Source organism: Myxococcus sp. AS-1-15, from assembly GCF_020037055.1.
In the GTDB taxonomy this organism is placed as follows: Bacteria; Myxococcota; Myxococcia; order Myxococcales; family Myxococcaceae; genus Myxococcus; species Myxococcus fulvus.
The window spans coordinates 171,591-229,261 of sequence record NZ_JAIQDF010000010.1; the positions used below are offsets into that span (position 1 = coordinate 171,591).

The 57,671-nt window shown below is 70.5% G+C and carries 47 protein-coding genes (1 of these 47 only partly in view); 13 read left to right on the forward strand and 34 right to left on the reverse strand.

Going from position 1 to position 57,671, the window contains the following annotated elements; all coding sequences use genetic code 11:
* Both K8625_RS25930 and K8625_RS44550 read left to right on the forward strand, forming a co-directional pair.
* Positions 1–808: the 3' portion of a multidrug effflux MFS transporter gene (locus K8625_RS25930; protein ID WP_223784197.1), read on the forward strand. Its footprint begins 413 nt before the window's first position; the window shows 808 of its 1,221 coding nt (coding positions 414–1,221); the start codon falls outside the window, past its left edge; it ends in the stop codon at positions 806–808.
* Positions 809–946: 138 nt separating this feature from the next.
* Positions 947–1,411: a ClpX C4-type zinc finger protein gene (locus K8625_RS44550; protein ID WP_370640391.1), complete on the forward strand. Its 465-nt coding sequence runs from the start codon at positions 947–949 to the stop codon at positions 1,409–1,411.
* A 120-nt stretch (positions 1,412–1,531) separates the two neighbouring features.
* On the opposite strand, the gene K8625_RS25940 is transcribed toward K8625_RS44550, so the two are convergent.
* Complete coding sequence (locus K8625_RS25940; RefSeq protein WP_223784198.1) at positions 1,532–4,360, reverse strand: pitrilysin family protein; 2,829 nt, start codon at positions 4,358–4,360, stop codon at positions 1,532–1,534.
* A 265-nt stretch (positions 4,361–4,625) separates the two neighbouring features.
* On the opposite strand from K8625_RS25940, the gene K8625_RS25945 reads away from it, so the two are divergent.
* The gene (locus K8625_RS25945; RefSeq protein WP_223784199.1) at positions 4,626–5,414 is read left to right on the forward strand and encodes a hypothetical protein; all 789 of its coding nucleotides are present in this window, start codon (positions 4,626–4,628) and stop codon (positions 5,412–5,414) included.
* An 86-nt stretch (positions 5,415–5,500) separates the two neighbouring features.
* Positions 5,501–6,145: a metallophosphoesterase gene (locus tag K8625_RS25950; RefSeq protein ID WP_223784200.1), complete on the forward strand. Its 645-nt coding sequence runs from the start codon at positions 5,501–5,503 to the stop codon at positions 6,143–6,145.
* Here the strand turns inward: K8625_RS25950 and K8625_RS25955 are convergent.
* Entirely contained in the window at positions 6,142–7,107 is a 966-nt protein-coding gene (locus K8625_RS25955) for an aldo/keto reductase (protein WP_223749512.1), read from the reverse strand. The genes K8625_RS25950 and K8625_RS25955 overlap by 4 nt on opposite strands.
* Before the next feature lie 255 nt (positions 7,108–7,362).
* Here K8625_RS25955 and sppA point away from each other — a divergent pair, with 255 nt between their 5' ends.
* Together sppA and K8625_RS25965 are read left to right on the forward strand one after the other, a co-directional pair.
* The gene (gene sppA / locus K8625_RS25960) at positions 7,363–9,156 is read left to right on the forward strand and encodes a signal peptide peptidase SppA (RefSeq protein ID WP_223784201.1); all 1,794 of its coding nucleotides are present in this window, start codon (positions 7,363–7,365) and stop codon (positions 9,154–9,156) included.
* A gap of 347 nt (positions 9,157–9,503) precedes the next feature.
* Positions 9,504–10,559, forward strand: coding sequence for a general secretion pathway protein GspE (locus K8625_RS25965; RefSeq protein WP_223784202.1), 1,056 nt, complete (start codon positions 9,504–9,506; stop codon positions 10,557–10,559).
* A gap of 12 nt (positions 10,560–10,571) precedes the next feature.
* On the opposite strand, the gene K8625_RS25970 is transcribed toward K8625_RS25965, so the two are convergent.
* The 8 genes from K8625_RS25970 to rpmH form a co-directional block, all read right to left on the reverse strand.
* The gene (locus K8625_RS25970; RefSeq protein ID WP_223749509.1) at positions 10,572–11,183 is read right to left on the reverse strand and encodes a Uma2 family endonuclease; all 612 of its coding nucleotides are present in this window, start codon (positions 11,181–11,183) and stop codon (positions 10,572–10,574) included.
* Positions 11,184–11,261: 78 nt separating this feature from the next.
* Positions 11,262–12,656 (reverse strand): tRNA uridine-5-carboxymethylaminomethyl(34) synthesis GTPase MnmE, encoded by a 1,395-nt coding sequence (gene mnmE, locus K8625_RS25975; protein ID WP_223784203.1) that lies wholly within the window; start codon positions 12,654–12,656, stop codon positions 11,262–11,264.
* A 71-nt stretch (positions 12,657–12,727) separates the two neighbouring features.
* The gene (locus tag K8625_RS25980; protein WP_015353650.1) at positions 12,728–12,955 is read right to left on the reverse strand and encodes a hypothetical protein; all 228 of its coding nucleotides are present in this window, start codon (positions 12,953–12,955) and stop codon (positions 12,728–12,730) included.
* A gap of 8 nt (positions 12,956–12,963) precedes the next feature.
* Positions 12,964–13,743, reverse strand: a complete 780-nt coding sequence (locus tag K8625_RS25985; protein WP_223784204.1) for a hypothetical protein — start codon at positions 13,741–13,743, stop codon at positions 12,964–12,966.
* Positions 13,740–15,560, reverse strand: a complete 1,821-nt coding sequence (gene yidC, locus K8625_RS25990) for a membrane protein insertase YidC (protein ID WP_223784205.1) — start codon at positions 15,558–15,560, stop codon at positions 13,740–13,742. The genes K8625_RS25985 and yidC overlap by 4 nt, the downstream gene beginning before the upstream one ends.
* A 48-nt stretch (positions 15,561–15,608) precedes the next feature.
* The gene (gene yidD / locus K8625_RS25995; RefSeq protein WP_046717246.1) at positions 15,609–15,827 is read right to left on the reverse strand and encodes a membrane protein insertion efficiency factor YidD; all 219 of its coding nucleotides are present in this window, start codon (positions 15,825–15,827) and stop codon (positions 15,609–15,611) included.
* On the reverse strand, positions 15,824–16,246 hold the full coding sequence (gene rnpA, locus K8625_RS26000) for a ribonuclease P protein component (protein WP_046717247.1): 423 nt from the start codon (positions 16,244–16,246) through the stop codon (positions 15,824–15,826). The genes yidD and rnpA overlap by 4 nt, the downstream gene beginning before the upstream one ends.
* Positions 16,247–16,258: 12 nt before the next feature.
* A complete protein-coding gene (rpmH, locus tag K8625_RS26005) occupies positions 16,259–16,411 on the reverse strand; it encodes a 50S ribosomal protein L34 (RefSeq protein ID WP_015353655.1) in 153 nt (50 codons plus the stop codon).
* A 521-nt stretch (positions 16,412–16,932) separates the two neighbouring features.
* On the opposite strand from rpmH, the gene dnaA reads away from it, so the two are divergent.
* Together dnaA and K8625_RS44555 are read left to right on the forward strand one after the other, a co-directional pair.
* The gene (gene dnaA, locus K8625_RS26010) at positions 16,933–18,285 is read left to right on the forward strand and encodes a chromosomal replication initiator protein DnaA (RefSeq protein ID WP_141325253.1); all 1,353 of its coding nucleotides are present in this window, start codon (positions 16,933–16,935) and stop codon (positions 18,283–18,285) included.
* Between the two features lie 78 nt (positions 18,286–18,363).
* Positions 18,364–20,094 (forward strand): HEAT repeat domain-containing protein, encoded by a 1,731-nt coding sequence (locus K8625_RS44555; RefSeq protein WP_223749504.1) that lies wholly within the window; start codon positions 18,364–18,366, stop codon positions 20,092–20,094.
* A gap of 11 nt (positions 20,095–20,105) precedes the next feature.
* Here the strand turns inward: K8625_RS44555 and K8625_RS26020 are convergent, their stop codons facing one another.
* Positions 20,106–20,585, reverse strand: a complete 480-nt coding sequence (locus K8625_RS26020; RefSeq protein WP_223784206.1) for a DUF2267 domain-containing protein — start codon at positions 20,583–20,585, stop codon at positions 20,106–20,108.
* A 114-nt stretch (positions 20,586–20,699) separates the two neighbouring features.
* Entirely contained in the window at positions 20,700–21,500 is an 801-nt protein-coding gene (locus tag K8625_RS26025) for a B-box zinc finger protein (RefSeq protein ID WP_223784207.1), read from the reverse strand.
* Positions 21,501–21,698: 198 nt separating this feature from the next.
* On the opposite strand from K8625_RS26025, the gene K8625_RS26030 reads away from it, so the two are divergent.
* Positions 21,699–23,105: a pitrilysin family protein gene (locus tag K8625_RS26030; RefSeq protein ID WP_223784208.1), complete on the forward strand. Its 1,407-nt coding sequence runs from the start codon at positions 21,699–21,701 to the stop codon at positions 23,103–23,105.
* Positions 23,105–24,619 carry an insulinase family protein gene (locus tag K8625_RS26035; protein WP_223784209.1) on the forward strand — a complete coding sequence of 505 codons (1,515 nt, stop codon included), beginning with the start codon at positions 23,105–23,107 and terminating at the stop codon, positions 24,617–24,619. The genes K8625_RS26030 and K8625_RS26035 overlap by 1 nt, the downstream gene beginning before the upstream one ends.
* Positions 24,620–24,913: 294 nt before the next feature.
* Here K8625_RS26035 and K8625_RS26040 read toward each other — a convergent pair whose 3' ends face one another.
* The 14 genes from K8625_RS26040 to K8625_RS26105 all read right to left on the reverse strand — a co-directional run bounded on the left by K8625_RS26040 (position 24,914) and on the right by K8625_RS26105 (position 41,892).
* Positions 24,914–25,210, reverse strand: coding sequence for a hypothetical protein (locus tag K8625_RS26040; RefSeq protein ID WP_046710224.1), 297 nt, complete (start codon positions 25,208–25,210; stop codon positions 24,914–24,916).
* A gap of 140 nt (positions 25,211–25,350) precedes the next feature.
* Positions 25,351–27,069 carry an alkaline phosphatase D family protein gene (locus K8625_RS26045; protein WP_223784210.1) on the reverse strand — a complete coding sequence of 573 codons (1,719 nt, stop codon included), beginning with the start codon at positions 27,067–27,069 and terminating at the stop codon, positions 25,351–25,353.
* Positions 27,070–27,191: 122 nt separating this feature from the next.
* Complete coding sequence (locus K8625_RS26050) at positions 27,192–28,196, reverse strand: alpha/beta fold hydrolase (RefSeq protein WP_223784211.1); 1,005 nt, start codon at positions 28,194–28,196, stop codon at positions 27,192–27,194.
* A 153-nt stretch (positions 28,197–28,349) separates the two neighbouring features.
* Positions 28,350–29,585, reverse strand: coding sequence for an MFS transporter (locus K8625_RS26055; protein ID WP_141325262.1), 1,236 nt, complete (start codon positions 29,583–29,585; stop codon positions 28,350–28,352).
* A 538-nt stretch (positions 29,586–30,123) separates the two neighbouring features.
* On the reverse strand, positions 30,124–32,001 hold the full coding sequence (locus tag K8625_RS26060) for a CapA family protein (protein ID WP_223784212.1): 1,878 nt from the start codon (positions 31,999–32,001) through the stop codon (positions 30,124–30,126).
* 103 nt (positions 32,002–32,104) lie between these two features.
* Positions 32,105–32,611, reverse strand: a complete 507-nt coding sequence (locus K8625_RS26065; RefSeq protein ID WP_223749496.1) for a DoxX family protein — start codon at positions 32,609–32,611, stop codon at positions 32,105–32,107.
* A 131-nt stretch (positions 32,612–32,742) separates the two neighbouring features.
* Positions 32,743–33,315 (reverse strand): imm11 family protein, encoded by a 573-nt coding sequence (locus tag K8625_RS26070; RefSeq protein WP_223784213.1) that lies wholly within the window; start codon positions 33,313–33,315, stop codon positions 32,743–32,745.
* Positions 33,316–33,332: 17 nt separating this feature from the next.
* Positions 33,333–34,658 (reverse strand): AHH domain-containing protein, encoded by a 1,326-nt coding sequence (locus K8625_RS26075; protein ID WP_223784214.1) that lies wholly within the window; start codon positions 34,656–34,658, stop codon positions 33,333–33,335.
* A gap of 109 nt (positions 34,659–34,767) precedes the next feature.
* Positions 34,768–35,544 (reverse strand): tRNA1(Val) (adenine(37)-N6)-methyltransferase, encoded by a 777-nt coding sequence (locus K8625_RS26080; protein ID WP_223749493.1) that lies wholly within the window; start codon positions 35,542–35,544, stop codon positions 34,768–34,770.
* A gap of 61 nt (positions 35,545–35,605) precedes the next feature.
* On the reverse strand, positions 35,606–37,474 hold the full coding sequence (locus K8625_RS26085) for a PHB depolymerase family esterase (protein ID WP_223784215.1): 1,869 nt from the start codon (positions 37,472–37,474) through the stop codon (positions 35,606–35,608).
* A 482-nt stretch (positions 37,475–37,956) separates the two neighbouring features.
* Entirely contained in the window at positions 37,957–38,922 is a 966-nt protein-coding gene (gshB, locus tag K8625_RS26090) for a glutathione synthase (RefSeq protein ID WP_223749491.1), read from the reverse strand.
* Positions 38,923–38,994: 72 nt separating this feature from the next.
* Positions 38,995–40,620, reverse strand: a complete 1,626-nt coding sequence (locus tag K8625_RS26095) for a serine/threonine-protein kinase (protein ID WP_255665979.1) — start codon at positions 40,618–40,620, stop codon at positions 38,995–38,997.
* A 663-nt stretch (positions 40,621–41,283) separates the two neighbouring features.
* Positions 41,284–41,580 carry a hypothetical protein gene (locus K8625_RS26100; RefSeq protein WP_141325271.1) on the reverse strand — a complete coding sequence of 99 codons (297 nt, stop codon included), beginning with the start codon at positions 41,578–41,580 and terminating at the stop codon, positions 41,284–41,286.
* A gap of 21 nt (positions 41,581–41,601) precedes the next feature.
* Positions 41,602–41,892: a hypothetical protein gene (locus K8625_RS26105; RefSeq protein WP_141325272.1), complete on the reverse strand. Its 291-nt coding sequence runs from the start codon at positions 41,890–41,892 to the stop codon at positions 41,602–41,604.
* A 462-nt stretch (positions 41,893–42,354) separates the two neighbouring features.
* Between K8625_RS26105 and K8625_RS26110 the strand changes: the two genes are divergently transcribed.
* The gene (locus K8625_RS26110) at positions 42,355–44,544 is read left to right on the forward strand and encodes a tenascin-X (protein WP_223749489.1); all 2,190 of its coding nucleotides are present in this window, start codon (positions 42,355–42,357) and stop codon (positions 44,542–44,544) included.
* On the opposite strand, the gene K8625_RS26115 is transcribed toward K8625_RS26110, so the two are convergent.
* The 6 genes from K8625_RS26115 to K8625_RS26150 all read right to left on the reverse strand — a co-directional run bounded on the left by K8625_RS26115 (position 44,523) and on the right by K8625_RS26150 (position 53,348).
* Positions 44,523–45,995 (reverse strand): DUF4166 domain-containing protein, encoded by a 1,473-nt coding sequence (locus K8625_RS26115; protein ID WP_223784216.1) that lies wholly within the window; start codon positions 45,993–45,995, stop codon positions 44,523–44,525. The genes K8625_RS26110 and K8625_RS26115 overlap by 22 nt on opposite strands.
* A 122-nt stretch (positions 45,996–46,117) precedes the next feature.
* The gene (locus K8625_RS44250; protein WP_305070917.1) at positions 46,118–47,323 is read right to left on the reverse strand and encodes an SRPBCC family protein; all 1,206 of its coding nucleotides are present in this window, start codon (positions 47,321–47,323) and stop codon (positions 46,118–46,120) included.
* A gap of 583 nt (positions 47,324–47,906) precedes the next feature.
* Positions 47,907–49,370 carry a lipopolysaccharide assembly protein LapB gene (locus K8625_RS26125; protein ID WP_223749487.1) on the reverse strand — a complete coding sequence of 488 codons (1,464 nt, stop codon included), beginning with the start codon at positions 49,368–49,370 and terminating at the stop codon, positions 47,907–47,909.
* 147 nt (positions 49,371–49,517) lie between these two features.
* The gene (locus K8625_RS26130; RefSeq protein WP_223749486.1) at positions 49,518–50,219 is read right to left on the reverse strand and encodes a head GIN domain-containing protein; all 702 of its coding nucleotides are present in this window, start codon (positions 50,217–50,219) and stop codon (positions 49,518–49,520) included.
* 76 nt (positions 50,220–50,295) lie between these two features.
* Complete coding sequence (locus K8625_RS43855; RefSeq protein WP_255665980.1) at positions 50,296–52,845, reverse strand: serine/threonine-protein kinase; 2,550 nt, start codon at positions 52,843–52,845, stop codon at positions 50,296–50,298.
* A gap of 77 nt (positions 52,846–52,922) precedes the next feature.
* Positions 52,923–53,348 (reverse strand): helix-turn-helix domain-containing protein, encoded by a 426-nt coding sequence (locus tag K8625_RS26150; RefSeq protein ID WP_223749485.1) that lies wholly within the window; start codon positions 53,346–53,348, stop codon positions 52,923–52,925.
* Between the two features lie 199 nt (positions 53,349–53,547).
* On the opposite strand from K8625_RS26150, the gene K8625_RS26155 reads away from it, so the two are divergent.
* Both K8625_RS26155 and K8625_RS26160 read left to right on the forward strand, forming a co-directional pair.
* Entirely contained in the window at positions 53,548–53,901 is a 354-nt protein-coding gene (locus tag K8625_RS26155) for a hypothetical protein (RefSeq protein ID WP_223784217.1), read from the forward strand.
* Between the two features lie 189 nt (positions 53,902–54,090).
* A complete protein-coding gene (locus tag K8625_RS26160) occupies positions 54,091–55,986 on the forward strand; it encodes a ribonuclease R family protein (protein WP_223784218.1) in 1,896 nt (631 codons plus the stop codon).
* A gap of 14 nt (positions 55,987–56,000) precedes the next feature.
* On the opposite strand, the gene K8625_RS26165 is transcribed toward K8625_RS26160, so the two are convergent.
* Positions 56,001–56,759: a hypothetical protein gene (locus K8625_RS26165; RefSeq protein WP_223784219.1), complete on the reverse strand. Its 759-nt coding sequence runs from the start codon at positions 56,757–56,759 to the stop codon at positions 56,001–56,003.
* Positions 56,760–56,956: 197 nt separating this feature from the next.
* Entirely contained in the window at positions 56,957–57,454 is a 498-nt protein-coding gene (locus K8625_RS26170) for a YkgJ family cysteine cluster protein (RefSeq protein WP_223784220.1), read from the reverse strand.
* Positions 57,455–57,671: the final 217 nt, after the last annotated feature.

Here is a 57,671-nt window from a genome sequence, read left to right on the forward strand (position 1 = left end):
GCGGACGATGTCTCGGTTGATGTTGGTGGTGGGCGTGGCGCCGGTGCTCGCGCCGCTGTTGGGAGGGCTGGTGCTCCAGTACACGAGCTGGCGCGCCATCTTCGTTTTGCTGGCGGGCATCGGCGTGGTGGCGCTGGTGGCCACGGTACGCGTGTTGCCTGAGACGGCGCCCGCGCACTCGGGGCCGCGCAGCGTGCGCTCGCAGTTGGGGGCGCTCTTGAAGGACGCGGACTTCGTCGGCCCGGCGCTCGCGGGCGGCTTCGCGTACGCGGGGATGTTCGCGTACATCGCCGGGTCGCCCTTCGTGTTCATCACGCTGCATGGTGTTCCTGAGCAGGACTTTGGTTGGTTCTTCGGCGCCAACGCGGTGGGGCTGGTGGCCATGGCGCAGCTCAATCGCAAGCTGCTCGGCGTCATCCCGTTGCACCGGATGCTGCGTCTGGCATTGACGTGGTGCTGGCTCACGGCGCTGGTCGTCCTCGCCGTGACGTGGAGCGGGGCAGGAGGCCTGTGGGGACTGGCGGCCGCGCTGTTCCTGTTCGTCCCGACGATTGGCCTGGTGGGACCCAACTCGGTGGCCATCGCGCTGGAGCGGCATGCCGCGCACGCGGGGCTCGCGTCCGCGCTCCTGGGCGCGCTCCAGTTCGCCGCGGCGGCCACGGCGTCGTGGGCGGTGAGCGCGCTCGATGACGGCACCGCGCGTCCCATGGGCGGGGTGCTGGCGGCGGCGGCGACGCTCGCGTGGCTGTGCGCGTTCCTGCGGCACCGCTCGGGCGCGGCGAAGCCCGAGCCCACCGTGGCGGCGTGAGCCCGTAGCCCGCACGGGACACGGGCCGCCCGAGAGAAAGCCTCACCTGAAAAGGCTAACGTCGCGTGTGGACCGCCGGGTTCCCGCACCGACGTGGGTCCGCTCCTCCATCCGCCTCGCGGGAAGAGGTGCCAGTTCATGGACAAGAAGGACAGGCTCGACCGCTCGTGTCTGCCGGAGGGCGTCTCATTCGACCGCAAGGAGGGGCTCTATGCGGTGCTCGGTCCGGAGGACCGGGTGGTGCATCTGGGAATCTACGAGGACGGGCAACGCAAGCCCGGGACCTGGGCCCTGGATGTGGCACCGGATGGGAGTTGGGCCCGCGTGGAGAGGAACACGGTCCACGAATGGGACCGCTCCGCTCCGGGCCTTCCCTATGACGAGGAGAAGTCACTGGCGGCCTGGGGTGTTCCGTGGCTCCGCACCATCGCCAGCGAAATGCAGGGACCGCGTCCCGGCATCAACCTCCAATGCTCGTTCTGCGAGAAGTACTTCCGCGAGGTGAGGCATCTCATCGCGGGCATCAACGTGAAGATCTGCGACGAGTGCGTGGGCCTGTGCAACGACATCATCCAGAAGGAGAAGCAAGACGCCTCGAAATAGGACGGTGTCGAGGTCCGCCTCCACGCCGCTCCTGATTCACGCCACGCGGACATGAAAAACCCCGAGGCGCCGTGCTGGCACCTCGGGGCGGGTGACGCGAGAGAGCGAGTCGTCAGGTCATCACTGCGCGACCGGGACCTTGGCCTTCTTCTCCGCGCCGACGAAGTCACCGGACTTCACCTGGGTGACCTTGGTCCAGTCCACGTGGCGCGCCATGGCCTGGCGCACGTCCTCCGGCTTGAGCTTCGCGAGCTTCTGCTCCAGCTCCGCGTCGAACGCGAGCGTGCGGCCCAGGTACAGGTAGCTGGCGAGCCTGCGTGCCAGGCCCCCGTCCTGCGCGCGTCCCGCCTGACGGTACTCGAGCAGACCCGCGCGGGCCTTCTCGAGCTCCTCGGCGGAGTAGCCCTTCTGCAGCGCGCTGGTCACCTCTTCACGCATGGCCAGCTCCAGCCGCGACGCGTTCTCCGGCGCGTAGATGGCGTACGTGATGAACGTGCCCACCGCGTCGATGTCACCGGGGTTCAGGCTGCTGGCGACGCCGTAGGACAGGCCATCCTTCTGACGGATGCGCGTGGCCAGCCGCGAGTTGAGGAAGCCGCCGCCCAGCACGAAGTTGCCGAGCATGAGCGCGGGCCAGTCCTCGTCCTGGTCACGCAGTTGGAGCGTCTGTCCCGCGTAGTAGTACGCGTTCGCCTTGTCCGGCGTCTCCAGGACCAGGGCCTTGGCGCCCACGTCGTTGAACACCTCCGGCACGCGCTGGTACTGCGTGGGGCTCTTCCAGCCGCCGAAGAGCTTGCTCGCGACGCCGGTCAGCTCCTTCGGCTCGAAGTCACCCACCACGGCCAGCTCCGCGTTGGAGCCGCCATAGAACTGCTTGTGGAAGGCGCGCGCCTGCTCGAGCGTGGTGTTCTTCGCGCCCGCGATGCGCTCGTCGAGCGTGGGCACGTAGTACGGGTGGCCCTTCGGGTAGTGGCCCGACAGCGTGCGCCAGAAGGCGATGCTGCCCTGGGTCTCCGGCTCGCTGCGCTGGGCCTCCAGGTCCGCCAGGCGCTCCTGCTTGAGCAGCGCGAACTCCTTCGCGTCGAACGCGGGCTGGCGCAGCACCTCCGCCACCAGCTCCAGCACCTTGGGGAGGCTGGCGCGCGGGCACTCGATGTTGGCCGAGGCTCCGGACAGCCCACCGTCCACGCTCACGCGGGCCTTGAGCTTGTCGAGCTCGTCCTGCAGCTGCGAGCGCGTGCGCTTCTGGGTGCCGCGCATCAGCATGCGGCCCGTGTACGCCGCCGCGTCCGCCTTGCCGCGCAAGCTGGCCTCGGTGCCCCAGTGGAAGGACAGCGACGCGTTCACCATCTCGCCGCGCGTCTTCTTGGAGAGCAGCGCGTACTTCATGCCGCCGGGCAATTCCCCGCGCTGCACGCGCGCCTCCACGTTGGAGGGGGAGGGGTCGAACGCCTCGCCCTGCGTCACGGCGGCGCGGCCCTTGTAGCCCTCCAGCACCTTCGCCAGGTCCACCGGCGCCGGCATCTCCGAGCGGTCCGGCTTCGCCGTCGGCACGAACGAGCCCATCGTCCGGTTGGAGGACTTGAGGTACGTGGTGGCGACGCGGGTGACGTCCTCGGGCTTCACCGCCTCGATGCGGTCGCGGTGCAGGAACATCAGGCGCCAGTCGCCGGTGGCGGCCCACTCGGACAGGCCGATGGCGGCGCGCTCGGAGTTGTTGAGCGTCAGCTCCATGATTTTGAGGAGCGTCGTCTTGGCGCGGGTGACCTCCTCCTCGGTGAAGGGCTTGCGAGCGGCCTCCTCCACGTTCTTGATGAGCGCCTCGCGCGCGGGGCCCAGCGGCTGGCCTTCGCGCAGCTCCGCGCTGAAGCCGATGACGCCCGGGTCGCGGAACTGGAGGTTGTACGCGGACACCTTCGCGACCTTCTTGCCCTCCACCAGCGACTTGTAGAGCCGGCCCGAGGGGTTGTGCCCCATGGCGAGCGTCAGCACGTCGATGGCCGCGAAGTCCGGGTGGGCGCCCTCGGGTACGTGGTACACGCTGGCGAGCATGGGGTTGTCGCCCACGCGGCGCAGCGTCACCTCGCGCTCGCCGTCCTGGGTGGGCTCGGCGGTGTACGTGGCGGGCACGGGCTCGGCGGGCTTCTTCAGCTTGCCGAAGGTGTCCTGGATGTAGCCCAGCGCCTTGGCCTCGTCGAAGCGGCCGGCGACGACGAGCAGCGCGTTATCCGGGCGGTAGTACTTCCGGTAGAAGGCCTGGAGCCGGTCGATGGGGACGTTCTCCAAATCCGAGCGCGCGCCGATGGTCGACTTGCCGTAGCTGTGCCAGATGTACGCGGCGCTGAGCACGCGCTCCTGGAGGATGCTGCCCGGGTCGTTCTCACCGGACTCGAACTCGTTGCGGACGACCGTCATCTCGCTGTCGAGGTCCTTCTTCGCGATGAAGCTGTTGACCATGCGGTCGGCTTCGAACGAGAGCGCCCACTGGAGGTTCTCGTCGGTGGCGGGCAGGGTCTCGAAGTAGTTGGTGCGGTCCAGCCACGTGGTGCCGTTGGGACGGGCGCCGCGCTCGGTGAGCGCCTGGGGCACGTTCTTCGTGGTGGGCGTGCCCTTGAACAGCAGGTGCTCGAGCAGGTGCGCCATGCCCGTCTCGCCGTAGCCCTCGTGCTTGCTGCCCACGAAGTACGTCACGTTCACGGTGACGTTGGGCTTGGTCGGGTCGGGGAAGAGCAGCACGCGCAGGCCGTTGGGCAGGCGGTACTCGGTGATGCCCTCCACGCTCGTCACGGGAGAGAGCGAGCCGGCCTTGGGGGCGGGGGCAGCGGCCTTCGCGGCGGGGGCGGGGGCCTTGGCGGCGGAAGGGGAGGGGGCAGGGGCTTGGGCCCAGACGGGCTGGCTGGCCAGCAGCATCAGGGGCGCCAGCAGGGAAAGCGGGGTACGACGCTTCATGCGGTCCTCGCGGGTCTTCAGGAAGTGCACGGCGCTTCTAACCCGGCACACCCCCTCCGCCATCCCGGAAGCCAGCACTTCCTCCAGGAAGGCGTCCTCGGTGTGACAGGCGAGGGGCGCGCTCCGGGGGTTCGCGGCGGGTTCGTCGCGATTTCCGGTGACTACCCTTGAGGTTGTCTACCGCCTTTCCTCCATTTCAGGTTGGCTTGGTAGGGTGCCTTCCACCTGGAAAGCGACATGGGGTCGCTCGAAGGAGGACGTCGAGATGGCGCGCAATGACGGTGGGGGACTGGGGCCGATGTACCAACGGGAGATGGAGGAGTTGAGGGAGCGCCTGCGCAAGGCGCATGAGGAGTCGCTCGCGGCCATCGCGAAGCTGTCTCAGCACATGGACAGGACGCGGGTGAACCTGGACGCGCTGGACCGGAGCCACGCGGACTTCAGGCAGTCATTCCAGGCGGTGCAACGGGAGTACGGCGAGCTGAGGGAGATGGTCCACGAGCATCACGTGGTCATCGGGGAGACGCGACAGGAAGTCAGCGGACTGAAGGGCGACGTCGGCGGGCTGCAGCAGGACGTCAAGGAGATCCGGGTCGACGTCCATGAACTGAAACAAGACGTGGCTCTGCTCAAGCAGAGGGTGGAGGCCTTGGAGGTGAAGGTCCACGCCCTCGAGCGGAAGATGGAGGTCGTGCATGCACGACTGGAGGGCATCGACAGAAGGCTCGATGCCATCGACTCCCGACTCAGCATCCTGGAGACCGGGTGTCAGGCCATGGAGGTCAAGCTCCAGCGCTCGGACCGCCTCTTCGAGGAGATGAACGAGCGCATGGACCTCTTCTCCCGGGACCTCCGCGTCGTGCGCGCGGGCTTCGAGGAGTCCGTGGAGACGCTCGCGAAGCTCGCCGCGACCATGGGCATCAACGCCTCGGAGATGCGCCGGGGGTTGTTCCACGTCAACGAGAAGGTGTCCCGGCTCTCGGTGGAGCAGGACACCACCAACAAGCGCCTCCAGGCGCACGAGAGCATCCTGACGAAGCTGCTCAAGAACTGACCCCGCGATGACACCGTGAGGGGAACTCCACGCGGTTCCCCTCACGTCGGTGTAGCGTCGCCCCTCAGGTCCGCAAGGGGCGACGCATGAAGCTGGTGCTCATCTCCGATACGCATCGACGACACGAGGAGCTCGAGGTCCCCGTGTGCGACGTGCTCATCCACGCGGGTGACTTCTCCCGCCGAGGCAAGCAGGAGGAGCTGGAGTCCTTCCTCGGCTGGTTCTCCCGCTGTCCGGCACGAGAGAAGGTGTTCGTCGCCGGCAACCATGACTTCATCTGCGAGCGCGACCCGCAGCTGACGCGGAGGCTCGCGCACGAGGCGGGAGTGCACTACCTCGACGACGAGGAGGTGCTCGTCCGAGGCCTGCGCGTCTGGGGCTCACCGGTGACGCCCCGCTTCGGCGGCATGGCCTTCAACCGCGAGCGCGGCGCCGACATCCGCACGCACTGGGACCTCATCCCCGAGGGGCTCGACGTGCTCGTCACGCACGGTCCTCCCAAGTGCCTGGGGGACCGCACGTTCCTCGGCGCGCACGTGGGCTGCGAGGACCTGCTCGCCCGCGTGAAGCAGGTCCGTCCGCGCCTCCACGTCTACGGCCACATCCACGAGTCCCCGGGCGAGCAGTCCCTGCCCGACGTGCCGACTCGCTTCCTCAACGTGTCCAACTGCCACCTGCACCCCTTCGGCATCCGTCCACCCGTCGAGGTGGAACTCGACGCGCTGTCCTAGGACGCGCGCTGTCCTCGGAAGAAGTCCTCGATTTCGCGCACCTCGTCCGTGGTGAGGCGGAAGTCCCCGGCCTGGATGAAGCCATCCACCTGCTCGGCGCTGCGCGCGCCGACGATGGCGCCCGTGACGACGGGGTTTCGCAGCGTCCACGCGATGGCCACCTCCGCGGGCGAGCGTTCATGTCGCGCTCCCACCTTCCGGAGCAGCTCCACCAGCTCCAGGTTGCGCGTCAGCTTCGGCTCCTGGAAGTCGGAGCTCTTGCGGCGCCAGTCGTCCTGGGGGAAGGCCGCCACGCGCTCGCGGGTCATCGCGCCCGTCAGCAGGCCGGAGGCCATGGGCGAATAGGCGATGACGCCGATGCCGTGCTGCTCACAGAAGGGCAGGGTGTCCTTCTCGATGTCGCGGTGGATGAGGGAGTAGGGCGGCTGGAGCGACGTCGGCGGCGCGATGCCCCGGATGCGCTCGAGCTGCTTCGCATCGAAGTTGCTCACGCCCGCCCAGCGAATCTTCCCCTCGCGCTTCAGGGCCTCCATCGCCTTCCAGCCCTCTTCAATCTCCTCCAGCGACTCCACCGGCCAGTGGAACTGGTACAGGTCGATGGCGTCCACCTTCAGCCGGCGCAGCGAGGCCTCACACTCGCGGCGCACCGAGTCCGCCTTGAGCACCTTGGAGATGCGCCCCTGCGCGTCCCAGACCATGCCGCACTTGGTGAAGACATACGGCCGCTGACCCCGGCCCTCGAGGGCGCGCGCGACCACCTCTTCCGAGTGCCCCAGTCCATACACCGCGGCGGTGTCTATCCAGTTGATGCCCGAGTCCAGCGCGCGCCGGATGGCCTCGATGGACTTCGCGTCGTCCTGCGAGCCCCAGCCGAACTGCCAACCGCCCCCTCCAATGGCCCAGGCCCCGAAGCCCAGGGGGGTGATGTCCAGGTCGGATGACCCCAGCTTCCGCGTCCGCATGCGCTCCTCCAAGTCTCGTACGGGCCCGCACCCGAGGCTCGGGCAGCCTGTCACCTCGGGGCCCCTGGAAGAATGGGGATGCGCGGCCCGGGACGCGCGGGCCCGGGACGAGCGCCCCGTCGCCCGGCCCCTGGAATGTCGCTCGGACGGCGGGGTGACACGAAGCGGCGTGCAAGCATCGGCGCGCTGGCCCGTTAAGTAGTAAGGACCGCTGCAGGATTCGAGTCCCTTGCGCGGACCAGGAGCTTCCCTCGGATGAAACGCTTTCTCATCGGCGCGCTGGCCTTCATCGGCGCGATGTCCGTCCTCTTCGTGGTGGGCCTGGTGGCCCTGGTGGTGCTCGCGTCCTCGAGCCGCCCCAGCGTGCCGTCCAACCTCGTGTTGGAGTTGGACCTGTCGCAGCCGCTCGCGGAGAACGTCTCCGCCGACTCGCTGGCCGGGGCCTTCGGCGAGGACCCGCTCACCGTGCGCGACGTGGTGGACGCGCTGGAGAAGGCGGGCGAGGACTCACGGGTGAAGTCGCTGGTGGTGCGCGTGGGCACCAGCCCCGGCAGCCCCGCGACGACGCAGGAGGTGCGCGACGCGGTGAAGGCGTTCCGCGCCAAGGGCAAGAAGGCCATCGCCTACACGGACTCGTTCGGCGAGGAGGGCAACGCGACGGGCGCGTACTACTTCGCGTCGGCCTTCGATGAAATCTACATGCAGCCGTCCGGCAGCGTGAATGTCATCGGCCTCGCGTTCGAGACGCCCTTCGCGCGCGACGCGCTGGCGAAGCTGGGCGTCAAGCCGCGCTTCGACAAGCGCTACGAGTTCAAGAACGCGGTCAACAGCTACACGGAGCAGGGCTACACGCCCGAGCACCTGCTGGCCACGGAGCGCTTCGCGGGCAGCCTCTACGGGCAGATGGTGCGCGGCATCGCCGAGGGGCGCGGGCTGAAGGAGGAGGAGGTGCGCGCGCTCATCGACCGGGCGCCGCTGCTCGCGCCGGAGGCGGTGGACGGCAAGCTGCTCAACGGGCTGCTCTACCGCGACGAGGTCTACGCCGCGCAGAAGGCCGCCGCGGGCGAGGGCGCGGAGCTGTTGTACGTGAAGAAGTACCTGGAGCGCGCGGGCCGGCCGAACACCACGGGCGACACCATCGCGCTCGTCTACGGCGTGGGCACCATCTCGCGCGGCCGGAGCGACTCCAGCCCGTTCGGGGAGCAGGCGCTCGGCGGCGACAGCGTGGCGGCGGCGCTGCGCAAGGCGGCGCAGGACTCGCAGGTGAAGGCCATCATCTTCCGCGTGGACAGCCCGGGCGGCAGCTACGTGGCCAGCGACACGGTGCGCCGCGAGGTGCAGCGCGCTCGCGAGGCGGGCAAGCCCGTCATCGCCACCATGGGCACGTACGCGGCCAGCGGCGGCTACTACTTCGCCATGGACGCGGACAAGATTGTCGCCCAGCCCGGCACGCTCACGGGCAGCATTGGCGTGTACACGGGCAAGTTCGTCACCGACGGCTTCTGGGAGAAGCTGGGCGTCAACTTCGACACGGTGGCCTTCGGGAAGAACGCCACGCTGGCCAGCTCGGACGCCGACTACACGCCGGAGCAGCAGGCGCGCGTGGACGCGGAGCTGGACCGCATCTACACGGACTTCACCACGCGCGCGGCGAGCGCCCGGAAGATGCCGGTGGAGAAGCTGCAGGGCCTGGCCAAGGGCCGCGTGTGGACGGGCGAGGACGCGCTGGAGAACGGCCTGGTGGACGCGCTCGGCGGCTACCCCAAGGCGCTGGAGCTGGCGCGCGAGGCCGCGAAGCTCCCCGCGGACGCCAAGGTCCGGGTCGAGGAGTACCCGCGCAAGAAGAGCCCCGCGGAGGTGCTGTCCTCCATGCTGGGGGAGACGGGCGACAACAGCGACGACGAGGCCTCCGCCACCACGTCGGTCGCCACGCCGTGGGCGCCGCTGGTGGAGGCCACGCGCGTGGTGCACGAGGTGGGCGTGCGCATGGGTGTCTTCGCACCCGAGCGTGGCTCGCTCCACGCGCCGATGCCCCAGACGCGCTGGTAGTCGTCCGCGACACGTCAGGACATGTCCGCGCGTGCCTCATGGACGCGCGGGCGTGATGCCTGGACGCCTGGCCCCGAGGTGCGTGAGTCCTTCCCGCCTCGGCGCCTTCGCCTCTCACCGCGACAGACCTTTCGTGGACGTGCTCCGTTTCAATTCGAGACGTGACGGCGCGTCATGACGGGTGGGGCATCGGGCCCCTTCCTTGCAGATGTCGCGGACGTGGAACCATCTGTCGCGGCGGAGCAAGCCGCGCGGGTGGTGCGGGCGTAGAGAACACTCAAGTTTCCGGGACGCATGCGTTCCCAGGGGCAGGGGGCCGCCGTGGGGGGCCTGAGGAGCAAGGCATCATGAAGAAGCGACTGGGGGACATCCTGCTCGAGCGCGGGATGATGGATGCGCTGCAGCTCCACTCCGCGTTGGCGTACCAGCGCAAGTGGGGAGTTCCGCTCGGGCAGGTGGTGGTGGACCAGCGCTTCTGCACGGCGCGGCAGGTGTTGGAGGCGCTGGCGGAGCAGGTGGGGATGCAGACGGTGGACCTGGACGCGCAGCCTCCCGAGGCGGCCCTGGCGCGCCTGATTCCGGAGCGCGTGGCGGAGACACACCGCGTGGTGCCGCTGCGGCTGGAGGGACACGCTCCCCGGGACACGCTGGTGGTGGCCATCGCCGCGCCGGCGAGCCTGGCGTCGGTGGACGCGGTGAAGAGCGTGACGGGGCGGACGCGGGTGGTGGCGAGGCTGGCCACGGACGCATCCATCCGCCGCGCCATCGGCCGGATGTACCGGGGTGAGACGGAGAACGCGCCCCGTCGTCCTGGCATGGAGGGCTTCTCCCTGCCGGAGGCGGACGAGCAGATGCCCATGGTGCTCAGCGGCAGCATGGCGGAGCTGACGAACATGGCGCCGCCGGTGGTGCCCTCCGAGGGTGAGCTGCCCTTGTTGTCCTCGCTGGAGGAGGAGACGGCGCGGCCCCGGCCCGTGGTGGCGGCGGTGCCCCGGCCTCGCACGCCGTCCCAGACGAAGCTGCCCACGGTGACGGCGGCGCCCGCGGAGGCGCTGGCGCAGGTGCTGGTGTACGGCTGGGGCGCTCAGGCGGCGTCGGGGCTGGTGCGGGTGCTGACGGGGGCGGGCTTCACCGCGCGGGTGGCGAGCACCGAGGAGCTCCTGGCGTCGAGCGAGGCGCAGGTGGTGGTGGCGCCGCTGCCGTCGCTGGAGGCGCTGGGCCGGAGGGTGGGCGCCCAGGTGGTGGCCGCGGGCAAGACGCCCGAGGTGGACCTGCCCCGGGCGCAGGCGGTGGGAGCGCGGGGCTTCGTGGCCGCGCCCGTGGACGCGGAGCTGCTGCTCAGGACGGTGCGTCGACTGGCCAGTGCGCCCGTCGACGCCACGTTTCTCAGGCGCGCCAGCTGAGGCGCGCGGACCTCACGGCACCGCGGAGAGCATCGCGGAGACGTTGCCCAGGGAGGACTCGGGGAGCCACAGCGACTCGAGCTCCACGGGGGCGGAGGTGAAGGGCTCGGCGCGCACGAGCGCGTCCGAGTCGTAGCAGCCGGTGAGGAGCCAGCCTCGCTTGACGCGCTGGTAGGTCTCCAGCGTGCGCGCGGCCGGGTCCACCAGCCAGACGTGGGAGACGCCCTGGCGCGCGTAGAGGGGCAGCTTGCGCGTGCGGTCCAGGGCGACGGTGGACGGGGCGAGCACCTCGCAGACCCAGTCCGGCGCCAGGGTGAGGAAGGGCACGTCCGGGTCGAGGGGGGACGACACCCGGTCGCGACGCCAACCCGCCACATCGGGCACGAGCACGTCGGGCCCCAGGCGCAGCTCGGGGGCGCGCAGGAAGCACCAGCGTCCGCTGCCACCCCGGCGCCGGTCGAGTTGCTCACCCAGCTCCACGCCCAGCATGAAGGCAGCGCGGGTTTGAGCGGGCGTCAGCCTGGGAGAAGCCACGAGCTCCTCGTCCAGTATCTCTCCGACCCAGCCCGCGGGCAGGGCCTGGAGCATGGAGTGGTTCGCCAGGTGGATGATGCCTTCCGTCACAGCGCCTCCGAAAGTGCGGCGGTTGAGGGCGGCATTCTAGGGAGGGGTCTGACACGGCCTGGGCCGTGCGGCGGCGCGTCACTTTCCGATGCAGAACCGCTGGAAGATTGCGTCGATGAGCGCCTCGGACGCGGAGGTTCCGGACACCTCGCCGAGGGCTTCCAGGGACAGGGCCACCTCGCCGGAGACGACCTCCAGGGTGGACAGGCGCGACGCTGCTTCCGCGCGGGACAGCGCCTCGGAGGCGCGACGCAGGGCATCGGCGTGACGCTCGGACACGAGGGCGACCGCCGAGGGCGTGCCGCCGCCCCACAGTCGTGAGAGGAGCGCTTCACGCAGGGTGTCCACGCCCTCGCCCGTGAGTCCGCTGACGCGGAGGCGGGGTGGGGTGCCCTGCGACGTGGACCTCGAATCGTCCGAGCGCGCATCCACGACGCGCATCTCGGGCATCACCGAGGACCGCGCCTCGACATCGCACTTGCCGTCGACGCGCAGCACGGGCGTGGCACCGGCCTCCGCGAGCCAGCGCTCCGCGTCCACCTCAGCCGTCCCCGGCGGCAGCACGAGCACCGCCAGGTCCACGCCCGAGAGCAGCTCCCGCGTGCGCGCGATGCCGAGCGCTTCCACGCGCCCCGGCGTCTCGCGCAGGCCCGCGGTGTCGAACAACGTCACGCCCAGGCCGCTCCACTCGACACGGGCCTCCAGCGCATCGCGCGTCGTCCCGGGCTCGTCGTCCACGAGCGCACGCGCCTCGCCCACCAGCCGGTTGAACAGCGTGGACTTGCCCGCGTTCACCGGCCCGAACAGCGCCACGCGCGCGCCACGTCGCACCAGTCGGCCATGGCCCGCCTCGGCCATCAGCGCGTCCGCCTGCGCACGCAGTGCCTGGACGCGCGAACCCGCGTCCTCGTCCGCGCCCTCGGCCTCGTCCGGGAAGTTGAGCACGCCCTCCAGGTCCGCGTGCAGCGCGCGCAGCGGCTCCTCCAACGCACGAACCCGCTCACTCAGCGCCCCGGACAACCCAGCCGCGGCCGCGCGCACGGCGGACTCCGAGTCCGCGGCCACCAGGTCCGCCACCGCCTCCGCGCGCGTCAGGTCGATGCGCCCGTTGAGGAACGCCCGCCGGGTGAACTCCCCCGGCGTCGCCAGCCGCGCGAGCCCATCCTCCAGCGCGCGCGCCAGCAGGAGCTGCAACAGACGCGGACTCCCATGCGCCTGCAGCTCCACCACGTCCTCGCCCGTGAACGACGCCGGCCCGCGGAAGTACAGGAAGAGCCCCTCGTCCAGCGCCCGCCCTGCCGCGTCCACGAAGGCCGCGAGGTACGCGTGGCGCGGCGTCAGCTCCGCGGGGATGCCCGGCGCCAGCCGACGGCCCACTTCCAGCGCGGCGGGACCCGACAACCGGAGGATGCCCACGGCCCCCGCGGTGGGCGCGGTGGCCAGGGCGACGATGGTGGGGGAGACGGACGTCATGTCAGCGGAAAACCGGCGGCCGTTCGGCACGCTGACGGGGACTCGCATCCCCGGCAGCGCTCGAGCCAGACCTACCGAGGCCCCATCGGGGGCGTGGAGCCACGGGCGGCCTTCTCGACGGCCTCGCGGTTCTCCTCGATGTACTTCTCCACGGCCGCGTCCTCGATGTCCAGGTCCCGGAGCACGCCCGGGTAGACGAAGCGGAAGGCGGGGGACTCCTCATCGCCGCGCAGGCGGAAGCTCATCTTCAGCACCGCCGCGCCGTACAGCTTGTCCTTGAGACCCTTCGCCTTGCCCATGCACGCCCTCACTCGTCGAAGTCGTCCTCGTCATCGTCCGGCAGCAGGCTCCGCTTGGGCAGCGGCGCGGGCTTCTCCGGCGTGAACACCACTCGGCGGTTGCGGCCCTCACCCTCGGCCGCGACCTTCAACCCCACCACTCCTTCTACCGCCTTCAGCACCCGCGCGCGGTCGTCCTGCTTCATCGCGGCGAGCGCGTAGAAGCGCCCCAGGCTGGCGGACTTCTCCGCGAGCTTGCGGACCGCCTCTCGCAGCGCGGCATCCTCTTCGACCGCCAGCGTCCGCTCGTCCCCGTCCGCCTGCGCCTTGGGCGCCGCCCCACGCTGCGCCGGAGCCTGCTTGTCCGCCCCACGCTGCGCCTGCTGCTTGGCGGGAGGGGGAGGCTGCGCCGCCTGCGCCTTGGGTGCCGAAGCCGCCGCCTGCTGCGCGGGGGCCTTCTCCGCGGCGGCCTGCGGCTGCTGCGGCTCGCGACGCTGCCGGGGCTCCGGGTGCGCGCCACAGCCCAGCACCACCCAGCGCCGGTCGACGCCCGGGCGGTGCAGCATCTTGTTGAGCAGGAACTGGAGCGAATCCAGCACCTGGCTGCGGCGGCCCTGCTCGACGCCGGGCGGAGGCCCCGCTTCGAAGTGCAGCGCGACGGACAGGCTGCCGTCCGCCGCGTCCTGCATGTCCAGGCGGGCCGGGAAGCCCATCAGGCCCAGGATGTCACCGAGGAGCTTCTCCACGCGGGGGCGCAAATCCGCGCCCCCGGCGACGGGAGCCTGCTGGGAAACCGGCTGCTCGCTCACTTGCGCTTTCCTCCCGCTGTCGCCACCGCCGGCGTACCCCCACCGGCCTGCGGCTTGTTGCGGTCCAACCACTTCCTCAACCCGTACTGCTGCGCGATGGAGAAGATGTTGTTGGTGAAGATGTAGAGCGACAGACCCGCCGGGTACTGCAGCAGCGTCAGCGTGAAGATGCCGGGCACGAACCAGGTCATGATCTTCGCCTGGGTCGCATCCATCATCTGCGGCTGCATCTTCTGGGTGATGATCATCGACACGCCCAGCGCCAGCGGCAGCAGGTACGTGGGGTCCTTGTAGGTCAGGTCCCGCCAGATGGGCCCGAAGAAGGGCTCGCCGTACAGGTCGAAGCTGTTGCGCAGCGCCGTGAAGAGGGCGATCCAGACCGGCATCTGGATGAGCAGCGGGAGGCAGCCGCCGAGCGGGTTCACCTTCGCCTCCTGGTACAGCTTCATGATTTCGAGGTTCTGCTGCTCGCGGTTGTCCGCGAACTTCTTGCGAATCTCGTCCATGCGCGGCTGGAGCTTCTTCACCTCTTCCATGCTGACCATGGAGCGGTAGGTGAGCGGCAGCAGCACCAGCTTCACCACCACGGTCAGCAGGATGATGGCCACGCCCCAGTTGCCGGTGAGGCCGTGGAAGAACTTCATGATGCCCAGGAGGATCTTGCAGATGACGGCCCAGATGCCGAAGTCGACGGTGTCCTCGAGCTTCGGGTGGAAGGTCGCCTCACCCAGGCCCACGGCCTTGCGCAGCTCCGGCCCGGGCACCACGGCCATCAGGTCCGGGTCCTTGGGGCCCAGGTAGCCGCCGAGCTTCAGCGTCACCGTCTCGCCCGCGGCCGCGCTCAGCGGGAAGGCCACGGAGACCTGACGCGCGGTGGGCGTGGCGGCGAGGATGCAGCGGCCGGGGCGCGGCCCCTCCAGCGGATAGAGCGCCGACAGGAAGTACTGCTGGTTGATGCCGAAGTAGTGAATCTGCCCCTTGCTCTTCTCCGCGTCGAGCGCGTCGTCGCCCGGGTTCATGTTGTGGAGCTTGTCATCCACCCAGCACGCGGAGCGGCTCAGGTTGCCCACGCCGCCGAAGAACGACGGCGCGTGCTCGAAGTTCGGGTCGATGGCGCGGCCGTAGTGCACCAAGAGCTCGCCGTTCTGCGCCTGGCCGGACGTGTTCTTCACCTGGATGGTGTACGTGAGCTCGAAGCCCTCCTTCGGCCACTGCAGCACCTTCACCACCTCCCACGGACCCTGGCGGCCGGTGAAGGTGAGGGACTCCACGTCGCCGCCCGTCTTCTCGTCGACGGCGTAGGGGACGCCGGCGCCCAGGGGGCTCTGGCCCTCGATGGTGACGGACAGGGGCAAGGGCTGGTTGGGCACCGGCTGCGCCAGGTTCATCTGCGGCGCGGGGGGCACCTCCTTGCCGAGCAGCTGCTGGTAGCCCTGGGCCAGGGTCAGCGAGTGCTGCTCGCGCATCTTCACGCCCTGCAGCTCGGCGGACGTCAGGCCCGCGCCCACGGAGGAGAACCGGTACACGGACTCCTTGCGGTGCGAGTCCACCTGCTTCGCGGGCGGGGGCGGGGTGGCCTCGGCGACGGTGCCGCCCGGGGGAGGCGTGCCTTCACCGGGGGGAGGCTGCGCGGCCTGTGCGGGGGTGCCAGCGTCCTGCGTGCCTGCGGCCGCCACACCCGCGTCATCGGCGCCAGGGGCGGCCGGCGGGGGCGGGAACAGGAACATCCATCCGGCGGTGACCGCGAAGGAGAGCAGCAGGGCGACCAGCAGCCGCTTCTGGGAGTCGTTCGACTGGGGCGAGAGCGGATCGTTCATAAGTGTCCCTCCCCGCGGGGGAGGGTGCGGCAAGGGGTGAAGACCCCGTCAGGGCACCGGGTCGATGCCACCGGGGTGGAAGGGCTGGCAGCGCATCAGGCGCCACACGGTGAGCCAGGAACCCTTGAACCCTCCATGCTTTTCCAGCGCCTCCATGGCGTAGGTGGAGCACGAGGGATGGAAGCGGCACACCTTCGGGAGCAGCGGCCCCAGGAACCTCCGGTAGAACCGGATGGGCAGCGAGATGACGAAGGCGAGCGGGCTCATCGGGGAGGCTCCTTCGGCTTCGGCTCGGCGGCCGGCGGGAGCCGCTGCAGCTTACGGGTGACACCGTCGAAGGCGCGCGACAGCGCCACGAAAGAGGCTTCCTTCGCGGATGAGCGCGCCACCAACACTACGTCCAGGCCCTGGGGCCATTGCGTGCGCCGCTTGCGGAACAGCTCCCGCAGCACACGCCTCAGGCGCGCTCGCACCACCGCGTTTCCCACCTTGCTCGACACGGTGAGGCCAACACGGGAGTACGCCCGGCCATTGCGCTTGTAGAGGGCGAGGAGGCAGTCGGAAGGGAGCTTCTGCCCGCCGTCCTGCACCTCGAGGAACTCACGCCTGCTGAGCAGGCGAAGGGCCTTGGGGAAGCGCTGGTCTGCCGGGCCCTCTCGGCCCGGCGTCGCACCCTCGGCCCTCACACGCGGACTCGCTTACTTCTTCGCGGCCGACACGACCAGCCGCTTGCGGCCCTTCGCGCGGCGGCGCTTGAGGACATCGCGGCCGGACTTGGTTCCATTGCGCTTGCGGAACCCGTGGGTGCGGTTGCGGCGCAGCTTCGACGGCTGATACGTGCGCTTGGACACGGCTCGAACTCCTTGATGAGGGGTGGCGCCTCCTACGGCTTCGGCGCGACCTGAACTAGGGAAAGGGCCGGGTCCGTAACCCCATTTCCGGGGTAAGTCAACGGAGGACCACCAGGACCGCCCCCATTTTCCAGATCCAGGGAACGGATTCCAGGCCTCCGAATCCTCCCGGGAGCGGCCGCCCGCCCGGGTGGATCCATCTGGAGCGGCCGAGCATGCCTCCGTTCGATCAACCCGGGAGCGGATCCGCGCGCACCACTTGAAGGAGCCGTGACAGGGCTCCGGGCGTTTTTGCGTTCCGTACTCCCAGTCAACCCCCGCGGGCGGAGCCCCAGCGGTTGGGGGGAGGGAAGCGGATCCCCACAACGACCCTGACCCGGCACGTCCGTTGCCGATTCGTGAGGTCCGGAAAAGATCCTTCAGCGGCGCCACTTTGGGTCGATAGCTTGATCCACCTGGACCCCTCTGTTAGCACCGCCGGACGCTCGCAGTCCCGCCCGCTTTGCACGGTTGAGACACACTTGAACGCCCTCGCCCAGGCCTCCGCCCCCCTTCCAAGTGCTGGAATTCTCTGGAACAAGTTGCTGGAGGCCATCCGTCAGGAGGGCCGTCAGTACGCGCTCCAGTGGTTGGACCGGGTGCGCGCGCTGGAGGTCCGAGACAACGCCCTCGTGCTGGGTGTCCCCGACCGCTTCTTCCGCGACTGGGTGGACGACCACTACCGCGGATTGCTCGAGGGACACCTGGCCCGGATGGGCGACGGCCTGTCCTCCGTGACCTATGAAGTCGTCGAGGGACTCGTCCCCGACCCCCAGTTCCCGCCCACACCCACCGTGAAGGTCAATGTGGGCCGGCCCTCGCGCCTCAACGGCCGCTTTACGTTCAGCACCTTCGTGGTGGCGGACAGCAACCAGCTGCCGGCGGCCGCGGCGCAGGCGGTGTCGGACAAGCCGGGTCACCACTACAACCCGCTCTACATCTACGGCGGCACGGGCCTGGGGAAGACGCACCTGCTCCAGGCGGTGGGCAACCACATCTGGGAGAAGGACCCCTCGCAGCGCGTGGTGTTCCTCTCCAGCGAGCAGTTCACCAACGAGTACGTGGAGAGCGTGCGAGAGCACCGCATGACCGACTTCCGGCGCAAGTTCCGGGAGGAGTGCGACGTGCTGCTCATCGACGACATCCAGTTCCTGGGCAAGCGCGAGGAGACGCAGAAGGAGTTCTTCTACACCTTCAACACGCTCTACGAGCTGGGCAAGGCCATCGTCCTCACGAGTGACACGGTGCCCGCGGAGATTCCGGGCCTGGAGGAGCGGCTGCGCAGCCGCTTCACCATGGGCCTGATGACGGACATCCGCGAGCCCACGTACGAGACGCGCGTGGCCATCCTCCAGAAGAAGGCGGTGGCGGAGAACCTGGACCTGCCGGACTCCGTGGCGCACTTCATCGCCAAGCACATCCAGAAGAACGTGCGCGAGCTCGAGGGCGCGCTGGTGAAGCTGTCCGCAGTGCACAGCCTGACGCGCCAGCCGGTGACGGAGGAGTTCGCCGCCGAGGTCCTCCGCGACATCCTCCCCGCCCAGCACGTGGTGGACGTGGAGGCCATCCAGCGCGAGGTGGCCCGCTTCTACAAGGTCACCGTGGAGTCGCTGAAGGAGGACCGCCGTCACAAGGCCCTGGCGCACGCGCGGCAGGTGGCCATGTACCTGAGCCGCAAGCTGACCAAGAGCTCCTTCCCTGAAATCGCGTCGCGCTTCAGCAAGGACCACTCGACGGTCATCTCCGCGGTGCGCAAGGTGGAGGGCCTGCGTGAGTCGGACCCCACCGTGAAGCGCGAGCTGGCGGAGCTGGAGCTGCGGCTCGGCGGGCACTGAGCGCCCACCCACCGTCGGCCACCGCGTCCCACACACGGTACGACCAGGAACGGGCCGCGCGCCCGTATCCCAGGTGCCGTGACCCCTCGACTCAAAGGCCTGCTGACCCTGCTCGCCGTGCTGGCGGTGGTGGGGCTGTGGAGTCTCGAGTCCGCCAGGGACGCGCCCCGTGCGCGGCCCTCGCTCGCGCCCGTCCCGCCCGCACCGCGCTTTCCACCGCCGCCCGTGCTGACGCCGCCCGTCATCCCGTTCGGGGTGAAGGGGGCGCGGCGGTTGCTGAAGGCGGGGCTGACGCACCGCTACCGCTTCGACCTGGACACGCGGACGGCGGAGCAGCTCCCCGGCGCGGAGGCGGGGCGCACCTGGCGCCACTCCGGTTGGAGCGGAGAGGTCGCCGTGGCCTACGCGGGCACGGAGGGTGGGCAGCACTTCTTCGTGGCGCGGGTGAAGCCCACGTGGGTGGTGGACGCGGAGCCGCTCGTGGAGGGAGCGCTGCGCGACTTCCGCGCCAGCTTCGAGCGACCCGTGTACGTGACGCAGGACGCGCGCGGACGGGTGGTGGCCGTGCACTTCGACCCGTCGGTGGGTGCGCGGGCCCGAGGCTTCATGCGGCGGCTGGTGGCGGCGACCCAGTTCGTGGCGGAGGAGGGGCGCGCGTGGACCGCGGAGGAGGAGGACACCACGGGCGACTTCGAGGCGGAGTACCGCGCGGGAGGCAGCGCCCACACGTACGTGAAGACGAAGCGGCGCTACCTGCGCACGACGGTGCCCGTGTGGGCGCCCTCGGGACCTCGTGGGCCGGGGCTCGTCGTTCCGAGGCCACGAGGGCACTGGGACTTCACGCTCGACGCGGACGGGCTCGTGCGCGAGGTGACGGGCTCGGACGTGGTGGAGTCCGGAGGTGGCGCGACGGGGCTGCCGCTGGTGCGCCTGGAGACGCGGGTGGCGATGACACGCCTGGGCTCGGAGCAGCGCGCGGCGAGCACGCTGAAGGACTTCCATGCCGCGCGGTGGAGCGCCGAGGTGCTCTCCGCGCCGGAGACCTCCCGGCCTGTTCCACCAGATGGTGGAGGCGTGGAGCCACCCTCGTCGAAGTTGATTCAGATGCTGGCACGCGCCCTGGCGAAGCGGGAGCCCCTCTCACCGGAGCTGACCCACGCGTTGGCGCGGGACGTGACCGCGACGGCGGGAAGGGTGGAGCGGCCTTCCCGCGAGCTCGCTCGGGCACTCGCCCAGGCCGTGGGGATGACGACGGAGCCCGCGTTGAAGGACGCGGTGGGACAGGCGTTCGGCGCCGTGGCGCGAGGCCTCGAGCGCACCGAGCCTGCCCGCGCCGCCGAGCTCCTCGATGGATTGCTTCGTCGCTGTGAAGCCAGTCGACTGGACGCACGGGAGTGTCTGCACGTGCTGGCCCAGACAGGCTCGTCCCGAGGAGAAGGCTACGCTCGCAAGTCGCTCGCGAACACCTCGCCCGAGGTGCGCGCCGCGGCGGCTCGGGCCCTTGGCGCCATGAAGGGCGCGAGCGTGGAGTCCCTGCTGGACGAGGTCCTCCTGACGGACAAGGACGCCGCTGTCCGCGAGCAGGCCGCCGCCGTGATTTCCCAGCGCGTCTTGGGCCCGCATCTGCGCACGGTGGCGCAGTGCCTGCGCACGGAGCCCGAGCCCCGCGTCCGCGCCGAGCTGGTGCGGATGCTGGGCCAGGTGCTCACCGTGGAGCCCCTGGCCCCCGAGCTGCTTCGCGACGTGGCCGCGCGCGATGACTCCGAGGACCTCCGTCGACTGGCCTCGTCACTGCTCGCGAAGCCGTAGCCCTTGGCCCCTCAGACGTCCGGAATCCACAGCGCTCGCAGGTCCGCGGGGAGCTGGCCCATCACGTCATCGGCCTCGCCCTCGGAGATGTGCTCGCGCACCGTGACGAACACGGCACGGCACAGCCGCTCCGCCTCGTTCGGCGTGGTGTCCAGGTCGTCCGCGACCATCTGCACGAACTCCAGCATCTTGAACTTGCGAGGAGGCAGGCCCTCGTGACGCGGGCACCGCTGCAGCATGTCCCGGACCTTCTGGGGAAGCTGCGCCTCCAGGTGCTTCACCTCCCCGCCCATCAGTCGTTGCTCCAGCGTACAGAGCACCGACTCCGCCGCCCGCTCCGCGAGCGCCCGGTCGACGCCCGCCCTCGCCTCCAGGTCGCGGAGGAAGAACGCATACGTGCGCGACGTCCTCGACTCGTGCCGCTTCGCGCGCAGCTCCTCGCTCGCACGCCCGTCCGCCTGCTGCTGTTGCCCCTCGGTTTCATTCGCCATGTCGTGGCCCTCCCTTCCTCCTCACCGTGACCACCGGCGGAGAGGACGACACGGGACCTCCGCCCTTCGCCGGGGCGACATGCCAGGGCCCGGACGCATGGCGCGCCCGCTCCCTCAGGGCCAGTCGGCGAACAACCGGTCGAACACGACCTGCAACACCGGCCGCCACAGCACCAGCCCCCACAGCGCAATCGCGCCCAGCCCCAGCGCGATGCCCGCCAGCGCCTGCCCCCTGCGCCCGATGGGCGGCCTCGCCTGGGCATCCACCGCCCGCAGGCCGAGGACGCCGAGCACCAACGCCATGGGCACCATCAACGGGAAGAACACCGACGAAATCCCCGCGGACAAGGCATGCCTCGCCAGCGGGTTGTTCACCTGGAGGTTCCACAGCCGCCGCAGGTCCTTCTCGGACACCTCCACGCGGAAGAAGAGCCGGGTGCGCGTGTCGAGGAAGATCTGCAGCGAGGAGATGAACATCAGGAACGCGGCCACCAGCGCTCCCGGGCCATACAGCGACGTGGCCCAGAGCCCTCCGACGACGGGCGTGAGCACCAGGCCCGGCCTCGCCCACGACTGTCCCAGGAAGAACGCCACGCCCACGCCCACGGCGCCGAGCAGCAACGGCACCAGCCTCCACTCCTCCAGGTACATGGCCAGCGCCGCCAGGCCGACGAGCAGCAGCGTGCCGCCCGCCACCGTCCACGCATTCGCGTCACGCTGGCCCCAGCGCTCCTGGCGGAAGACCTCCAGGTAGTTCACCTCCGGCCGGGCCGCGCAGGTGGCGCAATACAGCACGCCCATCACCCACGTCGCGCACGTGTCACAGGTGAACGCGCCACAGCGCTGACAGGTCGCCCCCGCTTCCTCCTCGGGATGGACCGCGCAGCGGGGCACGACACCGACGGAGGAGACCATGGCCCCAGTGTGACACGACGGGCCGGACAGCGCGGCCACGAGTCACGCCGCACCTCGCCCCGCCCGAGCGCGGCCCTCAACAGTTGCGGCCCTCCCCCCATTCCCCCGGTCATTCCTTGCCCACGCCCCGAGGCACGCGTGCTAAGCGCGAGAGGTGATTTCCTGGCACGAAAAGCCCCCGGAGGAACCTTGTCCCGAATGAAGGCCCTCGTCGCCGCAGCCCTCGTCCTGTTCGGGCTCCCGGCGCTCGCCCAATCCCCTCAAGAGGCGAAGCCGTTGGAGCCCGGGCGCGAAGCGCTCGCCATCCCCTACGAGAAATACACCCTGCCCAACGGACTGGAGGTCATCCTGTCCGTGGACCGCAAGCTGCCCGTCGTCTCCGTCAACGTCTGGTACCACGTGGGCGCCTACCACGAGCAGCCCGGCCGCACCGGCTTCGCCCACCTGTTCGAGCACATGATGTTCCAGGGCTCGCGCAACGTGGCCGACGACGTGCACATCTCCATGCTGGAGCAGCTGGGCGCCACCGACCTCAACGGCACCACCAGCTTCGACCGCACCAACTACTTCGAGACGGTGCCCACCCACCACCTGGAGACCGCCCTCTGGCTGGAGAGCGACCGCATGGGCTTCCTGCTCGATGCGATGACGCCCGAGAAGCTGGCCACCCAGAAGGAGGTCGTGAAGAACGAGCGCCGCCAGGGCACCGAGGCCGCGCCGTACGGTCTGGCCCGCGAGGCCGCGTGGCACGCGCTGTTCCCGCTGCCGCACCCGTACCACGGGGACGTCATCGGCTCGATGAAGGACCTGGACGCCGCCACGCTGGACGACGTGAAGGACTTCTTCCGCAAGTGGTACGCGCCCTCCAACGCCACGCTCGCCGTCGTGGGTGACTTCGACGTGGCGAAGACGAAGGCCCTCATCGAGAAGTACTTCGGCTCGCTGCCCAGCCACCCCAAGCCCACGCGGCCCACCGTCGCGCCGGTGAAGCTCACCAAGCCCGTGGTCATCCGCCACGAGGAGCGCATCGCGCAGCTGCCGCTGCTCTCCATGCAGTGGCTGACGCCCGCGTACTTCGAGCAGGGCGACGCCACCGCGGACGTGCTCGCCACGGCCCTGGGCACGGGCAAGGCCAGCCGGCTGTACCGCCGCCTCGTGCTGGACAAGCAGCTGGCGCAGAGCGTGGACGTGACGCAGCAGAGCCAGGGCGCGCAGTCGGTCTTCACGCTCAACGTGGTGGCCCGGCCCGGCGTGTCCACGGACACGCTCCAGAAGGAAGTGGACGCGGTGCTGGAGGACGTGCGCAAGAACGGCATCTCCGCCGAGGAGATTCAGCGCGCGCGCACCCGCTTCGACACGCGCACGCTCGCGGGGCTGCAGTCCATCGGCGGCTTCGGCGGCAAGGCGGACGTGCTCCAGAGCTACAACCACTTCGTCGGCGAGCCCAGCTACGTGGCGCAGGATTTGTCGCGCTACGAGACGGTGACGCCGGAGGCGGTGAAGCAGTTCGCCCAAGAGACCCTGAGCCCTGATTCACGCGTCATCCTCCACGCCGTGCCGCCCGCCCGGAAGCAGGCACCCGTCGAACCGAAGGAGCGCCGCTGATGCGCCGCCTCATCACCACCCTCGTCACCGTCTCCCTCGCCGGCTGCGCCAGCCAGCAGAAGCCCGCCGCAAGCGAGAACCCGGCCACCCCTCCCCAGGCCACGCAGCCCGCGGCACCGGCGGACGCCGAGTCCTTCCGCGCGACGAAGCCCGAGCCGGGCAAGCCGCCGGAGCTGGTGCTGCCCAGCTTCCAGAAGGCCACGCTCGACAACGGGCTCACCGTGCTGGTGAGCACCCGGCGCGAGCTGCCGCTGGTGTTCGCGGGCATCACCTTCGCGGCGGGCAGCGCGCAGGACCCCGCGGGCAAGCAGGGCCTGGCGGACCTGACGTACCGCATGCTGCTGGAGGGCGCGGGCACCCGCGACACCGTGGCGCTGGACAACGCCTTTGGTGATTTGGGCGTGTCCCCCTTCCAGGATGTCGCCGCGGACGGCGCCCAGGTGGGCGTGCGCGTGCTGACGCGCAACGTGGACGCGGCGCTGGGGCTCTTGTCGGACGTGACGCTGCGGCCCACCTTCGCGCCCAAGGCCTTCGAGCGCAGGAAGAAGCAGCAGCTGGCGGACCTGGTGCGCCGGCTGGGACAGCCCACCGCGCTGGGGCAGATTGTCTTCCTGTCGTCCGCCTTCGGCAGCGCGCACCCGTACGGGCACTCCGCGGCGGGCATGCCGGACACCGTGCAGGCGCTGTCGCTGGAGGACGTGCAGGGCTTCTACAAGAAGCACGTCGGCCCGGCCGCCGCGGCGCTGGTGATGACGGGCGACGTCACGCTGGACGAGGCGGTGGCCTACGCCAAGAAGCACTTCGGCACCTGGAAGTCGCAGGCCACGCTGCCGGCCGCGCCGCCCACGCCGAAGCTCGTGAACCGCGAGCAGGTGCACGTGGTGCCCAAGCCGGGCCTGGACCAGACGGTGGTCATCATGGGTCGGCCGGCCATCGCCGCGGGCAACCCGGACGAGTTCTCGCTGGAGCTGGCCACCACCGTGTTCGGTGGCTTCTTCGGCAGCCGGCTCAACATGAACCTGCGCGAGGACAAGGGCTACAGCTACGGCGCGGGTGCCAGCCTGGATCCGCGGCTGGGCGTGGGGCCTCTCACGTCGTATGCGTCGGTGCGCTCGGACGTGACGGGGCCCGCGGTGAAGGAGGCGATGGGTGAGGTGACGGGGCTGAAGTCGCGGCCCATCACCGAGAAGGAGCTGGAGGCCGCGCGCGAGGGCCTCATCCGCGCCTTCCCCGGCGCCTTCGAGTCGGTCGAGGGCCTGGGCTCCAGCGCGTCGCAGCTGTTCCGCAAGCGCCGGCCCATGGACGAGTTCAACCGCACCGTGGAGGGGCTGCGCACCGCCACCGCCGCGGACGTGCAGCGCGCGGCCGAGAAGTACCTGGACCCGGCCACGCTGCAAATCGTGCTCGTGGGTGACCCGCTCCTCATCCAGGAGCAGGTGTCGCCGCTCAACCTGGGCAAGCTCGTGCCCGTGGAGCCGGACACCCAGCCCGGCGTGACGCGCGCGGGGCCGTAGTCTCCCAGAGTCGCTTCGCTCCGCCCGGTGTGTCTTGCGGGCGGAGCACGGCTCACGCGACGCGGCCTCGCTCGCATGAGCGGTCGTCCCGCACGGCGTGAAGCTCGCGGGGACGTAGTCCTCGAGAGCCGCTTCGCTCCACCCCGCGTGTCCTCCGGGCGGAGCACGTCCCACGCGATGCAGCCTCGCTCGCGTGAGCGACCGTCCCGCATGGCGCGCTTCACGGTCGAGCCTGTCTCGTCAGCGCCGCGCGACGCCTCCGCGAACCTCGGGTGAAGAGGCGCTGACGCCGCGTCAGTCGCCCTCCTCGATTTGTCGCTCCAGCGAGCGCTCACGACCGCGCCGCTCGCGCTCCAGCTCATCCGCCTCGTCGATGGGGCTGCGGATGTCGGGCACGTCGCCGCCCACGGGCGCGTCACTGTCGAGCGCGAACTTCGCCTCCTGGGTGCTGTGGATGGAGTCCGCCGCGTAGAGCGGCCGGGTGTCATCCGCCTCCAGACCGCGCTCCACGCGGTCCTTCGCGAAGGTGGGCCGATGTCCCGAGGCCTTGCCACCCTTCGAGGGGTCGTTCTTCTTGTTGTCGGTGCCCATGTGGCGCTCCTCGCGCGAAGGGCGCGAGGTGCATCCCCGCGCCCACTCCCCATGGGCTCAATGTCGGAGCGACGCGGGCGCACACCAAGCTCCGGGCGACAACAGCGGGGCCCGGCCGCATGCCCGGTGGACGGGCCGGCTCACGCCCCCGTCATCGGCGCGAGCGGCGGAGGCTCCACCACCACCTGCATGGACAGCGCGGTGTGCTCGGCCTCCCAGCGCAGCCACAGCTTGGGCCGCGACGTCTTCGAGCGCGCGGGCTCCACCCTCAACGACAGCCAGTTGCGCTCGCGCAGGTAGCGGCTCTTGCCCACCGGCAGCATCTCCGTCTGCATGTACGAGGGCAAATCATCCACGGACTCCTCGGCCAGCATCCGCATGCCCATGAACTGGAGCATGCTCGGCGGCGGGTGGACGATGCCCGACGACGTCACCTGCTCGATGGCCGCCTCCGCGAGCCCCGCCGGCACGTGCTCCGGGTTGCGCGAGCGGATGAGCCCTCGCGCCCCCACGTGCACGTCCCCGGACACCACCGTCACCGCGCAGCACGACGCCTTCGCCAGCTGGAGCAGGTCCACCATCAACCGGATGCGCTCGCCCCGGTGCGCCACCGACTCCCACTGGTCCAGCATGTCGTCGTGCATCTCGGTGTCCCCGCCCATCGTCTCCACCGAGGGCCCGAAGCGCAGGTGCACCAGCGGCACCGACGACAGCACCAGCACGTGCCGGGGCTTGTTCGCGCCCCGCCTCGCGTGCTCCTGGCGCCACGCATCCAGCGTGTTCCACTGCTCCGGGCTCATCACCTCGTGCGCCATCTTCCCGTTCGTCTGCCGCCGGTACGTGCGCCCGCTGCGCAGGTCCAACGCGAGCACGTCCACGTCGCACTCGGCGCCCGCGAAGCGCACGGACTGCAGATAGTGCCCCTCGCAGGGCCTGCGACGCGTCGGCTTCTCGGAGCCTCGCAGCGCGCCCAGCTGGAACGCCTCGAACGCGAGCGCGGCGGCGCTGTAGATGGACTCGAACCACTCGCAGGCCTGCAGGGACTCGTGCGAGCCCCAGCCGTCGAAGATGTCGTGGTCATCCCACGTGAAGAGGCCCGGCACCCGCGCCAGCATGGGGGCGATGCCCGCCGAGCCTCCCCACCGCTCGCAGTACAGCTCCACGTAGCGCGCGAGCATCTGCTCGTGGAAGCCCTTGGGCGGACCGAAGTCGCGGTTGAGCTTCTGCTCCAGCTCGCGCTTGCGGAACTCCAAGAGCGGCTCATGGTCCAGCAGCGAGTCCGCGTACACCTGGTCGCCGCCACCCAGCAGCAGCTCGAAGCCGCCCTCCGTGGGCTCCTCGTGCTGGGCGAGCATGTCCATCCAGCAGCCGAAGGGCCTCTTCATCCGCATCACCGAGCTCCACGTCTTCGCGTCGCTCGCGCCGTTGCAGGAGAAGAAGGCCGCCTTGGGCAGCGCGCCCCTCGCGGGCACCACCACCGTCCCCAGCGAGTCCTGGTTCCACGGCCGGGGCGGCTGGTGCGGCGCGGAGAAGTCCACCTCCTCCAGCACTTCGCCCGCGTCCACCGGCTCGAAGCGGTACGTCACCCGCCGGGCCTTGTCCTCACGCGCGAGCGTCACCTCCCAGCGCCACAGCAGGCCCGCCGCCCGGCCCTCCAGCGCGGAGAAGTCCGCCACCCGCCGGGGAGGGGCCACGACGGTGTCCGGCAGCACCGTGCCGTCCGAGGCGCGCAGGCGCAGCTTGGGGAGCCTCGCCGCGTCTACCGCGTCCGCCGACAGGTACAGGTTCACGAAGAACGACCACCGGTCCTGCGACGGCTGGGTGGTCGTGTACAGCATCGGCCCGAGCAGCTTCTTCATCCACGCCCCCTCGAGATGCGTCAGGGCCGTGAGCCCCGGATTCACGGACTTTAACCCGTGAACCCGAGGAGGGTGCGCTCATGCCGGGAGTGTGTCCCGCGTCCCCAAGTTGCCCACAGGGGCTACTTCGCGAGGAAGTCGAGCACGGCGGCGTGGAACTTCTCGGGGGCCTCGAGGTGGGGGATGTGGCCCACGCCGGGCAGCTCCACGAGGGTGGCCTGGGGGATGGCCTGGGCGGTCTTCTTCCCGAGCTGGGGGTACTGGCCCATCGTCGCGGCGACGTCGGCGGGCACCTTGCCTCGGCCGATGAAGGTGCGGTCCTCCTGGCCGATGACGACGAGGGCGCGCGGCTTGACCCACGGGAACTCGTGGACGACGGGCTGCTCGTAGATCATCTGCGACGTCCGGGCGGCGACCTGGGCCAGGCGCGGGTAGTCACCGCCGAGCGTCTGGCGGTAGAGGACCTGGACCCAGACGTCGTACTCGGGCTTCCACTTCACGTAGTACGTGTGGTGGTACTTGCGGGTGGACTCCTCCGTCACCGCGAGTTGCTCCTTGTAATAGGCCTCGGTGGGCTGCCAGGGGGCCTTCTCGCGGTAGTCCTCGAGGCCGATGGGGTTCTCGAGGATGAGGCGCTCGGTGGCCTGCGGGTACATGAGGGCGAAGCGGGTGGCGAGCATGCCGCCCATGGAGTGGCCGAGGATGACGGCCTGCTTGATGCCGAGCGAGTCGAGCACCTGCTTCGTGAGCGACGCGAGCGTGTGGAAGCTGTAGTGGACGTCGGGCTTGGACGAGCGGCCGAAGCCGAGCTGGTCCGGGGCGACGACGCGGAAGCCCGCGGCGGTGAGCGCGCGGAGGGTGGGCTCCCAGTAGGCGCCGAAGAAGTTCTTGCCGTGCAGGAGCACCACGGTGCGGCCATTGGCGCGCGCGGTGGGCTTCACGTCCAGGTAGGCGAGGCGCACGTCCTGGCCCTCGACCTGGGTGGACAGGTACTGCACGGGGAACGCGGAGGGCAGACCTTCCAGCGCGGTGCCGAGCGGCTCGACGGGGGCCTTGGACTGGGCGAGGGCGGGAGGGGCCACCCAGAGCAGGGCGAACAGGGCCAGGACGGACGGACGGATGGGCATGCGCTCCTCGGGAGGGGGTCGTCAGCGTCCGTGTGTAGCGCGCGGGTCGCCGGGACGCAGGCCCTTCGGCACCTGAACCGATATTCATGTCCGGAGGTGGACCCCGGGCACCGGCCTCATCGTGGAGCGGGCGGGCACCCGGGGTGCGGGGGCTCAGGCGCGCGAGTCGTCGAAGCTGCGCGGGCTGAGCAGGCGCAGCGTCAGCACCAGGGCCAGGAAGATGACGCTGGCGGTGACGGTGACGAAGCGCACCCCCACGCGGTCCGCGAGCGCGCCCAGGGCCCAGACGCCCGCGGCGTACCCTCCGCCGAGCACCATGCTGTAGAGGCTGCTGACGCGCGCCTGCATGTCGCGGGGCACTCGCGAGGTGGCGAAGGCGTGCAGGCCGCTCATCAGCGTGAGGTAGTTGGCGCCGAGCAGGAAGATGACGGCCGCGGCCACGGTGAGCGTGGGCGACATCCAGTACACCGCGGACACCACGCCGATGGACATGGCGGCGAAGCCCAGGAGCTTGCGGTGGCCCAGCGCATCCGCGAGGGTGCCCACGACGACGGCGGCCACCACCGCGCCCGCGCCCTGGCAGGCGACGAGCAGCGACGTCGCGGCGGCGCCCTGGCCGAAGACGTTGATGGCGAAGACGGGCACCAGGCCGATGAACGGCGCCACGAGCGCGGCCACGAACAGCGTGCCCCAGAGCACGCGGGAGATGTCCTCGTCCGCGCGGGCGACGGAGACGCCTCGGGTGATGCCGGCCCACAGGCTCTCCTTCGTGCGCGGCGTGTCGCGCGAGGGCAGCGTCACGCGGGACAGGGCGATGAGGCTCGCGACGAAGGACAGCGTGTTGATGAGCAGCGCCCACGACGCGCCGCCCATCTGGAGCACCAGCGCCGCGAGCAGCGGGCCCACGATGCGCCCCAGGTTGTACTGCGCCGAGTTGAGGCTCATGGCGCTGTGCAAATCACGGGGCGGGACGAGCTCCGCGAGCATCGCGGAGAAGGCCGGGTTCGTCAGCGTGCTCGCGCAGCCGTTGAGCAGCGTGACGACACCGACGATGGGCACGGTGAGCTCGCCGATGAAGGCGAGCACGGTGAGCACCGCGGCCAGCACCAGCTGCACGGCGATGCCCAGCGCCACGTAGACGCGGCGGTCGAAGCGGTCCGCGAGCGCGCCGCCGAGCGGCGACAGGATGACGGAGGGCAGGAAGGCGAGGGCGACGATGCCGCCGGTCCACTCGGCGCGGCCCGTCTCCTGCGTGACGTACACGCCCATCGCCACCGTCTCCATCCAGGTGCCGATGTTGGAGATGAGGGCGCCCAGCCAGACCGCGAGATAGCCGGGGTGCTCGAAGGCGCGAAGCGAAGAGAGATGGGGCAGTCGAAGTGCGCGCACGGCGAGTTCCTTGTACCGCACGCGCCGACGACGCGCTCTCGCGAGCCGCGTCATCATTGGGGCCGCAATCACGCGGGTGGCAGAGGGGCCAGCAGCCAGGCTTCAGCGTGGGGTGGATGACGAAACCACCGACGACGCTCGCCGCGTCTTCGTGACACACAGTTCGCGCGCGGCGCGGGCGGCACAGTGCCTGTGCGCGGGCTCACTCAGTGTTTTTCGAGGAAGCTCCGTGAGTTTCCGCGTGCGCGAGAGTGCGCGCCTGTCGGGACAGCGGGGCTCGCGTGCGGAGACGGGCGCGCAGTGACACCGTGGCTTCGATGAGGAGCAACGAGTCGCACGGATTGCACGTTGCGAGGATGACGAGGTCACGTGCCGCCCATGCGCTCCATTCATCGAGCAAAGCGGGACGTTCGTCGTGACACGGTGCCGGGCCTTCACCACCCGCGGTCGGCACGCGGAGCAACGCGCGACTCGTCGCGGCGGAGGACGGCGCCGAGCCTCCGAAGGGCTCGGCCTCGCGACACGACCTGGAACGCGCTCAGCGACGCACGGGAGCGGAGCGCGCGGAGACGGGACCCTTCCCGCTCGGGAGGATGGTGCCGTCCTCGGAGATGCGCGCCGCCGAGCCGGGGAAGTCCTCGGCGGACAAATCCCTCAGCAGCTTGATGACGGCGCCCTTCTCGTCGGGGACCGCGATGCCCTTGTCCACCTGCTTCGTGGCCAGCACGCGGCCGCCGGTGAAGGCACCCTCGCGGTCCAGTTCCACCTCGAGCACCATGCCGAGCCCCTGCGGACCCTTCAGGTTGAACCGCCCATAGGTCGCGAAGTTCCCCAGCGAGTACGCGATGAGGCGGCCCTTGTAGAACTCCATGCCGCGCACGACGTGGGGACCGTGGCCGATGACCACGTGCGCACCCGCGTCCACCATCGCGTGCGTGAAGAGCCTCAAGTCACCTCGGTCCTCGCCGAAGAACATCTCACGGCCCTGCGGGACATGCAGCGCCTTGCCACCCTCCGCGCCACCGTGGAAGGAGACGATGACGATGTCGTGCTCGACGGCCGCCGCGCGCACCAGCGCCGTGGCGGTCTCCGTGTTGTTGAGGTGGTTGCACGAGGGCGACGTGTGGAACGCCACCATGCCGATGCGCAGCCCGTTGCGCTCCACCGTCGCCACCGAGCCCGGCGGCCCGCTCCACGCGATGCCGAGCGCATCGAGCGTGGCCTCCGTCTCGCGACGGCACAGCTCGCCGAAGTCACCCGAGTGGTTGTTCGCCGTGGACGCGAGGTCCACGCCCGCGTCCTTGAACACCTGGCCGTAGGCCGTGGGCGAACGGAACGCGTAGCAGTTCCTGGACGAGCGGCACTTCTTCGTCGAGCCGTTGTCGCACAGCGGGCCCTCGACGTTCGCGAAGGTGACGTCCGCGTCCTCCATCAGCGAGCGCACACCGGCAATCACGCTGCTGGCGCCATCCGGTGGCAGGTTTCCCTCGGGGACGGTGGTGCCGAGCATCATGTCGCCCACGGCGCGGATGCGGACCTTGGCATCGAGCGGCGGGGGAGGGCGGTTGCTGGCGGCGGGTGACTGGTTGAGCTTCGCCTGGAGCGCGGCCTGCCCTCGGGCCTGGGCCAGCGCGGTCTCGAGGTCCGGGTGCTCGGGCGCGAGCTTCTGGACCTCGGTCCACTGCGTGAGCGAGTCCGCCCAGCGGCCTTCCACCGAGTAGGCCCAGCCCAGCTCCCAGCGGCAGTCCACGCGCGTGGGCAGGGCCTTCACGCACGAGGACAGCTCCTGGATGGCGACGGGGGTGTTCTTCTGCTGGAGGGCCTCGAGGCCACGGGCGTAGTGCAGCTCGGCGGCCTCGGGGTTCGGGGCGAACGAGTCACCCGAGCTCAAGGCCAGGACCGCGGCCTGGAGCGCACCGGCACCGGCTCGCGCGGCCGCGTTCCCGATGTCCGAGAGACCTCCCGCCGCAGCGGGCTGCACCGTGGAATCGGTCGACGAGGGGGTCGAGGAAGCCAGGGCCACCGGAGCTCGCGAGGTCGTCGAGACCATGACCGAGCGTGCTCCCGCGCTCATCACGTCGGCCACGCTCGACGCGCTCAGTCCGGAGCGCACCGCATGCGCTCCCACGCTCATCACGGCGGAGGACGCGCTCGGTCCCGGGCTCGCCATCCTGGCGCCCACGGCCATGCCCCTCACCACCGCGCGCGCTGACTCCTCACCGGCGCGCTGAGCGGCGTTGGCGAGCGCCTCCACCTCCCACGCGCTGCGCACGGACCGTGAGCCGGCCGAGGACAACAGCTCGGCGCTCCGGCCCATGGGCGTTGTGGAGAACTTGTGGGCGGCGTCGGGCACGAGCTCCGAGGAGGGGCCCGATGAGGTGGCGAGCGCGAGCAGGACGAAAGCGGACGGGAGCATGGCTCGGGCATCTTACGAGCCTTGGGGCCCTCCAGGGACAGCCCCCGTGTGCCTGTGACTTCAGCGGGCAGGCGGGCAGCCCCGCCGACCCACCCGCCCACGCCTAACCCAGCAGGTCCAGGAGCCTGGAGCCCCGGCGCTGACGTGGCAGCAGCTTGAATCGCCGGAGCTCCTTTCGCTTCACCTTCGACTCCACGGCGCTGTGCACCGACAAGCGACCCGGGCCCCGCAGGAGCAACCCGAGGGCGATGGCGCACAGGGCGAGGTTGAACTCGAAGCCGCCCTTGGTGTTGTCGAAGCCCTTGGAGCCATGGACCTTCGCGATGGCGAACGCCTGGGTGACGAGCACGGCCACCGCCGCGGGTCGGGTCGCGATGCCCAGGATGGCGCCCACGCCCGCGAGGACTTCGGTCACGCCCGTGGCCAGCACCAGGGGCCTGGCTGGCTTGAGGCCGAGCTGTTCGAAGAAGCCCGCGTGCTGCTCGGTGCCCTCCTTGCGCAGCTTGGCGATGCCATGCACCACCATGGTCGAGCCCAATGACAGTCGAGGAGGCAGCAAGGCCGCCGCCTTGAGGAGGTCCGGTTGCTCGGTCAGCGTCACGGAGTTCATTCCCTGTTCTCCTTGCTCGGGGGCCACGGGCCCGTCCGGGAAACCTGAGTACGTTGGGAACGCTCCATGCCCCCGGCACCCGTGCGCCGGCGCACCTCCCTCGGTGGACGACCGGGCCTTCGACCGCTCCGTCACACGGGAGTGAACTTCGCGCCCGTGGGCTTCAGCCGCTCCAGGGCCTCCTTGATGTCCTCGGAGACGATGAGGGCGATGTCCCAACCTTCCGTGCGGAAGATCTTGGCATCGCCCACCTTGGAGGGGTCGATGCGAAGCCCCATCACGGATTTGTAGTCACCCACACGGTCTGGCTGGCCATGTTCGGGCAGCCAGTAACGCACCTCTTCGGACGCTTCGTCGTCGATACAGCGAAAGCGCTTCGTGACAACCAGGATGAGGTACTGGTCCGGCTTCCCCTGGATGTCGACTGGGATGAGTTGCACGTCGTCCGGAGCCAACTCCGCGAAGAGCGAAGCCATCTTGATATGGACGACGGGCACCGCACCTGTGCCCGCGATGCAGAAATCCAACGCCTTGCCTGGCTCGTTGATTGGCATCGAGAGACGACCCTCGACTCGGACAGGCTGTCCCGCCGTGAAGACATAAGGGTCCTCGATCTCATGACCCTGCGCGTCCTGGGGATCTCCCAGGTACCAGTACCCAGCTCGGACGTCCTCGTTCAGCCTGAAGTAGCGCACCCGTGGCATGGTGAAGGCTGTCTACCTCACTTCCCCTCCGTCACGAGCCTGTGGAGTTTCGTTCCCTGGGTCGAGACCTCGCTCGCCAGCTCCTTGAGTGCAGAGGTGAGTGACTCACGACAGGCCACCACGTTGCGGCACCTGCGCGTCGCATCCCGGAGTCTTTCGTGGACGGCCATGTGGTACTCCTCCGGGTGAGGCCCCTTGTGTCCCGGGACCGCGACGATGTTCTCGGGGTCCTTCAACTCCATCCCCGCCTTCTTGAAGATGTCCCTGAACCTCGGGGTCCATGGGCCTCCACGAGCAGCGGACTTGCTGTTCTTGTTCGTCGCGAGGTGGTGCTTCTCGGTGCGCGCGCTCGTCATAGCGACCGCATGAGGCGCCAGCGCCACCGTGAAGCCCTCGGCCGACATCGCCACCGAGCGCACGCTGCCCACCGCCATGTACCGATAGCCCGCCTGTGCCTCCACCGCGACCGCCGCCTGCGCCGAGCCCGGCAGCCCTGACGCCTTCGCCGCCAACCCCGCTGTGCTCCCAATCGCCGCCGTCGCGAGCATCACGAAGACCCGCGCCGCGTTCTCTCCGAGCACCTCGCCGTACGCCTCTCCCGCCGCGCGGAGTTCCTCGAAGCTCCGCGCCCGGTCCGCCGCGCGCACCAGCACCACCCAGCCATCCAGCACCCGCCACACCGTGTCCACGCCCAGGTACGCAATCGCTGTCGCCGTCAGCAGCGCCGCCAGACCCTTGGATACGGGCTCGGGCAGCGCCCACAAGAGCAAGTACATGCTCACGGACGCCGTCACTGTCGCCAGCAACGCCTGGGGGTCCGTCGCATCCTCCAGCGCCTCCGCGGTCTCCTCCCACACCGCGTCCATCGCGATGGCCAGCGCCAACGAATACCGGCCGTCACTTCCCAGCAACGGTCCCTCTTCCAGCAGGCGCAGACAGTCTCCAGGCTGCGACTTGCGCTCGCACCAGCGCCCGTAGTCCCGTGTCAGCGCGTCATCGGCGTACGTCTCCAGCAACCGGAGTCCTCCGACGTCCCCGTCCCCGCTCGGGATGAGCTTGAGGCTCTGCGGCTGGTACTCGTACACGCCACTTCGCTCCGGCACGCCGAAGCGCTCGCGGGCCTCTCTCAACGGATGCTCGAAGGGCCTCACGTCCCGAGCGAGCACCACCAGGGCCTCTTCGAACTCATCGTCGTCCAACTCCACCGGCCCCGCGTCCTTGTCCTCGAAGGGCACGTGGACCTCTGGCGCGCCCTCGCCTGAGTCCAGTCGGACGACCCGCGTGCTCGAACAACCCACCAGGGTCAGTGCCAACAGCCACACGATGAAGCGATGCGCGCCCATCCAGCCCCCGTGCACATGACGTCGTGAGACTCGCGACGCAATAGCAGGGCGGTCCGACGTGCCATCGCACCGTCGGTCTCGGAATCACAGCCTCGGCCACCAGGTGGAGCTACGCCTGCTCCGAGAGCGGCGGGTCCATGAGCGCGGCCACCTCCGCCGAGTAACCCCCGGGTCCCTCTCCGTGGACCACGAGTGGCGGACGCACGGTGAGGCCCCGGTCCCTGTCTCGCACGGCCTGCACCAGGAAACGCGTCGCCGGCGCCTCCACCCTCGAGTGCACGAAGCGCAGCACGCGCGGATGCAGCTTCGACTGCGCCAGCAACCCGAGCACCTCCGCCGCTCGCGCCGCCGGATACACCAGGCTCACCAGTCCCCCAGGAGCCAACGCATACCGCGCCGCCGCGACCACGTCCCGGGCATCACACGCCACCTCCGACTTGGAGATGGCGCGCTCGTCATCCGGACTGCGCACCCCCGCATCCGCCACCCGGAACGGCGGGTTCGACACGACCTGCACATACCCTCCACCCGTCACCTGCTCACGGATGCGCCGCAAATCCCCGAGCACAGGCCGCACCCGGGACTCACAGTCATTGAGCGCCACGGCCCGCGTCAGCCGCGCATGCACCGCGGGCTGCACCTCCAGCGCATCCACGGGCCCCAGCCCGAACTGCTTCACGAGCAGCAGCGACACCACGCCGCTGCCCGCACCCAGCTCCAATATCCGCCCCGAGCCCTGCGGGGACTCCGTGGCCGCGAAGGCCGCGAGCAGCACCGCGTCCAGCGTGAACCGATACCCATCCCGTCGCTGGAAGACGCGCACGCCCGAGGTGCCGATGGAGTCGAGCGTCTCGTCCGGGCCGGGCTGTGAGGCGGAGTCAGTCACGGGGGGGACGCCATGCTCGCATCCTCGTCGAACAGGCGTCCACCCCGGGGACCGCCTCACGTCACGGTGTGTACACGACGGTCAGCACCGCGTTCGCCGAGTCCCGCACGAACAGGTACTGCGTCGCCGTCTGCTCCTGGCTGAAGCGCAGCCGCAGCTGCGTCCTGCCCGCCACGTTGATGGCCCCCAGGCCCGCCCCGCTGAAGTCCGCCGAGGCCCGCGCTCCACTGGTGAAACGCTCGATGCTCGCCACCGCGCTCGCGTCCGTCGCCGCCGCCCAGTCCGCGCCTTCCGTGGACGCTGCGTTGAACGTGCCGGACTTCACGTCGATGACCAACGTGTTCCCCGCCGGCGTGGACCAGGGGTCCCCCGAGCCCGACGAGTAGCTCACCGTGAGGAACGCCCGCGTCACCGTGGCCCCGTCCGGCAGCGCCGACGTGTCGAACGAGAGGAAGGAGCGGTTGTACTTCCCATCCGTCCCACGCCCGAGCGCCAGGTTCGTCAGCGTCCCGAGCACCGCGCCGCCGCCATCCGCGTTCGCCTTCAGGTAGCCGTCCTCCGCCGCGATGCTCGTGAAGCTCACGGTGACAGGCGTGGGAGGCACGCCGGCGTTGTCCACCGTGACGCTCGTGTCGTTGTCCGTCGCCGCATTCCCCGCGGCGTCATAGGCCCGGGCCCCCAGCGTGTGCGCGCCGTTCGCCACCGTCCGGCTGTCCCACGCGAGCTCGTACGGCGCCACCGTGTCCGTCGCCACCGGAGCACCATCCACCAGCAGCTCCACGCGGGCCACGCCCACCGCGTCCGTGGCGCTCACCGTCACCGTCACCGTGCCGCTCACCGTGGCCCCAGTCGCCGGAGACGTCACCTTCACCGTGGGAGGCGTGGTGTCACCGCCCGGCTCGCCGCCGCCCCCCGTGAGGCCGAAGAACTTCGCCTGGTGGTACACGGAGCACAGGTTCACATCCGTCACGTACGCGCCCACCGAGCCACAGGCCGTGGTGCTGCCCGGGAAGTTGAACTGCGCGTCGAACGCCACCGCGTGTCCCATGCCGGTGAGCTCCCACGTCTCCACCAGGGCCCGACCCGCGCCGTCGCGATAGACCTTGTGGGGAAAGCCGCCCACCGTCTCCGTCGTGTCCGGCGTCTGGTCGATGCCGTGCACGTTCGTCCACTGCTCCATCGCCTCGGTGCCGTTCATCGGCCGCACCGTGAAGTCACTGGTGCCGTACCAGATGGACACCGGAGGACGCGGGCCCGCGTAGCTCGGGTAGCCACCGCGCGCCAGGTCCCCCCAGGCCGCGGGCGTCTTGTCCAGGCCGCTCATGCACGTGAAGGCCGCGTTCACCGACGTGGAGCAGCGGTGGGGTCCACCCGCGTTGATGGCGCCGGCGCGGAAGACATCCGGGTAGACGGCGAGCAGCGAGGACGCCATGTAGCCGCCCGCGGAGAAGCCCGTCACGTACACCCGCGACGCGTCGATGGAGTAGGTGGCCTTCATCGCATCCACCATCTGCTTGATGGACAGCGCCTCGCCCGCGTCGCGCGTGGTGTCTCCGATTTCGTACCAGTTGAAGCAGCTGGTGCCGCTGTTGCTGCCCTGCTGCTGCGGATACACCGCGTAGAACTTGTAGACGTTGGCCGCCGCCGTCCAGCCGCCCAGCTCCATGCCCGTCGCGTTCTGCGTACAGCCGTGGAGCACCACCACCAGCGGCGCGTTGGCCGGCATGTCCGAGGGCACGTGCCGGAACATCAGCAGGTTGCCCGGGTTGCTACCGAAGCCCGTCACCTGGGTGAGGGCCTGCTCGGAACTTTCGAGCACCGAGTCACCCGAGAGGCCGACCTCGGTTCCGCCACAGCCGAGCGCGCCCAGGCCGAGCGCCACGGTGAAGGTGAAGCACGTCGAGGAGAGTCGAGAACGCCACGACGACATGGTGCCTCCCGGGCCGTCGAGGGGAAGGGGGATGACGGCCGCGAGCGGCAACGTGACTCCCCCGCACAACCCTGATTCAAGGCGCGCCGCGTCGCCCGGTCCCTGAAACCTGAACCAGGGTTCATTTCAGCGCACCGCGTCGGGCGCCCTGGAACCTGAACCGTCCTTCAGCTCACCTTCACTCGGAGAACCGGTCCGGACAGGCCCGTCGACGGATTGTTCTCCCGACGTCAGCGGTCACCCGCAAAGAAGACGACCTCGCCAACATCGATTCAGGGCCGGGGCCATCCGCGATGGACAGGGCGGGGTCGCAGGAGTCCGCCCCGGTGGGCTGCTGTCATCCCGTCACACCCGTAACCCGCGCCCGGCATGAGGCTCTCCGCACGTCCCACGGAGGCACGCGCCCCGCCCTCCCGAACGATGGCGCGGACAGGGCCGGGGCATCCACCACGAGCCCCGGCCCAGCACACCGCGCCCGGACCTCAGGCCTTCGGACGCCGTGCCGCGAGCCGCTCGGCCACGTCGAGGACGCGGGCCTCGATGCACACGTCATCCAGGTGGTTCGCCTCCACCAGGCCCGTGGGGCTCGTCACGTTCACCTCGGTGAGGTAGTCGCCGAGCACGTCGATGCCCACGAGCAGGAGCCCGCGCTTGCGCAGCTCCGGCTTGAGCCGCTCGCAGATCTCCAAATCGCGCGCCGACAGCACCGCCTTGTGGGGCGTCCCCCCGGCGGCCATGTTCCCGCGGTGGTCGTCCCCGGACGGCACGCGCAGCACGCCGCCCACGGGCTCACCGTCCACCAGGATGATGCGCTTGTCGCCCTGTCGGCTCTCCGGGATGTACGCCTGCGCGACGACGGCCTCGCGGCCTCCGCTGGTGAGCAGCTCCACGGCGGAGCGCGCGTTGCGGTCCCCCGGCGCGAGGAAGAGGATGCCCTTGCCGCCGAAGCCATCCACCGGCTTGAGGATGGTGCCCTGCGCGTTCCTCGCGATGAAGTCCAGGAGCACCGGCAGCTCCCTCGTGATTCGCGTGTCCGGCATCAGGTCCGGGTAGCGCAGACTGAAGAGCTTCTCGTTCGCGTCGCGGATGCCCGCCGGGTCGTTGATGTAGACGGGCGGGCGGTCCCCACACAGCTCCACCAGCTGCGTGGCGTGCAGGAACTCCGCGTCCACCGGCGGGTCCTTGCGCAGGAACAACACGTCCACCGTCGACAGCTCGCGCGGCGCCTCGTCCAGCACGTCGAAGTGCCGTCCCAGCTCCCGGCGCACCGTGACGTGGCGCATGCGCGCCTCCGCCACCCGACCGTTGAAGCGCAGCCACCCTTGCTCGAAGTAGACCACCCGGTGGCCCCGCTTCTGCGCCTCCAGCATCAGCGCGAAGGTGGAGTCGTGGTCCACCCTCACCGTCTCGAGGGGGTCCATCAGGAAGCCAAGGGTGAGCGGGGCCATGGGTCTCGAAAGGAAGGATGAGGGGGCGCGAAGATAACAGGCCCCCTCGTCATCGCAGCGGATTCACACCCCTCAGGGCAGGTCCTGCCAGCTCTCGAATTTGCTCACCGTCGTCTCCCCGGCGCTGATGACCACGGGCAGGGAGCGCGACTTGCCCTGGGGGTCGACGATTCTCAGCGTGTGCTTGCCCACCGGCACGGAGACCCCCAAGAGCGGCGTCACGCCGAGCTTCTTGCCTCCCAGATACACGGGCGCCGACTGCCCCGTGATGTTGAAGGTCAGCTTGCCCGTGGCTCGCGAGGGCCTGGTGCGCTCCGGCTTCGAGCCCTCGTCCGGCGGCTCCCCCTGCGCGCCGACGTTCCTCGGCGCGGGCTCCGGCTTCGCTCCTGGAACAGGTTCATCGGGGCCCGGCCCCAGGTTCCCCAGCATGGCCCCGGGCTGGATGGGACGCAGCCTGGCGTCCTGCGGCTCCTCCTCCCGCACGGGCACCATCGTCGCCGAGTCATCCAGCGCGCGGCTCAGCTTCACCGCGCCATAGATGCCTCCGCCGAGGATGCTCAGCAGCACCAGCCCCCAGAGCACATTGGACCGGAGCTTCTGCGCGGGCGTGAGCTCGTCACCGTCCAGCGGCGGCGGCGCCTCGGTCTTCACCGTCGACACCTTGCGCGAGGGCTTCTTGCCGCCCTTCATCGGCGTGTTGCCCGACCGGGGCGTGGCCATCTCCTCGCGCACCGGCAGGTACGGCCCGTCATCCCCGCGCAGGGCGCGCTTCGCGGAGTCCACCATGAGCGAGCTGGCCGTGCCGTCCACGCTCTCCAGCAGCGCGCGCGTGGCCGCCATCCGCTCCGCGAACATCTCCTTCATCAGGGTGGCGCGATGCTCCGCGTCCTGCATCAGCGTCCCCGCCGCCGCCTCCAGCGCCCGCGCCATGTCCCGCCCGTTGGCGAAGCGCTTCTCACGGCTGCGCTCCAGCGCCTGCATCACCACCTTGGAGATCTGCTCCGACACGTGCGGCGTGACGTGCGAGGGCCAGGGGATGGGCGCCTCGAGGATCTTCATCATCTCGTCGCGCTCCGTCCTGCCCGCGAACAGGCGCGCGCCGGTGAGCATCTCGTGCAGCATCACCCCCACGGAGAACAGGTCGCTGCGCCCATCCAGCTTCTCGCCGCGCACCTGCTCCGGGGACATGTAGCCGGTGGTGCCCTTCACCGTGCCCGCGTGCGTGCGCTCCAGGCTGTTCTTCGCCTTGGCGATGCCGAAGTCGAGCAGCTTCACCATGCCGTCGTACGTCACCATGATGTTCTTCTGGGCGACGTCGCGGTGGATGACGGGGCTGGGCTCGCCCGAGGGCGCGGTGAAGGTGTGCGCGTAGTGCAGCGCCATGCAGACGTCGCGCGCCACCGACAGCGTGAAGCCCAGCGGCACCGGGCGATGGTGGCGCAGGCACGCGCTCGTTATCTGGTTCAGGTTCTGCCCGGCGATGAACTCCATCGCCAGGAAGAGGCCGTCCTCCTCCTGCCCCAGGTCGAACACCTGCGCGATGTTCGGGTGGTTGAAGGCCGCGGTGATGCGCGCCTCGTCCAGGAACATCCGCTCGAACTGCTCGTTGTCCCGAGCGTCCGGCAGGATGCGCTTCACCACCACGTACTTGCGGAAGCCACCCGGACCCGAGGTGAAGCCGAGGAACAGCTCGGCCATGCCACCCACGGACAGCTGCGTGACGACCTCATACTTCCCGATGCGCTCGCCCCGATAGAAATCGATGGGTCAACCCTCCTCGCCAGCGCCCCGCCACCGGAGCCGCAACGCCGCCGAGGATAACAGGCTTGTATGGCGCGGACCTGCGGTGAGAACACGCCGTCACCCACCGTCTTCCCGTCATCCACCACGAACCTGTGGATGGCCTGTGGACAGCGGGGGGATGGCTGTGGAGAAACCCCGGCGTGGATCAACCCCTGTGGGTGGCCGGGGGAAACCGCCAATTTACCCACATGTAGCATCGCGCGAATTCGTCAGTGATCCCGAGAGCTTGCTGACTTGTCCCCAACTCCGTGCCCTCTACTTCTTCCACCACTTGATCAATACCCCATATCCCTTTTGAAGAAGCAGACGGTGCCTGTGACTTGCGCCTGTGGATGAGCGCCACACGGCTGTAACACCCTGGCATCCGGGCACGCGGGCGGCGCCCACGGCGGCACGCGGGCCTCCAGGCGCGAAGCCATCAGGAGCCCACGCCGGCAGGCCTCGCCAGGCGGCCGTGGAGGGCCCTGGGGCGCGCGCCGGGCCTTCGCGGGCACACCGGGAGCTTCCCAGGTCGGAACAGGGCGCCAGCAGGCGCTGGGGGCCTTGGGCCTTGGACGCTCAGGTCAGCGCGGCGCGCAGACGCTCGAGGAGGCCGGGCAGGGCCGTGAGCAGTTCACGGTCCGTGTGCTCCAGGGCATTGCGGAGGATTTCGAGGTCCTCGGCCGAGCGCTCCGCGTTCACCATCCGCTGGAGCATGCGCAGCCGCTGGTTGCGCAGCACGAGGCGCGCGAGGGTGTCCTCCAGCTCCTCGCCGAGCGCGTCATCCAGCTGCAGGTCGCGGCTGATGAGCTCGCGCAGCTGCTCGACCAGATAGGTCAGGTCCCAGGATTCTTCGTAGCCGGCCCGTCGAGACATTGCTTCCACGCATCGCCGGGCTCAGCCCAGCGCTCGAGCCCGGGAGAGCCCGGCCAGGGTCAGCCGGGCACGGGACGGGTCCATCTCCACGGTGACGTGGCACTCGTCGAAGTCCAGGTTCAGCGCATACGGCTCCGACGCGGGCAAAAGGCCGCGCTCCTGGTGCGCCAGCGCGGCCATGCGGAAGAGCTCCGACAGCAGCGCCTGCCGCGTCTTGGGCGTCAGCCCGTCCACGGTGCCTTGCAGGCTGCGTGGGATGAGCACGGTGAAGGCCTGGGAGGACGTAGAGCCCGTGTCGGCGACGGAGGTCATGCCGGCGCCGATTGCGAGAACCGTACCTTTCCTGGATCCAACCATTCCGCGCGGTTGGAGTGGGTCGGCCGCGACCGTCTGAAAAAATCACAGGGTGTTCGTGGCCGCGGTCTGAAGTGTCTTCGGGAAGGCGCGCCTTCCGGGCCTCCACCGGCTTCCATTACCCGAGTGGATGAGGATTCCGTCCGACGTTCATCTCTGCGGCGAGCTTGCGACTTCAGGGTGCTGGTGGCGCGGCGTCCGCCGCGGTGTCCGGTGAGGGCCCTGGGGAGGTCCTGGAAGTCGTCACGCAGGGAACGTGTGTCGCCACGTGCTGGCGTGAGCGCGCCGTGACGCGAGCGTTCAGCAGCCGAAACGCGCGGGCCGCGTGGGAGGCGATGGCGGACAGGCGCGAGGTGCTCACCCCTCGCATCACGGGGAGCCCGGGGCTATACGCGGAGGGCTGGAGTCCGGGAGGCACCCATGGCGCGCGCGACGAGCACAGGCGGGGCGGGGTGGGCCGTCATCGTGATGGCGGTGGTGTTGGGCACGGGGCTTGTCGCGTGCCGCGAGGACCCGTCGCTGGTGGGCGCGCAGGGTCGGCTGCGGTTGTCCGTCGACCGGCTCGACTTTCCCTTCGCGTATCCGGGTGGCACGCGTGAGGCGGAGGTGCGCGTGCTCAACGCGGGGCGCGCGCCGCTGGACGTGACATGGACCGCGGTGGAGGCCCCGTTCTCGCTGGTGGAGGGGCTGCCCTCGCGCGTGGGGATGGAGGAGGTGCCCGTGCGGGTGCGCTTCGGTCCCCGGGCCATCGGCACGTTCGAGTCGCGGCTGGTGGGCACCGCGTCGGATGGAGGACGCGTGGAGCTGGTGCTGGCGGGCGAGGCGCGGCCGACGCCCGACTGTGTCCCGGTGGTCTGCGCGACCTCGACGTTCGACCCCGTCACCGAGCGCTGCGTGGAGACGGTGTCGCCGGACGGCACCGCGTGCAACCCGGGCAGCGCGTGTCTCACCATGGCCACCTGTCAGCAGGGGCGGTGTCGAGGGCAGGAGCGGCCGTGTGACGACGGCAACGCGTGCACCACGGATGCGTGCCATGCGCTGGATGGGTGCCGCTCGGTCCCGGCGCCGCCGTGTCCCGGGGGTGGGCCGTGCCAGGTGGGCACGTGCGACCCGAAGCTCGGGTGCGGCCTGGCGGATGCGCCCGATGGCACCTTCTGCGGGACGGAGCGCGGCTGCGACGCGGCGGACGTGTGCATCGAGGGCGCGTGCGCGCGGAGGGACTTGCCGGACGGCTTCGTCTGCGCGTCGGCCAGTCCGTGTCAGGCGGAGGGCCGGTGTCGCGGGCCCGTGTGCGAGCGCCCCGCCGCGGTGACGCTGGCGCCGGACTGGAGCCTCGACGCGGCGGCGTACCCGCGCAACCTGCATGATTTGCTGGTGGGGCCCGAGGGGGACGTGACGCTGTCGGGCTTCTACGAGTCGGCGCTGCTGGACGCGGCGGCGCCGACGCCCATGCTGAGCCGGGACGCGGCCCGGCGGTGCATGCTGTGGAATGACCGGCTGTTGTGCATGGATTTGCCCGAGGACGGCACGGTGTCGCTGATGGAGCGGTACACGGGGGTGCCTCGGTGGACCTTCACGCTGGGGGACGCGCGGCCGGACATCCGTCAGCGCACGGAGACGCTCTTCCTGGCGCGGCTGGCGGTGATGGCGCCGGACCGGCTGGCGGCGCTCTTCGAGGCGTATCCCGCGGGGGAGCGGCGCGAGACGTTGTGCCGCATGTACTTCCTGGTGGTGTTGGACGCGTTCGGACAGATGGTGTCCGCGCAGGAGCTGACGGACCCGCTGTTGTCCGAGTGCAACCACCCGCACCCGTTCGGCGTCGTGTCCGACGCGGCGGGGGATTTGTATGTGTCCTTCTCGCAGACGCTGAACGTGGGGGCGCCGCTGCATGCGGGCGCGCCCTCGTTGTTGATGGCGTTCTCGTCGGACGGGGTGCCGCGCTGGCGCAAGTCCCAGGGGCAGCGCGCCGGAGAGCTGGCGGTGGTCGACGGGCTGCTCTTCGCGGAGCGGGGCGGGCAGGCGCTGCGCACGGCGGATGGCTCGGTGGCGGGGACGATTCCGCAGGTCTTCGGCCGCGTGGTGGCCACGCGCGAGCGACTGGTGCCGAGCGCGCCGGGCACGACGGTGAATGTCGGCGACGAGGGCAACGCGCCCGCGCCCACGCAGCTGCGGGGCTTCGCGCTGCCGTCACTGAGCCCCGTGTGGACGTACTCGCTTCGCTCGGGACAGTCGCTCACCACGAAGGAGCTGCGGCTGGCGACGTGGCCGGAGACGCCGGGGCTGCCACCGAGGACGCTGGTGCTCACCACGGCGACGGATGCGGACGACGCGCAGCTGCTCGTGGGCGTGCGGGTCTCCGACGGCAGCGAGGCGTTCCAGTGCCGGTTGGACTACCAGGCGCGCACCATGCCCCAGTTGCTGGAGCTGGCGCCGGGCGCGCTGCTGATGATGGATGGGGCCGAGACGTGCGGCGAGTGCGACCCGCCGTTCGCCTCCAGCCAGGCGCGCTTCCAGCGCTTCCCGATGCCGGGATTGCTGCCCGCGAACGAGCCCTGGCCCGGGACCTTTGGTGGGCCGGGACACGACCATCACGAGGGCGCGGCCCACTGAGCCTCGTAGTGGATGCGTCCCAGGGGCGCGCGGGACGACGAGCTCCAGCGGAAGGTGCCGATGATGTCCACGCGGGTGGGGTCCACGCGTGAGGGGAGGATGCGGAACTCCACGCCGCGTCCCACGGGGGGCAGCACCAGCCCGTGCCACCGCAGCGTGCCGCCTCGCAGCCGGATGCCGCCGTCGTCGAGCACCGACACGTCCAGCGCCAGGTCGAGGCCGTGCTCGACGAAGACCTCGTGGAGCTGGTTGCCTCGCAGGACGAAGTCCGAGTCGAAGCTGCGCAGGGCTCCGTCGCAGTACAGCTCGCGGACGAAGTGCATCGAGCCATCGGCGCGGCGGAAGGTCCGGAAGCGTCCGGGGAACGTGCGTGCCCCGTGCTCGAAGAGGCCCTGGCCCGACAGTCGCGTCGCGACCCAGGCCAACACCCGCGCGGTGCGCGAGGAGAACGTCACCGAGGCGCGCACGTTCCAGGCGCCCGGGTTGGCGTAGAAGCGGATGACCCGCTCGTCCACGCGGGACACCTCCGGGCCCATCGCGCTCGCGAGCAGGGACCAGGCATCCGAGGGTCTCGTGCGCTGTCCCCGATGCAGCGCCTTCACGCCCCGCCGGTACACTCCCGCCGCCGTCCACGCGGTGAGGAAGCTCGAGAGCAGCAGCCACGCCGCGCGGCGCTCGCCGACGAGGCCCGGGTCCCGATGCCAGCGCGGCAGGCACAGCGCGCGCAGCGTGGCCCAGGCGTAGTGACGCAGGAGCACCCAGCCCGCGCTCGTCAGCCGCACCACCGAGAGCGCGAGCCCGTGCGCGATGGCGCTCTCCCCGGGCACCGCGCCCGCCAGCGCGTGCTGGTCGAAGAAGCGCGCGCCCAGCGTCATCTCCACGTGCTGGACGAGCAGACGCCACAGCGGCTCGCGCTCATGGGCTCGAGCCTCCTCGAGGAACGCCGCCTCATGACCGAGCTCGCGTCCGCGCGCGACATCGACCATGTGGGCTTCAATCCATCGCTCGTCGCGCACCTCCATCGGCAGGCCCTCGGCGCATGCGCTCGCATAGGCGCTCCACTCCGGCGTGCGAGGCAGCCCGGTCTCATCCACCGGCATGACCGCGGCGCCCAGACGGGCGAAGGGCTCGGACACGCCCCAGAAGCGGCCCAGCGTCACGGCGCTGGCCGCGAGCAGGTGCACCTGGGCCATGCGGCATGGATTCACCCGGTAGAAGTCCGCGAGCAGCCCGAGCGACAGTCGACAGGCGCGCTGACGCAGGACGAAGCCGTGCAGTGCCTCAAGCGACGAGTGGGGGAGAGCGTCACGCGCCTCGTCGAGCTCCTCCTCGTGGAACGTGTCCTTCCACGAGGCTGCTCCCATGGCATGAGACAGCACTTCGCGTGCCTCGGCAATCGCCGCCGCTTGGAGCGCGCCTTCTCGCGACGTGGCCTCCGTGGCATGAGGCATGGCTTCGCGTGCCTCCGCGAGAGCCGCCGCTGCCCGGAGCGCCCCCTCTCTCATCGGCTCACGGGCGTCGGCGTGACGCGCCAGACTCGCCACCCGCGCCTCGAACGTCCTGGCTCCCACGCTCACGGCGACACCTCCACCAGGCGCGCCCCCGGAGCCGGCGCCGTGCCACGCGCCCCCCCACCCAGCCAGCTCCGCGCCGCGTCCGGCGCAGGCTGCCTGCCCAGCGTCCGCGCGAGCACGAACAGCGCGAACCGCCACCGCGAACGCCCTCGCTTCGTGGCCTGTTCATCTCCCGCGCACCACCGCCGCAGCGTCTCGAATCCCCACTCCGTCCCCAGCCGCATGATGGGACGGAAGAGCACCGCATCGAGCACCTCGCCCAGCACCCCATGCCGCGTCTGGTAGTCGAACACCGTCTTGAAGAACGTCCCCTCGGGACGGCGCTCGTACAGCCACACCCCGCGCCCCCGCAGGATGGGGCTGCGCCAGTCCTCCGAGCCGAACTCGAACGTCGAGCGCACGTTCGGCGTGTTCGCCAGGTAGCGCCCCCACCCCACGATTTCGAGCCCGAAGCCCAGGTGCGTCCGGTAGTCCATCCAGTGGAACCCCCGCGCGTCCTGCTCCGGCAGATACCGGATGGAGGTGAAGCGCACGTCCCAGGCCACATGCAGCGCCGGCTCCTGCGTCCGCTCCCACACCACCTCCACCGGCGCGGGGATGAGCACCTCCGCGACAATCCTTTGGAGCGCAGGTCGACGCGTTGGCACCCCCGTGGCTCGACGCATCGCCCACCACCGGCCCGCGTCCCGGGTGAAGGTGATGAGCGCCGTCACCCCCATCACCGTCATCAGCGCGCGCAGCGCCACCGGCACGTCGGCAGGCTCCCACCGCACCCCCGTGGGCAGCAGCCGGTCCCCCCACACCGCCTGGAACGTGGCCATGAGGTACAGCCCCACCAGCACGCTCAACACCACGTGCGCGAAGTACTCCCCCCGGGGCAGGCCCCCCTGCGGCGCGCGGCTGTCGTTCTCCTCCCAGACGTCCGCGAAGGCGACCCCGACGTCCGCCGCATACAGCACGACCAGCGCCCCCAGCGCCCACCCCTGGAAGCGCACGTGCGGCACCCAGAGGAACTGCAGCGCGTAGATGAGGTGCCGCGCCGTGTGCCAGAAGACCTCCCGCTGGCACTCGGCGCGCTCGTGCAGCCGGCCGCGCCAGTGGTGGAAGTAGACGACGTCGAAGGCTCCCAACAATCCGATGACGAGCAGCAGGTAGAAGGCGACGTGCATGCCCACGCCCCGGTGCAACGCCGTGACCAGGGCCACCCGCCCTCGCAAACCTCGGAAACGTCAGGGATTCAGAGGATTCAAAGCGAAGGTCCGTCAACGCCGTGGACAGCGCCGACAACGGGCGTTGTCATCCCCAACTTCTCCACAACGCTTCTGGGTGTGGGCGGCCTTCACCCGGGCTCCGTGCCGGCGCGTCATGAACGGCGCTTCAGGTGTCGGCGGTCCGCGACCCGCGTCGCCAGAGAGGGTCCGGGCCCGCTGTCAATCGCCGACCTGGGGTCTCCGCGCGATTTTCCCGGACGGATGGTGAACGAGGGCCCGTTCAGCGCCCGTCCTGACACGACACCCCCCGCGTCACCGACCCTGCGGGTGGACATGCCGCGCGTACCCGATATTCTTCGCCCCATCGTTGCGTTGAAAGACGTGGACGTGTTCCACCTTGCCCACGCGAGGCCTGACCGGAAATGCCCCCCTGGGTTCCGGCGCTGGTGTGGAAGGAGTGCGGTTGCCCGGACGACCTTGGAGGTCCGGCGTGCGGCGGCTCCGTTGCAGTGTGGGGGGTCTGCTCGGGCCCCGGGGGGAAGAGATTTCCCTGGGGCCCGAGTCACCTCGTCCCTGCCTACGGCCGCGCCTTCGCCGTGCCCGCGGGCGCCTTCGCCACGAAGGCCTCCAGCCAGGTCACCTCGTCGCGGGTGATTTCCATCAGCAGCTCCTCCGTCAACGCCGCCACCGGCCAGCGCTCCAGCGCCGTCTGGTTGAACGTCTTCAGGGTCTGCTCCAGCGCCTCGATTTGCTTCAGCGTCAGCGCCCGGCCCGCCTCGTCCCCCATGTCCTGCGCCCCGCCGCGCACCAGCTGGAAGCCCGCCATCCGCTCCACCAACGTGGGCTGCCGCACCAGGCTGGCGCCGATGTCCCGGGTGATGCGACCCAGGCGCTTGAGCCCCTCGGCTGACAGCGAGCCCCGCGTGCCCACGTTGCGCGTGCGCAGGATCCACGTGCCCCGCTCGCCCAGCACGCGCTTGGACACCGCCATCGCCGCCGCGCTGGCGTCCGGCACCCCCACCTCGCGCAGCAGCTCGCGCGAGCGCACGTAGCCGTCGTGGAAGGACGTCTCCCGCCAGGCCGGCAGCGTGGACAGCTTCTCCAGCGCGTCGATCTCCGCCGCCGTCAGCTCGCTGCCGGACTCCGTGTCACCCAGCAGCAGCAGCAGCTGGAGCTGCATCGAGCGCGGGTGCGCCCGGACCAGCGCCTCCAGCTTCTCGCGGAAGACGGTCCGCGCCCGCTCGTACTCGGACTCCGGCAGCGCCTCGCCGCGCAGCGCGTCCCGCACCGCCACGTAGAGGTCCGGGTCCTCCAGCCGGGGCACCTGGTTCAAGAGGAACAGGGCCTGCTCCGGCTCCAGCTTGCGCATGGCCAGCGCCAGCCTCAGCCGGGTGTCGTCGGACGTGGCGCGCGCCCACGCGGCCTTCTCCCAGTCCGCCAGGGCCGGGTCCGGCGGCAGGGGCGTGGCTCCCGGCAACAGCTCGCTCTGCCGGAAGTCGGGACGGCCCAGCTTGTCCCACGCGTCGCGGAAGGCCTGCTGCCAGGTGCCGGCGTCGGGCGCGCGCCGTCGCTCACGCAGCGCCTCCAGCAGCGCCACCTCGGGGCTCCCAGGGGCCTCGGCCTTCAGGCGCTCCAGGACCTCGGCGGCTTCCGGGTCATTGCCCTCCTGCAGCGCCAGACACACGTGCACCAGCAGCGCGGGCGCGAAGCTCGGGGCGAGCATCGTCGCCTCGCCGAGCGACTCGCGGGCCTTCTTCGAGTCACCACTGGCGGCGAAGCGCGCGGCCCGGTCCGTGTGGCGGAGGACCTCCGGCGACGCGGTGTACTTCACGGCGCGCGGGCCCTTGGGCGCGGGGAGCTCCGGGTGCGCATGCCCGTCATGCGGCCCGTGCTCGTCATGCGCGGGGCTCGGCGCGCGGGCGCTCCGGACATAGAGCGCGCCTCCCGCGGCCAGCGCCACCGCCAGCCCCACGCCACTCCACACCGCGGCTCTGCGTCCCGAGGTGCCCTGCGAGGAAGGTGGAGGAATCGGGTCCGTCATGGCGCGGCTTCTCCGGGGGTGGGGGAGGCCGCATTCCAATCGGCCCCGCCCCGTCGGAGCAAGGTGGCCCTCTTCCCAGGTGGGAGTGTCCTTCCCTACCCAGGTGGAAGACGCCGCGCTTCGTGCGGGCGCAAGGCCCGCCGTGCCTCAGTCCTTCGCGTAGAGGACGCGGCTGCCGCCGCTGGCCTGGACCTGGGTGCGGTCGGGACGGGAGACGCACTTCACGGTGGTGCCGCCGCTGGCCTGGACCTCAAGGCTCTCTGACGGGTCCGCCTCCACCTGCGCGCCGCCGCTGGCCTCCACCTCCAAATCCTTCAGGCCCGCGAGCTTCATCGCCTTGACCACCGCCCCGCCGCTGGCCTCGATGTCCAGCTGCTTCGCGCGCCCCTCCAGCTGGACGGTGCCCCCGCCGCTGGCCTCCAGGTCCAGCTTGCGCGTGTCGATGCCCCGCAGGTCGATGGTGGCGCCGCCGCTGGCCTCGATGGAGAAGTCCTCCGAGGTGGCCACCTCACCCTGCGCCGAGCCGCCGCCGCTGACGGAGACCTCCTCCAGCCGCGGCACGGTGATGAAGAGGCGAACCTTGCCGCCGTTGAACGCGTCGCGGAGGCCCTTGCGCTCCACCTTCGTGGCGAGCTCGCCGTCCTCCACCTCGAGCTCCAGGCGGGACAGCAGGTCCGCGGGGCCCTCGACGCGCACGGACTTGGGGCCCACCTTGAGCTCGGCCTTGATGCCGTGGCCCACCTCGATGCTGTGGAAGTCGGGGACGTCCCGCGTCTGCGCGTCCCCGGCCCAGGCGGCTCCGGCGAACATCATCAGGGGGACGAGCAGGGACATCCGGGCGGTCTTCATGGCGTGCTCCCAAAGGGCCGTGGAGCCCGGCAGGGGCCCCGTCATGCCGGGCTACGCACCATGCCGGGAACGATTGCTACTGACGGGACAACATCTCGAGCGGCACCCTCATGGAGGTGGTGTCGCCGGGCTTGATTTCGACCGTCAGCTTGAGTGCCCTGCCTTCCTCGTCCACCAGCTTCAGGGTGTGCTTGCCCGAGGGCACGTTCACCTTGAACAGCGGCGTCTCCCCCAGCAACTGCCCGCCCAGGAACACCTGGGCCTGGGGCTCGGTGCTCAGCGTGAGGAAGCCCGGCTCGCCGGTGGCCAGGGGAGCGGAGTCCCGGGGCTGGGCGCGCTTGTTGGGGGTGCGCGGCGCCTTGGCGCGCGGCGAGGACTTCTCCTCACTCACAGGGGTGTTGGTGTCCGCGACCTCCGTCTCGGCGGGAGCCTCCGGCGCGGCCTCTTCCGGCGCGGAAGCGGGGGGCCCCACCGGTTCGGGCGGTGGCTCCACGGGCCTGCCGGCGAGGGCACCCTGGGTGGGAGCGCTCTCCACCTTGGGAGCGGGCGCGGGCTTCTTCACCTGCTCCGGAGGCAGCGGCGTCACGCGGGGCGCGAGCCCCAGGAGGGGCCGTACCCGGTTGGAGACGACTCCACCGTCGAGCCCCAGTCCCACCACGGCGGTCCCCACCGCGAGCAGCACCAGCACGGTGGCCAGGACCTTGAGGCCGACCCGGGAGCGCGCCGCGGAGACGCCGTTCAGCGTGTGGACATGGGAGTCGTTGTCCTCGGCCTCCGCGAGTGGGGGGGTCCGCCGGTTCTCCTGGAAGGAGCGCGCGGGCTTGGTGGTGGCCTCCAGGTTCGGGTCCGGCGTCTGTAAGGACGCGGGCAGCTGGGCCTGGGTCCTGCGACGAGGAGCCGGGGCGCGGCGGGACGGGCCCGAGTCGGAGGAGGAGAGCGAGGCCACGCGGACCATGGCGGTCTCCTCGTTCCGGGCGGGCGGCATCGGAGCGGGCACCTGGGCGCGCGGGGCCTCCATCGTCCGGCCGGAGCGGGGACGTGAGTCGTTGCGCAGCGTGGTGTCGTCCCCTGCCGAGGGGCGCGAGGGCGGAGGAGGCGGCGTGCGCGCGGGCCCGGGGGACGGCGCGGCGGAGCGCGTGGGGCCCGAGGTCGTCAGCGCGGCCGGCGGAGGAGGAGGCGGCGTGCGCGCGGGCCCGGGAGACGTCAGCGCGGGGCGCCCCGGCTGGGTGCGGGCCGTGTGCGTCTCATCGTCGGGAGGCCGCGAGGGCAGCGTCTCCGAGGGCGGCGGCGGACGCGAGGGCTCCTGACCGGCGCCCCGGCTGCCCAGCTTCTTCTGGGGCGGCGCCCGGAGCACGGCCTTGCGAGGAGGCTCCGGGTCCGGGGGCGGCGGCGGTGGAGGCGTCGTGGGGAGCGCCGTCGTGGTGGCCCGGCGCGGCGTGGGCTGGGCGCTGGACTGCGGGCCGGACGACTTCACCGTGGGAATCGTCCCCGAGGCCCGACGCGGCATCGGCGCCGAGTCCGGGGGGCCGGAGGTGGTGTTGACGGTGGGAGGCTCGGGGACGTCGGGCGCGGTGGGGGGACTGCCGCCCATGGCCAGCATCTGCGCGACGTTCGTCTCGCCGGTGACGTCGCCCGAGGCGGGGCCGGCGATGAGGAGCTGACGGGTCTGCTCGCGCCGGTCGGCGAAGAGGCGGCGCATCACCTCGCTGCTCTGCTCGGGGTGCCAGATGAGCGGGCCCACCGCGCGCTCCAGGGCGCGGGCGAACTCCAGCGTGGAGGCGTAGCGGTCCTCGCGCCGCCTCGACAGCGCGCGCAGGACGATGGCGTCCAGCTCCGGCGGTATCTGCTTGTTGGAGCGAGAGGGCGGCGTCACCTCGCACTTCAACACCGCGTTCATCATCGCCTCGGCCTGCTTGGCGTAGAACAGCCGCATGCCGGTGAGCAGCTCGTGCAGCACCACGCCCAGGCTGAAAAGGTCGCTGCGCGCGTCCAGCGGGTCGCCCATGATCTGCTCGGGCGACATGTAGCCGCTGGTGCCCTTCACCATGCCCACCGCGGTGCGGCTGGCGCGCGCCAGGCTCTTGGCGATGCCGAAGTCCAACAGCTTGGTGACGCCCTCGTACGTCACCATGATGTTCTTCTCGGCCACGTCCCGGTGGATGACGGGCGAGGGGTGGCCGAGCGGGTCCGTGAAGGTGTGCGCGTAGTGCAGCGCGACGGCCGTGTCGCGCACCGCCATCAGGCTGAAGCCCATGGGGATGGGGTGGTTGGCCTGCCGGCACGCGCGCGCCACCTCCACCAGCGTGGCCCCGGGCACGAACTCCATCGCCAGGAACAGCTCGCCCTCGGCGATGTCCAGGTCGAAGACCTGGGCGATGTGCGGATGGTTGAACGCGGCCGTGACCTTGGCCTCGTCCAGGAACATCCGGATGAACTCTTCCTCACCCCGGATGTCCGGCAGGATCTGCTTGAGCACCACCAGCTTGCGGAAGCCCGCGAGCCCACGCTGCGACGCGAGGAAGATCTCCGCCATCCCGCCCGTGGACAGGCGGCTGAGCACCTCGTACTTGCCCAGCGACCGGCCCCTGGAGGCATCCGGCGCGAGCGGCAGCGTCGTCCCACTCATCGGAAGGCGCCGAATCTACACCGGCACCCGGACGGACGCGAAAGTCGCGGTCGAAGAAAAGTCCACGAATATCGACATCACGCCGACTTCAACGAATTCTTGATGTCGGGTTCAGGTGCGGCGTGCCTGCGGGGAGGGCTTGCGGGAAGGGTGGCGGCGAGGGCGTTGAGCAGGCGCAAATCCGAGCGGGACAGGCCGCGCAGCGTCTTGCGGAGGTCCACCAGGGCGGTGGACTCGACGCGCGGGGTGGGTGGAGGGCGCTTGCGACCCGGGGGTGTCTCGATGCTCGCGTCCAGGGCGAGCAGCTGATGGGGCGGCACGCGCAGCACGGTGCACAGGCCCTTGAGGGTGTGGAGGCTGGGGAGCATGTGGCCGCGCTCCAGGCGCGCGTACACCTCGCGGGCCACGCCGAGCCGCTCGGCCACCACTGCCTGCGTCAGTCCCATGTTCCTCCGGGCCGTGCGCGCGGACATGCCCAGATGGATTCCAAGCTCGGTCTTCATTCTTCGTCCGTCGTCAGGAAGGACGCGGAGGCCCCCTCGCCACCGCGAAGGGGCGACCCTACTCCGCGCCGCTCGCGGGACGCACCCACCGTGAAGACTTCCAAGGTGTGCCGTGATGTGTGTCCATGCGGCGCGGGTGGTGTTGGCGCGAGCGGCTGTGTGAAAACCGAGGCGTGACGCTTCGGCAAAGCGAGTGGGCATGGCGATGAAGACGGTGCGGTTCGACTTCGAGAACACGCGGGACCTCCCCGTGGAGCTGGAACTGGAGCCCGAGGGGATGCCGTTCACCGTCCAGCCTGGAGGCCGGCTCGACGTCTTCTGCGAGGGACCCGAAGAAGGTGAACTGGAGCTGGCGCGCCACCCGGAGGGCCACGTCACCTTGTTTGCCTGGAGTGGGGCATCGTTCCGGGTCATGGAGGGTGGAAAAGAGGTCTACGCGTCGGTCAGCCCCGCGCCCGGCCTGCCTCCGGGTCTCTCCACGAAGCAGTTCGTGGAGACGCTGTTCGGCTCGTTCGAGCAGCGCCGGGCGATGCGCGACGAGCCCAAGAACTAGGGCGTCAGGAGAACGGGCCGCCCCGCGTCCGGGCCACCGTTCTCATCGTGTTTCGCGCGCTGTTCCCAGCGAGCCCAGGCTCCTCTCGTGAGCCGGCCTCCGGACAGCGCCCCCTTCCCACTTCACATTCCGCGCGTCCGTGTCGCCCGTCCCCGCTGGGACCTGGGCTAAGACGCGCTCCAAGGTTCCATGGATACTCCTGTTTCTCCCCGCACCGTCACCGGCCGCATCGATGTCCACCCGAGAGGCTTCGGCTTCCTCACCGTGCAGACCCCGGGCTCGCACGAGGTGCTGTCCGCCTTCATCCCGCCCCCGGACCTCAACCCGCTCTTCGCCGGCGACATCGTCACCGGCACCGTGACGGCCGCCGCGGACGGCCGCTGGACGGCGAGCCACCTGTCGCTGGTGGAGCGCCCCCGCACCCGCGTCTATGGCGAGGTCGTCTCGCGCAAGGGCGCCCTGTTCCTGCGCATCGACCGCGAGGTGGGCAACGCGGACTGGGTGCTCGACGCCGGCGCCACCCGCGTGCAGCACGGCGACGCGGTGGTCGCCTCCATCGCCGACGGCAAGGTCGTGCTGCTCTACAAGGTCGAGGCCGGCGAGGACCGCTCGCTCGAGCGCATCATCGCGCGCCATGGCCTGAGCAAGGACTTCTCCCCGCAGGCCCTGGAGGACGCGCGGCTCGCGCGCGAGGTGCCCCACGCCGTGGGCTCCCGACGTGATTTGCGCGACGTGCCCACCGTCACCGTGGACGCGCCGTCCACGCGGGACATCGACGACGCCATCTCCGTGCTGCCCGCAGGACCCGACGGCGCGCTGCGCCTGCTGGTCTCCATCGCCGACGTGGCCGAGCGCGTGAAGGAGGGCACCGTGCTCGACGCGGAGGCCCGTGAGCGCGCCACCAGCGTGTACATGGCGGGCCGCGTGCTGCCGATGCTGCCCGAGTCACTGTCTTCGGACTGGCTGAGCCTGGTGCCGGGACAGGAGCGGCACTGCCTCACGGTGGAGCTGCGCATCGACCCGCAGGGCCGGGTGACGGCGGCGGACGTGTACGAGAGCGTCATCCGCTCCTGGGCGCGGCTCAACTACGACGAGGTGGGCGCCTTCCTCGACCGGGGCGAGGTGTCTCCGCCCATGGAGCCGGTGCGCGAGGTCATGCCGTGGTTCCGCCTGGCCTCGGCGCGACTGGCCGTGGCCCGTGGCGCGCGCGGCGGCATGGAGTTCGCGCGAGATGAAGCGCGGTTCACCTTCGACGCGTCCACCGGCGCGGTCTCCGGCCTCGTCTCCGAGCGCCCCACGTCCGCGCACGGGATGATTGAGCGCTTCATGGTCGCGGCGAACGAGGCCATCGCCACGTGGATGCTGGCGCGCGGCCTGCCCGGTGTCTTCCGCGTGCACGAGCAGCCGGACCCGGAGCGGGTCGCGGACCTCAACGCGTTCGCGGAGCACTCGGGCTTCGCCGCGGGCTTCGGACGGGAGCTGACGCCGCTCGCGCTGGCCGCGTTCGACCGGCAGATTGTGGGCGCCGCCGCGGAGCCGGCGCTGCGCTCGGTGCTGCGCCGCTCGCTGGGCCCGTCGCGCTACACCGTGAAGCCGGGGCCGCACTTCGGCCTCGCGGCGCCCCTGTACCTGCACTTCACCTCGCCCATCCGTCGGTACGCGGACCTGGCGGTGCACCGCACGCTGAAGGGCTACCTGCACGGGCGCCGCGACTACCTGGACGAGGACCCGACGGTGGAGTCGCTCGCCGCGCACATCAACATGCGGGCGCGCTCGGCCAACCGCGCGGAGACGGACCGGCACCATGTGCTGGAGGCGCGGTGGCTGGCGGGCCACGTGGGCAAGGAGTTCTCCGCGCGCATCGTCCGCGTGAAGCCCTTCGGCCTGGTGGCGCAGCTCGACGGCATGCTCGCGGAGGGGACGCTCCCCGCGGAGGGACTGCCCGGCGGCCCGTTCCGTCCGGACGCGCGCGAGCTGTCGCTGGTGGGCAAGGAGCGCGCCTTCACCGTGGGCATGCCGGTGACGGTGAAGGTGGCCTCCACCGACGAGCAGCTCGGACGCGTGGAGCTGGCGCTCGTCGGTTAGACACGGGGGGCGCCTCAGCCGGCGAACGGGAGCCCCTCTGTCTTGGACGAGAGGACGCTCTCGCTCACCCAGCCGACGAGGCCCGTGGAGGACTTCACCAGGAAGGCGTGGGCCTTGACCTTCTGGTTGCCCTTCACGCCGCTGGGCACGGTGACGGGCACGGCGAGCAGCACCTGGATGGCGGAGCCCGTGGCCAGCTGGGCGACGGGCTTCGACGTCGTGCGCTGCTGGAAGATGGGGAAGGACTCGCGCACCTTGGCCTCCTGCCCCACGAAGTAGAACTCCTGGGGCACGTGGTCGAGCTTGCCGGCCTTCGCGTCGAGCACGTACTTGTCGACGCGCGTCCAGAACGACTGCCACGTGCTGGAGAGGATGATGTTGTTGCCCTTCGCCTCGATGGGTGAGCGCACCGAGCCCAGCGACTTGAGCGCCTTGCCATCGAACGCGTAGAGCGTGCTGGCGCTGTCGTGGTCCGTCATGCCGGTGTGCACGGCGACCTCCTTGCGCGGGTCCCCGCTGTCGATGTCGACGATGACGAAGCCGTGCACCTCCGCGTCCGAGCGGACGTTGACGGTGGCGGCGCCGACCTTGAGCACGTAGCCGAACCCCTTGGGGCCCTCCTGGGTCTCCAGCGAGATGTCCTCCGGCTTCCCGTCGCCGTTCAGGTCGACGGACGCGGCCTTCACCAGCGGCTCGTCCCCCGCGAGCGCGAGCGGGGCGTGCAGCAGCGCGAAGGACGACAGGGCGATGGTGGGGAGGAGCGACGTCTTCATGATGGAGATGACCTCGTGAGGACCTGGGCGTCGGGTGAAGGTGCCGCGCGGCGCGCATCGTAGCCTCGCCCGTCCTTCCCGAAGGGCTCCATGCGCCGGTGTCACGCCCACGCGCGCCAAAGCGGATTCACCCGCGCTTGTTGAAGCGGGCCGCGTTGAAGGGATTCCAGCTCACGCCCACGCGCGCTGGAGCGGACTCACCCGCGCCGGCCGAAGCGTCCCCGGAAGTGCTTGTCGAGGAAGGCCTCCGTGCTCGCGTAGGCATCCTGCGCTCGCTGGGACAGGGGCCGCGCCGGGTGGGCCTGGGCCGCGCGCCGCGCCCGCTGCATCACCGAGCGGGGCGCGTCCGGCGTCGTGCCCTCCGGCAGCTCGCGCTCCAGGGTCGCCCTCAGCGCATGGGCCTGGTCGACCACGCCGAGCGCCTCCTCCAGGGAGACCTCCTTCTCGGCGAGCGCGGCGAAGAGCTGGCAGTGGTACCGGCGGCAGCTGGCGGGCCGGTCCGCGTACACGGCGCAGGTCCGGCCCTCCAGGGCGCCGCAGTGCTGGGCGAGCGCCTGGGTGCCGTCCTCACGGCGCGCGAGCGGGACCCCGCGCCGCTCAAGCGCGGTGGCCTCGTCGGGCTGGAGCGAGACGTGGGTGAAGAGGCTCCCGTCACAGCACATGCCGCAACGGAGGCAGAGGGTGGACAGGGGCATCGTCTCCCCCTAACGCGTCCGGGCACGTCGTTCCATCTCGACGAGGCGCGGAAGGTGCCCCCGCACGCCTGCCCGTGGGTCGGGGTGCTACCTCCAGGGTGGCCAGGTACGTCCCCCTCCTCCGAGGGAGCCGTGCGCGGACCCGGGCCCACACCGGACCGGGTCGAGAAGCTGTTCAGGCGGGCAACGAAACAGTGTCCATCGAGCCCGGGAAGCG

Bases quoted from the DNA above. Each gene is read 5' to 3' on its own strand.
- K8625_RS44550 (WP_370640391.1), top strand. From the start codon at position 947: ATGGACAAGAAGGACAGGCTCGACCGCTCGTGTCTGCCGGAGGGCGTC.
- K8625_RS25940 (WP_223784198.1), bottom strand. From the start codon at position 4,360: ATGAAGCGTCGTACCCCGCTTTCCCTGCTGGCGCCCCTGATGCTGCTG.
- K8625_RS25945 (WP_223784199.1), top strand. From the start codon at position 4,626: ATGGCGCGCAATGACGGTGGGGGACTGGGGCCGATGTACCAACGGGAG.
- K8625_RS25950 (WP_223784200.1), top strand. From the start codon at position 5,501: ATGAAGCTGGTGCTCATCTCCGATACGCATCGACGACACGAGGAGCTC.
- K8625_RS25955 (WP_223749512.1), bottom strand. From the start codon at position 7,107: ATGCGGACGCGGAAGCTGGGGTCATCCGACCTGGACATCACCCCCCTG.
- sppA (WP_223784201.1), top strand. From the start codon at position 7,363: ATGAAACGCTTTCTCATCGGCGCGCTGGCCTTCATCGGCGCGATGTCC.
- K8625_RS25965 (WP_223784202.1), top strand. From the start codon at position 9,504: ATGAAGAAGCGACTGGGGGACATCCTGCTCGAGCGCGGGATGATGGAT.
- mnmE (WP_223784203.1), bottom strand. From the start codon at position 12,656: ATGACGTCCGTCTCCCCCACCATCGTCGCCCTGGCCACCGCGCCCACC.
- K8625_RS25980 (WP_015353650.1), bottom strand. From the start codon at position 12,955: ATGGGCAAGGCGAAGGGTCTCAAGGACAAGCTGTACGGCGCGGCGGTG.
- yidC (WP_223784205.1), bottom strand. From the start codon at position 15,560: ATGAACGATCCGCTCTCGCCCCAGTCGAACGACTCCCAGAAGCGGCTG.
- yidD (WP_046717246.1), bottom strand. From the start codon at position 15,827: ATGAGCCCGCTCGCCTTCGTCATCTCGCTGCCCATCCGGTTCTACCGG.
- K8625_RS26020 (WP_223784206.1), bottom strand. From the start codon at position 20,585: ATGGCGAATGAAACCGAGGGGCAACAGCAGCAGGCGGACGGGCGTGCG.
- K8625_RS26025 (WP_223784207.1), bottom strand. From the start codon at position 21,500: ATGGTCTCCTCCGTCGGTGTCGTGCCCCGCTGCGCGGTCCATCCCGAG.
- K8625_RS26030 (WP_223784208.1), top strand. From the start codon at position 21,699: ATGAAGGCCCTCGTCGCCGCAGCCCTCGTCCTGTTCGGGCTCCCGGCG.
- K8625_RS26035 (WP_223784209.1), top strand. From the start codon at position 23,105: ATGCGCCGCCTCATCACCACCCTCGTCACCGTCTCCCTCGCCGGCTGC.
- K8625_RS26040 (WP_046710224.1), bottom strand. From the start codon at position 25,210: ATGGGCACCGACAACAAGAAGAACGACCCCTCGAAGGGTGGCAAGGCC.
- K8625_RS26045 (WP_223784210.1), bottom strand. From the start codon at position 27,069: ATGAAGAAGCTGCTCGGGCCGATGCTGTACACGACCACCCAGCCGTCG.
- K8625_RS26050 (WP_223784211.1), bottom strand. From the start codon at position 28,196: ATGCCCATCCGTCCGTCCGTCCTGGCCCTGTTCGCCCTGCTCTGGGTG.
- K8625_RS26060 (WP_223784212.1), bottom strand. From the start codon at position 32,001: ATGCTCCCGTCCGCTTTCGTCCTGCTCGCGCTCGCCACCTCATCGGGC.
- K8625_RS26065 (WP_223749496.1), bottom strand. From the start codon at position 32,611: ATGAACTCCGTGACGCTGACCGAGCAACCGGACCTCCTCAAGGCGGCG.
- K8625_RS26070 (WP_223784213.1), bottom strand. From the start codon at position 33,315: ATGCCACGGGTGCGCTACTTCAGGCTGAACGAGGACGTCCGAGCTGGG.
- K8625_RS26075 (WP_223784214.1), bottom strand. From the start codon at position 34,658: ATGGGCGCGCATCGCTTCATCGTGTGGCTGTTGGCACTGACCCTGGTG.
- K8625_RS26085 (WP_223784215.1), bottom strand. From the start codon at position 37,474: ATGTCGTCGTGGCGTTCTCGACTCTCCTCGACGTGCTTCACCTTCACC.
- gshB (WP_223749491.1), bottom strand. From the start codon at position 38,922: ATGGCCCCGCTCACCCTTGGCTTCCTGATGGACCCCCTCGAGACGGTG.
- K8625_RS26095 (WP_255665979.1), bottom strand. From the start codon at position 40,620: ATGGCCGAGCTGTTCCTCGGCTTCACCTCGGGTCCGGGTGGCTTCCGC.
- K8625_RS26100 (WP_141325271.1), bottom strand. From the start codon at position 41,580: ATGTCTCGACGGGCCGGCTACGAAGAATCCTGGGACCTGACCTATCTG.
- K8625_RS26105 (WP_141325272.1), bottom strand. From the start codon at position 41,892: ATGACCTCCGTCGCCGACACGGGCTCTACGTCCTCCCAGGCCTTCACC.
- K8625_RS26110 (WP_223749489.1), top strand. From the start codon at position 42,355: ATGGCGCGCGCGACGAGCACAGGCGGGGCGGGGTGGGCCGTCATCGTG.
- K8625_RS26115 (WP_223784216.1), bottom strand. From the start codon at position 45,995: ATGCCTCATGCCACGGAGGCCACGTCGCGAGAAGGCGCGCTCCAAGCG.
- K8625_RS26125 (WP_223749487.1), bottom strand. From the start codon at position 49,370: ATGACGGACCCGATTCCTCCACCTTCCTCGCAGGGCACCTCGGGACGC.
- K8625_RS26130 (WP_223749486.1), bottom strand. From the start codon at position 50,219: ATGAAGACCGCCCGGATGTCCCTGCTCGTCCCCCTGATGATGTTCGCC.
- K8625_RS43855 (WP_255665980.1), bottom strand. From the start codon at position 52,845: ATGAGTGGGACGACGCTGCCGCTCGCGCCGGATGCCTCCAGGGGCCGG.
- K8625_RS26150 (WP_223749485.1), bottom strand. From the start codon at position 53,348: ATGAAGACCGAGCTTGGAATCCATCTGGGCATGTCCGCGCGCACGGCC.
- K8625_RS26155 (WP_223784217.1), top strand. From the start codon at position 53,548: ATGGCGATGAAGACGGTGCGGTTCGACTTCGAGAACACGCGGGACCTC.
- K8625_RS26160 (WP_223784218.1), top strand. From the start codon at position 54,091: ATGGATACTCCTGTTTCTCCCCGCACCGTCACCGGCCGCATCGATGTC.
- K8625_RS26165 (WP_223784219.1), bottom strand. From the start codon at position 56,759: ATGAAGACGTCGCTCCTCCCCACCATCGCCCTGTCGTCCTTCGCGCTG.
- K8625_RS26170 (WP_223784220.1), bottom strand. From the start codon at position 57,454: ATGCCCCTGTCCACCCTCTGCCTCCGTTGCGGCATGTGCTGTGACGGG.